Raw genomic sequence first — 57,671 nt, 5'->3', positions numbered from 1 at the left:
AACCTCAAGCTGATTGGCGCGCTGCTGGAGGAGCAGGTGGAAAATATTGTGCTGTGCGACAGCGGCGAAAAAGCGATTGAGGTCGCCCGTCAGCAGGCGCTGGATATTATTCTGATGGATATTCAGATGCCGGAAATCGACGGCATTCGTGCCAGCGAGCTGATTCGTGAGCTGCCCCAGCATGCCAATACGCCGATTATCGCAGTGACTGCCCATGCCATTGATGGCGAGCGCGAACATTTAATCAAAGCGGGAATGAATGATTATCTTGCCAAGCCGATTGATGAGGTGAAACTCAGTCACCTGCTGGCGCGCTACTCTCCAACGCTTCTGCCGGGCGTGCCGGAAGCGCCTGCAATTCCAGCCTCCCTTGACTGGCAGCTGGCGCTGCGTCAGGCGGCCAACAAACCCGATCTGGCACGCGACCTGCTGAAAATGCTGCTTGATTTTCTGCCGGAGGTGCAGGAGAAAATCGAGCAGAGCCTGGCGGAAAACCGTCAGAATGGGCTGCGGGAAATCATCCATAAACTGCACGGCAGCGCCAGCTACAGCGGCGTACCGCGCATGAAACAGCTGTGCCGACAGATTGAACATAGCCTGCGGCTGGATGGCGAAGTGATGGCGCTGGAACCTGAGCTGCTGGAGCTGCTGGATGAGATGGAAAATGTGGCGCAGGAGGCGCGCCACATTTTGAGTCAGTCCTGATTAAAAGCCTGACCGATTTTCAGGGTTGCGGCGATATTGCGTGCCGTCATACGTACGTTTTGCGCCGCGTTATTCAGCGCATCTTCCAGCGTACAGATGGAATAGATCACGCTGTAAACCGCGTCCAGGCCATGCTGGTGAACCACGCCGACATCTGCCGTCAGGCTGCCGGCAATGCCAATTACCGGCTTGTTGTAGCGCTTCGCGACTTTTGCCACGCCAATGGGCACTTTGCCGTGAACGGTTTGACTGTCGATACGGCCTTCGCCGGTGATCACCAGCGTGGCATCTTTGACTAACTCATCCAGCCCCAACGCTTCGGTAACGATTTCGATTCCGCGCCGCAGTTCTGCCTGGCAAAACGCATGCAGGGCCGCGCCCATTCCCCCCGCCGCGCCGCCGCCGGGGATATGCAGCACGTCAATATCGAGATCGCGCTGAATAATGCCCGCGTAGTGCGCCAACGCGCTATCAAGCTGGGTAACTAACGCTGGCGTCGCACCTTTCTGCGGACCAAAAATCGCCGAAGCCCCTTCATCGCCCGTGAGCGGGTTGGTAACATCGCAGGCCACCTCAAAGCGGCACTGACGCAGGCGCGGATCGAGCTGGCTGATATCAATGCGCGCCAGCTGCGGTAACGCTCCGCCGCCGTAACCAATCTGCTCATCCTGCGCGTTAAGCAGCCTGGCCCCCAGCGCCTGCACCATCCCGGCGCCGCCATCGTTTGTCGCACTGCCGCCGATGCCGATAATAAAATGTTGTACGCCGCGATCCAGCGCGTTAGCGATAAGCTCACCGGTGCCCCAGGAGGTGGTGACCAGCGGATCGCGCTGCGCGGGCGGCACCAGCTCTAGGCCACTGGCTGCGGCCATCTCAATAAACGCGCAGCTTTCATCGCCAGACAAACCATAAAAAGCATCAACCGGCTCCCCTAAAGGACCGGTAACCCGTAACCTGACAATTTTACCCTGCGTGGCCGCTACCATCGCCTCTACGGTGCCTTCACCGCCATCCGCCACCGGCAGTTTGACATATTCAGCATCGGGAAAGATTGCCCGAAAGCCGTTTTCAATCTCCGAAGCGACCTGCAGGGCGGATAAACTCTCTTTATACGAATCCGGTGCGATAACGATTTTCATAAGTAGTCCGAGCGCTGTTGAGCTGGCCGCAGCCAGAAAACGAAGCCGGTCAGCCTGACCGGCTCTGTAACCGGTGCGGATGGCTAGCGTGAAATTTCAACCTTCGCTAACTTTTCATAATAGCAGGCCAGCGCACTGTGATCGGAGGTGCCCATGCCATCTGCTTTTAACGCCTGCATCATTTCCATGACGGCGGCCGTTAACGGCAGCTGCGCGCCAACCCCATGCGAGGTATCCAGCGCATTACTGAGATCTTTAATATGCAGGTCGATACGGAAACCCGGTTTGAAGTTACGATCCATCACCATTGGCGCTTTGGCATCCAGCACCGTGCTGCCTGCCAGCCCGCCACGGATAGCCTGATAAACCAGATCCGGGTTAACGCCCGCTTTGGTCGCCAGCGAGAGCGCTTCTGACATCGCGGCAATATTCAGCGCGACAATGACCTGGTTCGCCAGTTTGGTCACGTTGCCTGCGCCGATATCACCGGTATGCACAACCGAACCGGCCATCGCTTTCATTAGATCGTAATAACGGTCGAAAACCGCTTTGTCGCCGCCCACCATCACCGACAGCGTGCCATCGATCGCTTTGGGTTCGCCGCCGCTCACCGGCGCATCCAGCATGCTGATGCCTTTTGCCGTCAGCGCCTGATGAATTTCGCGGCTGGCCAGCGGCGCAATCGAGCTCATATCAATCAGTACCGTGCCGGGTTTCGCCCCCTCGATGATGCCATTTTCGCCCAGCGCCACCTCTTTAACGTGCGGCGAATTTGGCAGCATGGTAATGATGACATCGCACTGTTCGGCAACCTCCTTCGGCGTTTTCGCCGTGGTGGCGCCCAGCTCAACCAGCTCCGCCTCGTTTTGCGTATTGGAATCACGAACCACCAGCGTATAACCCGCTTTCAGCAGGTTTTTGCTCATCGGTTTGCCCATAATGCCCAGACCAATAAATCCCACTTTCATTGCTATTCCCCTTGTTAAGCTATTTTTTAAAACGATCGCAAAGCGCCTGCGTGGCGTTACGGAACACGCCCAGATCGCTTCCCACGGCAACAAAGGTTGCACCCCATTCCAGATAGCGGCGCGCGTCAGCCTCGACCGGGGCCAGAATGCCGCTCGGTTTGCCTGCGGCTTTCGCCCGCGCAAAGATATGCTGAATAACTTTTAACACTTCAGGATGGGCAGGCTGCCCCAGATAGCCGAGCGCAGCGGAAAGATCGCCCGGGCCGACAAAAATGCCGTCCACGCCATCAACATTCGCAATGCTGTCGAGATTTTCCACACCCTGCTGGCTCTCAATTTGCACCAGCACGCTGACATTACTGTTAATATCGAGGTTGTAGTCCGGCAGCGTGCCGTACATGTTGCTGCGATGCGAAACCGAGACGCCGCGAATACCGGCGGGCGGATAGCGCGTTGAGGCCACCGCCAGTGCGGCTTCCTCTTCGCTTTCCACAAACGGGATCAAAAAATTATAAAAGCCAATATCCAGCAGGCGTTTGATAATCACCGGCTCATTGCAGGGCGGACGAACCACCGCCGCGCTGGGACTGCCTTTAAGCGCCATCAACTGCGGTACAAAGGTGGTGATATCGTTCGGCGCATGTTCGCCGTCCAGCACCAGCCAGTCGAAACCCGCCAGGCCAAGAACCTCTGTGGTAATAGGATTTGCCAGCGAACACCAGCTGCCGATCAGCGTTTCGCCGCTTAGCAGACGTTGACGAAAATAGTTGGACCAGGACATGTTGTTTCCTCTCGGTTAAGCGCGCTTAGCGCACCAGACACGGACGTTTGTTATCAAAGCGCCAGTTCGGCACCAGGAACTGCATTGCCTGCGCATCATCGCGCGCGCCCAGCCCATGCTGTTGATAAAGCGCATTGGCTTTCATTACCTGATCCATATCCAGCTCAACGCCCAGCCCTGGCTTCTGCGGCACCTGCACCATGCCGCCCTTGATCTCCAGCGGCTGCTTCGTCAGGCGCTGGTTGCCTTCCTGCCAGATCCAGTGCGTATCGATGGCGGTAATCTTGCCTGGCGCGGCGGCGGCAACGTGGGTAAACATCGCCAGCGAAATATCGAAATGATTATTGGAGTGGGAACCCCAGGTCAGGCCGAACTCATGACACATTTGCGCCACACGCACCGAGCCTTGCATGGTCCAGAAATGCGGGTCGGCCAGCGGGATATCCACCGACTGCAGCGACAGGGTATGCCCCATCTGACGCCAGTCGGTGGCGATCATATTGGTGGCGGTCGGCAGACCAGTGGCGCGACGGAACTCCGCCATCACTTCACGTCCTGAATAACCCTGCTCGGCACCGCACGGATCTTCCGCATAGGCCAGTACGTTGCGCAGCTGTTTACCCAGCTTAATCGCCTCTTCCAGCGACCAGGCGCCGTTGGGATCAAGCGTAATGCGCGCCTCCGGAAAACGCTGCGCCAGCGCGGTTACCGCTTCCGCCTCTTCGCTGCCTGCCAGCACCCCGCCCTTTAGTTTGAAATCGTTGAAGCCATATTTCTCATACGCCGCCTCGGCCAGCCTGACGACCGTTTCCGGCGTCAGCGCCTCCTCATGACGCAGGCGATACCAGTCGCAACTGGCATCCGGCTCACTCTGGTAGGGCAGCGTCGTTTTGCGGCGATCGCCCACGTAAAACAGATAGCCGAGCATCTCAACCCGATCGCGCTGCTGCCCTTCACCCAACAGGCTGGCAACATTAACGCCAAGGAACTGCCCCAGCAGATCAAGCAGCGCGGCTTCAATACCGGTAACCACATGAATGGTGGTGCGCAGGTCAAAAGTTTGCGTACCGCGTCCGCTGGCGTCGCGATCGGCAAAGGTGGTGCGCACCAGGCTGAGCAGGTTTTTATATTCGCCCAGCGTATGGCCGATAAGCAGAGCCGCGGCCTCTTCCAGCGTCTGGCGGATTTTCTCGCCGCCGGGAATTTCACCTACGCCGGTATGGCCAGCGTTATCCTTGATGATGACAATATTGCGGGTAAAAAAAGGCGCGTGCGCCCCGCTCAGGTTGAGCAGCATACTGTCGTGACCGGCAACGGGGATGACCTGCATAGCGGTAATTCTCGGCGTGGCGTTCTGTTGGCTCATGGTCGATTCCTTATGCTTTGCTGCGCCCGAACGCCGGGCGCTTGCGATCGAAAGTCCAGCCGGGAATAAGATATTGCATCGCGGTTGCATCGTTCCGCGCGCCGCCCGGCAAGGTTTTGTACAGCTCGTGCGCCTGTTGCAGGCGTTCCCAGTCCAGCTCAATACCCAGTCCGGGCTTATCGGGCACGGCAATTTTGCCGTGACGGATCTGCAACGGCGCTTTAGTCAAATGCCGATCGCCTTCCTGCCAGATCCAGTGAGTGTCGATGGCGGTCGGCTTACCCGGCGCGGCCGCGCCGACGTGGGTAAACATCGCCAGAGAAATATCGAAATGATTGTTGGAATGGCAGCCCCAGGTCAGGCCCCAGTCGTCGCAGAGCTGCGCAACGCGCACCGCGCCGCTTAAAGTCCAGAAATGCGGATCGGCCAGCGGAATATCCACCGCGTTCAGCATGATGGCGTGCTGCATTTCACGCCAGTTGGTGGCGATCATATTCGTCGCGACCGGCAGGCCGGTGGCGCGGCGAAACTCCGCCATCACCTCACGCCCGGAATATCCCTGTTCCGCTCCGCAAGGGTCTTCGGCATAGCTGAGAACATCCTGTAGCCCTTTGCAAAGGGCGATCGCTTCATCCAGCATCCAGGCACCGTTAGGGTCAACGGTAATCCGCGCGTCCGGGAAGCGTTTTTTCAGCGCACGCGCAGTCTCTATTTCCTCTTCGCCCGGCAGCACGCCCCCTTTTAATTTGAAATCTTTAAAGCCGTAACGATCCTGGGCCGCTTCCGCCAGCCGAACCACCGCCGCGCTATCCAGCGCCTGTTGATGGCGCAGGTGATACCACTCATGTGTTGCCCGTTCGCCGCTCAGGTAAGGCAGATCGGTTTTCTGCCGGTCGCCGATATAAAACAGGTAGCCCAGCACCGTGACCTCATCGCGCTGTTTGCCTGGCCCAAGCAGCTCGGCTACCGGCACATTCAGGCACTGCCCCAGCAGATCGAGCAGAGCAGCCTCCAGCGCGGCCACCGCATTGACCCGCAGTTCAAATGTCCAGGCACCTTTGCCGAAGGTATCGAAATCAGCATGCTGATTACCTTTATGCACCTGCTGTACCAGCCGGTTCATGCGGCCGACTTCATGCCCAACCACCTGCGGGATCGCCTCGGTTAGCGTCTGTAAGATGGTTTCCCCGCCTGGTGCCTCACCCAGGCCGGTATGCCCGGCGCTATCGGTTAACACCACGATATTGCGGGTAAAGTAAGCGCTGTGCGCCCCGCCGATATTGAGCAGCATACTGTCATGACCGGCAACCGGAATCACTTTCATATCGGTAATGACGGGCGTGCTTTGCGTATTCATCGCCTCTCCTTACGCTACTTTTTTCAGCTCAATGCGTTTGATGTCACCCACCAATACCAGGTAGCTCAGCACCGCAATGAAAGCATGGATCCCCACATAGATCAGCGCGCCGTTATAAGAACCGGTGGTGGCGATGATGTAGCCAATAGCGATAGGGGTAACGATACCGGAAATATTGCCAAACATATTGAACAGGCCGCCGCTGAGGCCGCTGATCTCTTTAGGAGCGGTATCTGCCATGACCGCCCAGCCGAGCGCGCCGATGCCTTTACCGAAGAAAGCCAACGCCATAAAGAACACCACGACCCATTCGGTATCAACATAGTTACAGGTCACCATTGATATGGAGAGCAGCATGCCGAGAACGATAGGCGTTTTACGGGCGATATTCAGCGAGCCGGTTTTACGCATCAGCCAGTCAGAGATAACTCCGCCAAGCACGCCGCCAAGGAAGCCGCAGATAGCCGGTACCGAGGCGATAAACCCCGCTTTCAGAATCGACATACCGCGCGCCTGCACCAGATAAACCGGAAACCAGGTAATAAAGAAGTAGGTAAGGGCGTTGATACAGTACTGACCGAGATAGATCCCGAGCATCATCCGCGAGGTGATCAGCTGACGAATCTGGAGCCACTTTTCACGTCCGCTGACTTTTTCCTGGCTCTTTTTCGCATCCATATTGATCAGTGCGCCGCCTTTCTCCATATATTCCAGCTCGGCCCGGTTAACGCCTGGATGATCGTTAGGATCGTGGATCACCTTCAACCAGATAAAGCTCAGGATGATGCCCAGCCCGCCCATGAACCAGAAGACATGCGCCCAGCCTACCTGCGAGGTTAACCAGCCCATAATTGGCGCGAAAATAACGGTGGCGAAATATTGCGCTGAGTTAAAAATCGCTACTGCGGTGCCGCGCTCCTGCGCTGGAAACCAGGCGGCAACGATCCGACTGTTGCCGGGGAAAGATGGCGCTTCCGCCAGTCCCACCAGAAAACGCAACATAAAGAGCGCAACGATAACGGTAAATCCTTCAAAAATATCAACAAACCCTTGCAATAGCGTAAACAGCGACCAGATGAAGATGCTCCAGAAATAGACGCGCTTCGAGCCGAAACGGTCAAGCAGCCAGCCGCCGGGGATTTGGCCAATCACATAAGCCCATGAGAACGCCGAGAAGATATAGCCCATGCCGACCGGATCGAGGCCAATATCTTTCGCCATCTCAGAGCCGGCAATCGAAAGCGTGGCGCGGTCGCCATAGTTAAAAGATGTGACGATAAACAACATCACAACGATCCAGTATCGTGCGTTGGTTCTTTTTTCCACGGCGCTTTCCGCCTGGCTGTATGAATTCATGATGCACTCCTGAAATATAGCGGTACGCTACTTTCCACTCTGACTGCATACACTTCGCGTTGAGTATCAGAATGAGGTTGGGTTAAACATGGCGATAATTATTTGTTAGCAAAAACATCGATTACGCAGCGCTGTTGTCTCACCAGTCGTCAAAGCTGGGAAAAAGTATATGGAGCGCAACGGGGCAATTCACTGGAATAAAGCCCGATATTTGATGGTGAAAAATGCTTATTTTATGGCGTTTGCATAATTCGCTGCGGCACGGCTCACGGAATCGCTTTTTTCAGGCCGACAGGCTGAGGGCCAGCGGGAGTGCGGGTTGGGTTTGTGAGCCTCTTCACTTGCATTTGTTCTAAAGCCTGAAAATGAATTAAACGGCAAACAGAAACCAGGTCATTTGCATAATGCTCGCCCTGTTGCCGCTTCTTATACTTTTCACAGCAAAAACCTAAGACGCGGTTTTCACCAGCGCCATCTCCCTTTCCACCCTTTTCCATTTACTGGATACCGAAGCAATGAAAATATTCGAAGAGACGCCGCGCTACATTCGGGTACACGAAGACGACAATGTCGCTATCGTAGTGAATGACAACGGTTTATCGGCTGGCAGCCTATTTCCCTGCGGCCTGCGCCTGACGGAACATGTTCCTCAGGGGCACAAGGTGGCGCTCAGCGCGATTGCGCGCGGCGAAACCATTCGCCGTTATGGCGAAGTGATTGGCTACGCGCTGCGTGATATTGCTCAGGGCAGCTGGATTGAAGAGTCGCTGGTAGCGCTACCGGAAGCGCCGCCGCTGGAAAGCTTGCCGCTGGCGACGCGCGTGCCGGAGCCGCTGCCGCCGCTGGAGGGTTATACCTTTGAAGGCTACCGCAACGCCGATGGCAGCGTCGGCACGCGTAATCTGTTGGGAATTACCACCAGCGTACACTGCGTGGCTGGCGTAGTGGATTATGTGGTCAACATTATTGAGCGCGAGCTGTTGCCGCGTTACCCCAACGTCGATGGCGTGGTGGCGCTGAATCATCTCTACGGCTGCGGCGTGGCGATCAATGCGCCAGCAGCTATTATCCCTATCCGCACCATTCATAACCTGGCGCTGAACGCCAACTTTGGCGGTGAGGTGATGGTGGTGAGCCTTGGCTGCGAGAAACTCCAGCCGGAGCGGCTGTTAGCCGCTAACGGCGATGATGTACAGGCAATCTCCCTCGGCGAAGAAGATATTGTGCGTTTGCAGGATGAACGTCATGTCGGCTTCGAGGCGATGGTGCAGGAAATCCTGCGCGTGGCGGACCGGCACCTGCAGCGCCTGAACCAGCGACAGCGAGAGACCTGCCCCGCTTCTGAGCTGATTGTGGGTATGCAGTGCGGAGGCAGCGACGCTTTTTCCGGCGTAACGGCAAATCCTGCGGTGGGCTACGCCTCGGATCTGCTGGTGCGCTGCGGCGCAACGGTGATGTTTTCCGAAGTTACCGAGGTTCGTGATGCGATACATTTATTAACGCCGCGCGCGGTAGATGAGGCAACCGGTAAGCGACTGTTGGAAGAGATGGCCTGGTATGATGAATATCTGCGTCAGGGCCAAACCGATCGTAGCGCCAATCCTTCGCCGGGCAATAAAAAAGGTGGGCTGGCAAATGTGGTGGAAAAGGCGCTTGGCTCGATTGCCAAGTCAGGACGCAGTGCCATTGTTGAGGTGCTGTCGCCGGGACAGCGTCCCACGAAACGCGGGCTGATTTATGCCGCCACGCCCGCCAGCGATTTTGTCTGCGGCACGCAGCAGATGGCTTCCGGCATTACGCTACAGGTTTTCACCACCGGACGCGGCACGCCCTATGGCCTGGCCGCCATTCCGGTGATCAAAATGGCGACGCGCACCGCATTAGCTAACCGCTGGCACGATTTAATGGACATTAACGCGGGCACTATTGCGACCGGAGAAGAGAGCATTGAACAGGTGGGCTGGCGTTTATTCACGTTGATTCTGGATATCGCCAGCGGTCGTCAGCAAACCTGGTCCGACCGCTGGGGCATTCGCAATGCACTGGCGGTGTTTAATCCCGCTCCGGTAACCTGACCGGCGAAAAGCAACGCTTACCGAAGCGGGAGGGATTACAGCAGCTTGCCCCAGTTTTCTACCCAGGGCGAGGTCACGCTTTCCGGCTCCGGTGATTCCATCGCATCCACCAGCAGTACATCGCCTGTACGCATTGCGCCCTGCTCCTGCAGCAGGGCGTCAAAGGTTTTCCCTGCGCCGCAGAAGTGATCGTAGCTGCTGTCGCCCAGCGCGATAACGCCATAGCGCAGCTGCGGCTGATGCCCCAGCTTATCTTTTACGTCGTGATACAGCCCGGCAATGCTGTCAGGAAAATTACCCTGCCCGGTCGTGGACGTAACAATCAGCGCAACTTTGTCGCTATACTGCTGCCAGTCGCTAAAGCTGGGATCTTCAAAAATCTGTACCTGATGTCCCTGCTCTTGCAGGATCGGCTCCGCCTCTTCCGCGACCAGCAACGCATTGCCGTAAACCGTTCCGACGAAAATACCTATCTGCGCCATAAACTTCTCCCTTAATGTGATTCTCTATCCTGGCCTGGCGTCTGTGCAAACTCAACCCTGGGAATATCAGGGAGATGGTGTTGCCAGCCAAACTGCTGCATCAGACGCTGCCACTCATGATCGAGCCCGGCCCGTAAAATAAGCGGCTCGCCGGTAACTGGATGGTTCAGCGCCAGGCTGCTGGCGTGCAGCATTAAGCGGTCGCAGCCAAAATGCTGCGCCACACCGCGGTTCTGACGTAAATCACCGTGGGTGGTATCGCCAATAATCGGGTGACGCAAATGAGAGAGATGACGCCGCAGCTGATGTTTGCGTCCCGTTGCAGGTTGAAGCTCCACCAGGCTGTAGCGGGAAGTAGGATATCGGCCAATTGCCACCGGCTGTTCCGTGATTGCCAGTCCGCACCAGTGGGTTACCGCCGGCTGTGGTCCTTTATCCGGCGAGGCATATTTATCCCCTATCTTATCCAGCTCTTCGGTAAGCGGATAATCGAGCCGCTCCGCGCCCTCCAGCCAGCCACGTACCACGGCATGATAGGTTTTTACCATCTGGTGCTGCTCAAACTGCTGCGACAGCAAACGACCAACCTCACTGGAAAGCCCCATCAGCAGAACGCCGGAGGTAGGACGATCGAGGCGATGCGCGGTAAATACGTGCTGCCCAATTTGATCGCGCACCGTTTGCATCACCACGACTTTCTCTTTGCGATCCAGCCAGCTGCGATGCACCAGCCATCCGGCCGGTTTATTTACCGCGACCAGCCACTCATCTTGATAGATAATTTCCAGCATCAACGATCCGTTATAAACAGCGCATCAAGCGCGCTAAGGTGAATCAGCAACTCGCGCCGACCCGGCATTCCGGTTTCCAGCGCCATTTCATAATAGGGCGCGATAGCAAAATTCTGCGGTAGCGCAGCCTCGGCATCGAGCAAGGCGTGCATCCGGGGGATCAAGACCCACTGCAACCACTCCAGCGGCTGCATGGTATCGAGGAAAAACGGCTGTGTGCTGTCGAACGCAGCCGCCTCAGGCGCTTCGCTCTGCCATAGCGCATACGTTTTCAGTAATGCTTCGACCGCCAGCAACCCCTGGCGAACCTGATGTTCACGGTGCATGGGCATCCTCACAACGGGTGAAATTTTAAGGGCGGCAAGCATAGCATCGCCGGGGCGGCGGGAAAACGCGCAGCATAAAAAAAGGGGGCACTGTATTAACAGTGCCCCCGGTTCGTTTGCAGCAGTCCCGCTACTCTGGTGCTCCCTGCTCATCCATGAAAACTTTTCCCTGTTGTCATCCTGACAAACACGCCTTCATGGCGATACTCCATTGGCTTTCCTGGCCCACCAGTCGTCCTGTCTGGCTCTCATTCTCCATCCTGGAGGTGTCCTTTTATTCCATCCTGGAATATTCAGCTTCGTCCTGAAGCCATCCTTTAACGCCTTTCCCTGTGCGGCACATCATCCTGATGAACGCCTTCCCTGACGTTGTCCAATCCACGGATTCCCTTTCCGATAATGTACAGTTTGCCTTAGCCAGCACAGGAAACAAGATACCTTTTCCTTTAACAGTTAAGCCTGGCAAAAATCTGAAAAGGCAGATTTCACTAAGTTGATGATTTACATTATTTTCACAAAAAAACTTTCAATTTTCTTGTGGTTTTTTCTGGCGATCTCTTACAGCTAATGTAAGAGATGTCTCACAGTATGATAAGTCGATCGCTTAACTCACCTCAGTAACCGGTTGTAATGCCTTAAGAAACGTCCGAAGATCCGCTGCCAGTTTTTCACGTCGTGGCGTTCCCAGTGTTTCACAGATCACTTCACCCGTTAAATTGCACACCGATATAATTTCTGAATCAGAAGATGTGGTGGCAATAAACAGGGTTGGAGTTTGTTTTAAACGCCTTTTCATGACCAAATGCCCAATCAGATTTTCCTGTACTCGCTCAAAATCGGTCTCGCTCCATACCTGAAGTAAAGTGATTGGCCGTTGCCCGAGCGTCGCCTGCATATCTCCGGCGAATTGCGTTGTATAATAACTCACCACCGAAGACTGTAGCTGTAGCTCCAGCGCCCGTTCTACCGCCGCAAGGTGCGGTTCCAGGCTAAAAGGCTGCGGCTGCCACAGCACGCGTTCGTCACGATTTTCTGTCACGCAGGGCGAAGGAATTTCGTATAACTCGGCGCTGGCAGGCAGATGGCCATAATCCTGCAGCCAACGTTGGCAATAGTATTGAGTGAAGTCCCGCAACGCGGCGGCAATAAGATCATTCATCTTTTTTTACTCCAGGCTGACTGAGTTACACTTACAGCCTTGTTTACCGTTTCTTTATCACAGGAAAAGACGCAACTCGTCTTCCCCGACGGGTTTGAGGTTACGTTATGTCTTCTTATGAACAACATCAAGCGCTTGCCGGCCTGACGCTGGGCAAGCCAACCGCATATCAGGATCGGTATGAACCTGGCTTGCTGCAGGCGGTGCCCCGCTCGCTGAATCGTGAGCCTTTGGGTCTTTACCCCACTCATCTGCCCTTCCATGGTGCCGATATCTGGACATTGTATGAGCTCTCGTGGCTGAATGCGAAAGGCGTTCCTCAGGTTGCTGTGGGCGAGGTCGTGCTGCGGGCGGATAGCGTTAATCTCATCGAATCAAAAAGTTTTAAACTCTATCTTAACAGTTTTAATCAGACACGCTTTGCCGACTGGGGCGAAGTGCGCCAAACGCTGGAGCGCGATTTACGCGCCTGCGCGCAGGGTGAAGTCAGCGTGGCGCTGTTTCGCCTGCAAGAGATTGAAGGGCAACCCATTGGTCAGTTCGATGGTTTCTGCATTGATGAGCAGGATATCAGCATCGATGACTATCAATTCAACGCTGATTATCTGGCCGATGCCAAAGGCGAAGAGATCGTTGAAGAGACGCTGGTCAGCCATCTGTTGAAATCGAACTGTCTGATTACTCACCAGCCTGACTGGGGCTCGGTACAAATTCGCTATCGCGGGCCGCGCATCAAGCGTGAGGCCTTGCTACGCTATCTGGTCTCGTTCCGTCATCATAATGAGTTCCATGAGCAGTGCGTGGAGCGTATCTTTAACGATCTGTTGCGCTTCTGCCAGCCGGAGACGCTGTCGGTATATGCCCGCTATACGCGACGCGGCGGACTGGATATTAATCCATGGCGCAGCAATACTGATTTTTCGCCCAGCCATTCGCGCCTGGTGCGTCAGTAAATTGCGCAGTTCCTCGCAGGACTGCGCGCTGTTACAGGAATCGGTTGAGGAACTTCAGTACAGCAAGCTACTCTGAGAAGCAGCGGTAGCGATACGCTACCGTCCAGGGATTTTCTCGTCACCGTGCGGTTATCGTAACGGCACGGTGTCATTTGTCACCCCGGCGGGTGTAAAGGAGCGCACTTGATTACACATATCAGCCCACTTGGCTCAATGGATTTGCTGTCGCAATTAGAAGTCGACATGCTGAAACGTACGGCCAGCAGCGATCTCTATCAGCTGTTTCGCAACTGTTCTCTCGCCGTGCTTAACTCCGGTAGCCAGACCGACAGCAGCCATGAACTGCTCTCCCGCTTTGAAAACTTCGATATTAATGTGCTACGCCGCGAGCGCGGCGTAAAACTGGAACTGATCAATCCTCCGGAAGAGGCCTTTGTTGACGGACGTATTATTCGTTCTTTGCAGGCAAACCTGTTTGCCGTACTGCGCGATATTCTGTTTGTTACGGGTCAGTTCGAAACGGCAGGCCGCTTTCAGCAACTCGATCTGGATAATTCCATCCATATTACCAATCTGGTTTTCTCTATCCTGCGTAACGCCCGCGCCCTGCACGTAGGCGAAAACCCTAATATGGTGGTGTGCTGGGGCGGGCACTCAATTAACGCCACCGAATATCAATATTGCCGCAATGTCGGCACCCAACTCGGCCTGCGCGAACTCAATATCTGTACCGGCTGCGGACCTGGCGTAATGGAAGCGCCGATGAAAGGCGCTGCGGTGGGTCATGCGCAGCAGCGCTACCGTGAAGGGCGCTTTATCGGTCTGACAGAGCCATCGATTATTGCTGCCGAGCCGCCGAACCCGCTGGTCAATGAGCTGATTATCATGCCGGATATTGAAAAGCGCCTGGAAGCGTTTGTGCGTATCGCTCACGGCATTATCATTTTCCCGGGCGGCGTCGGTACGGCGGAAGAGCTGCTTTATCTGCTGGGTATTCTGATGAATCCGGAGAATAACGATCAGGTGCTGCCGTTGATTCTGACCGGGCCCAAAGAGAGCGCCGATTATTTCCGCGTGCTGGATGAGTTTATCGTGAATACCGTAGGTGAGCAGGCGCGTCGTTATTACACCATTATTATTGACGATGCCGCCGAAGTGGCGCGCCAGATGAAAAAAGCGATGCCGCAGGTTAAAGAGAACCGTCGTGAAAGCGGTGATGCTTACAGCTTTAACTGGTCGCTGCGTATTGAGCCAGACTTACAGGTTCCGTTCCTGCCTACGCATGAAAACATGGCCAATCTTAATCTCTATCCTAATCAGCCGCCGGAAAAACTGGCAGCGGCCTTACGTCGCGCCTTCTCAGGTATCGTTGCCGGTAACGTGAAAGAGATGGGTATCCGCGAGATTCGGCAGAAAGGCCCCTACAGGCTTCATGGCGACCCGGCCATTATGCATCGCATGGACGATCTGCTGCAGGGCTTCGTGGCTCAGCACCGCATGAAGCTGCCGGGCACGGCCTATATACCGTGCTACGAAATCATTAAATAATCGCAAACGGGCGGCTTCAGGTTGCCCGCCTTTAACTATGACTATTCATTTATTAATTGTTGATGCGCTCAATCTTATTCGTCGTATTCATGCCGTGCAGGGTTCGCCCTGTCAGGATCGTTGCGTAGCGGCATTACAGCAGTTATTAGGCCATACACAGCCGACGCATGCCGTTGCGGTATTTGATGATGAACTACGTCGCGAAGGCTGGCGGCATCAGCTGTTACCCGATTATAAAGCGGGCCGTCCGCCAATGCCGGAGGATTTGCAGCGAGAAATGCCCGAGCTGCAGATGGCGTTTCGTCAGGCGGGCGTTTCCTGCTGGTCCGCTGAAGGTGATGAGGCCGATGACCTGGCGGCTACGCTGGCCGTGAAGGTGGCGCAAAGCGGCCATCAGGCGACCATTGTTTCAACGGATAAAGGGTATTGTCAGCTGTTGGCTCCTGAGATTCGCATTCGCGATTATTTTCAGAAACGGTGGCTGGACTTACCTTTTATTGAACAGGAATTTGGCGTTACGCCAGAGAAGCTGCCCGATTTTTGGGGGCTGGCAGGCATCAGCAGTAGCAAAATACCCGGCGTCGCAGGCATTGGTCCCAAAAGCGCCAGTCAGTTATTACAGCAGTTTGGTTCTCTGGAAACGCTCTATCAACAGCTTGATGCCGTACCAGATAAGTGGCGTAAAAAGTTAATCGAACAGCGTGAGATGGCATTTATTAGCCAGCGTGTCGCTACGCTGCGTACCGATCTTAATCTTAACGGTAATTTAAAGGCGTTGCGCCTGCAGAAGTGAAACCCGGTCCTGGCTGCTGCCGGGGCTGAGGAAACCACTTTTAATAAATGGTTATGACCTGCAAACCAGAGCCCCGTCGCGAATATTAAACCAGACCAGACGCAACTACATTGGGTTCTGCGCTTATATCTATTAAAAGCTTTTTGTAGTTAACTTAATCGCTAATCCCTTAGCGGAAGCAATACTATTCGCCCGGGATTAGCGTGGGTGTAAGATGTTCTACCGTTCGTCGCGACGGCCCGGCGCTGCGCCCCAAATGCGGCGAATATGCACCGTTACCTCTTCGCGATCGTGATAAAGCTGACGTGCCTGAATCTGGGCGTTAATGCCATTCTCCTGCAGCTTCTCCTGAATCATCGCCAGATTCTGCGATACTTCTTCATAGCGCTTCTTCATCGGCAGCTTCAGATTAAAAATCGCCTCGCGACACCAGCCGTTGATCAGCCATTCCGCCATCAAATTAGCCACGCGCACCGGTTTTTCCACCATATCGCACACTACCCAGCTAATATTGCTGCGCGTGGGACGATATTTGAACCCATCTTCACGATGATGTGTCACCTGCCCGGTATCCATTAAAGAAGGCGCCATCGGGCCATTATCTACCGCATGCACCATCATGCTGCGTTTCACTAACTGATATGTCCAGCCGCCCGGACAGGCTCCAAGATCAACCGCATACATCCCGCTAGCCAAACGTTCATCCCATTCATCAGCCGGAATAAACACGTGAAATGCCTCTTCCAGCTTGAGAGTCGAACGACTTGGTGCATCGGAAGGAAATTTAAGCCGAGGTATACCCATAAAAAACGGCGAATTATTGTTGGGATAAGAGTAACCCACATAACAGTGACCAGAAGCGATAAAGAACACATGGATCACCGGTCGGCTGGCGCTCTCGTAATTCAGCAAACTCTTCTGCTGACGCAGCGCGCTACGCAGCGGAACGGTAAACTTACGACAAAACTTCAGCAATTCCTTCGCTTCATTGGTATCCGGCACCTCGACCCGAAGGTCGCCGCCCTTCTCTACCACGCCGTTTATCATCCCGGCCACTGGGGAGATACGATCTTCAGGCGGTAAATCACGCAGCAGTTCACCCACCACCACCATCTGACGAGCAAAAATCAGCTCGCTGAAAGGCAGTTCGCGCGCCAGCTTGTCGGCCTCGGCCGCTTCATAACACTCAAACAGCACATAGCCGGAATTCTCTTTTACCCGAGCGAAACCATAAATTTCACGTTGCGCCGCTTTATCGGTAATCTCTGCCGCACACTCTTTCTCAAAACCGGAACGGCAATACAACAACACTTTATTCATGGCGATCTGCCTTTCTCTTCAGACGCAGCGCGCCGATTAACATTAAAATCCAACCAATCAGAAAACAGGTGCCGCCTACTGGCGTAATAAACACCCACATCTTCAAATGCGACAGCGCCAGACAATAAAGACTGCCGCTAAACAGCACTACGCCCAGGGCCAGAAAGGCGCTGCTCCAGTAAAACCAGATATTTGCGCGACGAAGCATCGCCGCAGCCAGGCCGATAATGGTCAGCGTATGCCAGGCCTGATAATCCAGACCGGTATGAATCCAGGCCATTTCTGTGGGCCCCAGAGACTGACTCAGGACGTGCGCACCGAATGCGCCAAAAGCGACAAAGAAAAATCCGCTGATGGCTGAAAAAATTAACATTGCACGACTGGACATCGAACGATCCTCGTAACATAACGCGCCGGGTCACTCCGTCGCGGTTAAATAAACAGGTTAATTGGCGTAGCGGAAGCGGAATTTTTCTTGCTCGCTTGCGGCTTTTGCCAGAATCCATTGTCGAAAGGCGGCTATTTTACCCAGTTCTGCCTGGCTGTCATGACAAACCAGATAAAAAGCGTTTTTACTTACCAGCACATCATTAAAAGGACAAACCAGGCGACCAGCCTCAATTTCACTTTGCGCCATAACATTGTTCGCCAACGCCACGCCCTGTCCATGAATCGCCGCCTGCAACACCATCGCGCTGTGGCTAAAAATCGGCCCCTGCTGCACATTAATATGCTGCAAGCCTAACTGGCGCGTATAGGATTGCCAGTCGCGGCGCGAAGCATCATGCAAGAGCGTCATATGTTCTAAATCGGCTGGCGTTTTTAACGGCTTATCGCCAGTAAGCAGCTGCGGCGAGCAAACCGGCAACAAATATTCAGCGTATAGCTTTTCTACACGCAGCCCCGGCCAGTTGCCGCGACCATAAAAAATCGCCACGTCCACATCGTCGGCCAGTTTCTCCTCTTCACGGTCTACCGCCTGGATACGCACATCGATTCCCGGATAAGCTGAGTTAAAGCTGGAGAGACGCGGCACCAACCACTGAATCGCAAAACTCGGCAGCAGGCTTACCGTCAGCGCGCCTTTGGCGCTGCGCGCCTGCAGCTTACGCGTCGCATCATTAAGCGCCGAGAAAATCTCTTTAATATCCAGATAGTAGCTTTGACCTTCCTCGGTCAATAATAACGAACGATTACGCCGCCGAAACAGCTTCAGACCGAGAAAATCTTCCAGAGACTTAATCTGATGGCTTACGGCTGCCTGGGTAACAAACAGCTCTTCAGCCGCTTTGGTAAAGCTAAGATGACGCGCTGCTGCATCAAAAACGCGCAGGGCATTCAATGGTGGAAGACGTTTTGACATGGTTTCCAAATCTTGGCTGAAACACTTTGACGCAACCCGAAAGCGCCGCGTTACGTATTAGATTTTTTTATCCGAGACATTATAAATTGTCCGTTGAGGAAGCTCCAGCAAATACCTATAGTTGCCGCACTTCCTGAGCCGGAACGAAAAGTTTTCAGAATAGGTAGGAAACTACTGATTTCAGAGGGCTTTTGGCTTGTGGTCGTGATGTTGTGTTTGCAATTTGATCTGACGCTTTTCAGATCGGGTAGCCTGGCTACCTTTTATTCCTGTAGATTTACCCTGTCTGTCCATAGTGATTTTAATAGCACCGCATAAGCGGTGCTTTTTTTTGCCTGAAATTACTGGCCCATCTCTACCATCTCTTTGACATCTGAGCGGTTGATCTGCTGCTCGTTGCCCTGAGCATCTTTATAGCTGATCATACCGGTATCATCGTCTACCATAGGCTTACCATCGGCAACAATCGTGCGTCCATCATTGGTATGCATAACGTAATTGCTGGAACAGGCAGCTAAAGTAAATGTCATGGCACAGGCGGCCAGTACTGCGGCGAGTTTTTTCATTTTCTATCTCCTTGCAGATTAAATGCGATAAACCAACCGTCCTAATCAGCCAGCGTGAATGGTGCTCAGCAGCAACATTCGCTCTGGTAAATCGGCGGTAAACAGTTTAAACCTTGCCTTTTCAGCATAACGCGGATTTGCTGCTTTGCCAGTGGCTTAGGCGCTATTCGGCCTGTTCCTGGCCGCAGAAGCTAAACCTTTATTGTAATGAGAACCGCATGACCCTATTTAATCCCGCCCAGTTCCGCCAGCAGTTTCCGGCGCTGGCAAACGCGGGCGTTTATCTGGACAGCGCCGCCACCGCATTAAAACCTCAGGCGGTGATTGAGGCCACCGATCACTATTACAGCCTGAGCGCCGGTACCGTGCATCGCAGCCAGTATGCGGCGGCGCGTAAGCTTACTGAGCGTTATGAAAGCGCGCGTGCGCAGGTGGCTGGCCTGATTAATGCGCCAAATCCACAGACGATTATCTGGACACGCGGCACCACCGAAGCGATCAACCTGGTGGCGCAGAGCGCATTCAGACCTACCTTACAGCCTGGCGACGAGATTATCGTTAGCGAAGCAGAGCATCATGCCAATCTGGTGCCCTGGCTAATGGTTGCTGAACAGACCGGTGCACGGGTGGTGAAATGGCCGCTGGGCCCGGATCGCCTGCCGGATATGGCGCTGTTACCCACGCTATTAACCGGTAAAACGCGTCTGCTGGCGCTGAGCCAGATGTCCAACGTGACCGGCGGCTGTCCCGATCTGGCGCAGGCGATAAAGCTGGCGCATGCCGCCGGGGCATTGGTTATGGTAGACGGCGCCCAGGGCGTGGTGCACTGCCCGCCGGATGTGCAGGCGCTGGATATCGATTTTTATGCCTTCTCCGGCCACAAACTTTACGGGCCGATGGGCATTGGCGCGCTGTACGGTAAACCGGCGCTGCTGGAAGCGATGGCTCCCTGGCAGGGCGGCGGCAAAATGCTTAGCCATGTGGATTTTAATGGCTTTACGCCGCAGCCGATCCCCTGGCGTTTTGAGGCCGGAACGCCAAACGTCGCAGGCGTTATCGGCCTGAGCGCCGCGCTGGAATGGCTGGAAAAGGTAGATATCGAGGCGGCAGAACGCTGGAGCTGTAGCCTGGCGACGCTGGCGGAAGAACAGCTACAGGCGATTCCCGGCTTTCGTAGCTTCCGCAGCGGTGAATCCAGCCTGCTCTCTTTTGATATTGCCGATATTCATCACAGCGACGTGGTCACGCTGCTGGCCGAAAGCGGCGTGGCGGTACGCGCCGGTCAGCACTGCGCGCAACCATTAATGGCAGCGCTGGGCGTCAGCGGTACACTGCGCGCCTCATTTGCCCCTTATAATAGCCTGCAGGATGTCGATGCGCTGGTGCGCGCCATCCATAACGCCATCACTTTACTGGCAGAGTAATCACTATGACGCTTATCGCTCCACATCCGTTTGCTGCACTGATCACCGTTTCATCATTAAAAGAAAAGTTTGTTGCCTGCCCCGGCTGGGAAGAACGCTATCGTCAGCTGATTCTGCTGGGCAAACAGCTGCCGCCGCTGCCGGATGCGCTGAAAAGCACGGAAATTGAGCTGAGCGGCTGTGAAAATCGCGTCTGGCTGGGTCATCAGCGCCTGCCTGACGGATCCCTGCATTTTTACGGTGACAGCGAAGGAAGAATCGTTCGCGGCCTGCTGGCGGTGCTGCTTACGGCAGTTGAACGGCAGCAGCCGGAAACCTTGCTGCAGCAGGATCCGCTGCAGCTATTTGATGAGCTGGGCCTGCGCGAACAGCTGAGCGCCTCGCGCAGCAGCGGGCTGGACGCGCTGGCCCAGGCGGTCCGCGCAGCGGCGGCTACCCCTGACGCGCCGCCTTCGCCAACATTTTCTTAAGCACGTGCGATACCGCCACAAAACCAAAGGTAGCCGTTACCATCGTAGCGGCGCCGAAACCAGAGGCGCAATCCATCCGCTTCGGGCCTTCTGCCGTGCTGCGTGAAGCGCAAACGCTGCCGTCCGGCTGAGGATAAACCAGTGCTTCAGTAGAAAACACGCAGTCGATGCCCAGCTTGCCTTTACTGTTTTTCACCACGCCAAAATCCTGCTTTAGCCGCTCCCGCAGCTTCGCCGCCAGCGGATCCTGAATGGTTTTCGCCAGATCGCTCACCTGGATCTGGGTAGGATCGATTTGTCCGCCAGCGCCGCCAGTGGTTACCACCGGGATCTTATTGCGGCGACACCAGGCAAGCAGCGCCGCCTTGGGCCGCACGCTATCGATGGCATCGATCACATAGCTGTAGCCTGCGCCCATCAGCTCAGCAGTATTATCAGGCGTAATAAAATCGTCCACGCAGTGAACCGTGCATTCCGGATTGATCGCCAGGATACGCTCGGCCATCACTTCCGTTTTTGCCTTGCCGACATTGCCCTGCAAAGCATGAATTTGCCGGTTGGTATTAGTGATGCAGACGTCGTCCATATCGATCAGGGTAATAGCACCGATACCGGTACGCGCCAGCGCTTCCGCCGCCCATGAGCCAACGCCGCCGATGCCGATCACGCAGACGTGCGCATCGGCAAACAGCTGTAATGCGTCCTGACCATAGAGACGCGCCGTACCGCCAAAGCGCTGCCGCCAGGCGTCAGAGAGAACTCTCATGAAATAACCTTTGTTGATAGTCAATAGCGGGCCAGAACGGCCCGCTATACAGAAGTTTACTGGCTGGCGCTGACCAGCATTGAACCATTCTGGTTGTTTTGCACGTTACTGAACAGCGTAGTGCCAGTGCCCGGCGCAGCGCGCAGCACCCAAACGCGGCCATAGTGATTAAAGAAGCCGGCCATATGCCCCGCCTCCGGCCCAATGCCTTGATAAATATCAAAGTGCTGCCCTTTGATGGCCCCGCCTACATCCAGCGCCACCATCAAACGCATCTCATACTTACCGGTGAACTTGCCGTCATTATTTAGCAGCGGCACTTCTGCCAGCAGCACCGTGCCCGGCGGGATCAGCGAACGATCCGCCGCAACCGACGCTTTCGCAATCAGCGGCACCGCGCTGGCACCGCGCACCGGCGTAAACTCCTCCGGCTTAAAGAAAACGAAAGAGTTATTGGTTTCCAGCAGCGCACGCACCTCTTCCGGGCTGTGCTCATCGGCCCACTTACGGATCGCCTGCATCGACATATCTTCGCGTTTCACTTCGCCGCGATCGATCAGCTCTTTACCGACGCTGTGATAGGCCCAGCCATTTTTACCGGCATAGCCAAAGAACATCAGCGGACGCCCATCGCCAAAATCCACATAGCCGCTGCCCTGCACATCCATAATAAAGTTATCCATCAGCGAATTGCTGTAGCCAATCACATAGCGCTCATCCAGCGCGCCGCTGTAGATCTGTGCCCGGCTCGGCAATTTGCGGCCTTTACTACGCGGCGGCATACGGTACAGCGGATACTGGAACTCGCCCTGGCGCGTATAGCGCGCGTGGATAACCGGCGTGTAATAACCGGTAAACTGGACGTTGCCGTAATTATCCACCCCTTCCATCTGGTACGCATCCAGGCCAAACAGTCGCAGCTGGCGTGTATCGCCCCCTGCCAGCAACCAGTTCTCAATAGCGCTATAGGTATTATTTTGACGTGTATATAAAGAAGAAGAGGCAAAGCGTATTTCACTGACCTGATCGCCGAAATCTTTACCGTTAACCGGACGCCCTTTGGCATTCGGCTGATTCACCAGCGCCAGAGGCTGCTCGATTTTGCCATCTTTATATTGCTGACCGCGATCGGTCGGCTTAGAGGAACAGCCCGCCAGCAGTGCTAACAGCGCGCCCGTAACCCAATACTTCGTCCAACGTCCTTTCATTGTATTCTCACCTCAGCTGCGTGCAGGGCAAGATAGCAAAGGGGTAATAAGAATGAAATGCGTTACCGGAAAAAGAGTCGCGCCATTTGTTTAATTAATCAGCAAGACGCGGAGATATTCAACAACTGGCGCTATTATCCCAATTAATTTTCAAAAAGGGGTTGCATCATAATCCGGTAAGAGTATAGTGCGCTTCCACGGACGCGGGATGGAGCAGCCTGGTAGCTCGTCGGGCTCATAACCCGAAGGTCGTCGGTTCAAATCCGGCTCCCGCAACCAATTAAGCAGTACGCAATAGAGTGTCGTGACGGAAGCGACAACATCCGGACGCGGGATGGAGCAGCCTGGTAGCTCGTCGGGCTCATAACCCGAAGGTCGTCGGTTCAAATCCGGCTCCCGCAACCAATCATTAAAACACCCTTAAGGGTGTTTTTTTGTATCTGGCGTTTGGTAAAAAACCGGTTCGCCCGCAAGCGCGCTCCCCGGTACTCTCACTTCTTATGGTGCGCCAGCGCCGCCCCTTTTGAAAAATAGGCTTTGATGCCGCCAAGAATCGCTTCAGCCACCTGCTGCTGATAGCGCGCCGTACGCAGCTTGCGCTCTTCCGCTGGGTTACTGATAAAGGCTGTTTCCACCAGAATCGATGGAATGTCGGGCGCTTTTAATACCGCAAATCCTGCCTGATCCACGCTGCGCTTATGCAGGTGGTTAATTTTGCCGATACGCGTCAGCACTTCCTTACCAAATTTCAGGCTATCGGTAATGGTCTGGCTTTGCAGCATGTCGAACATAGTATGGTCAAGATAGCGATCGCCGCTTTTACTTACGCCGCCAATTAAATCTGATTCATTCTGCGTTTGGGCAAGAAAACGCGCCGCCGCTGAGGTTGCGCCTTTAGTGGAGAGCGCGAACACTGAGGAGCCGCGTGCTGCCCGGCTGGTAAAGGCATCGGCATGAATGGAAACAAACAGATCGGCCCGCTGCTTACGCGCTTTAGCCACCCGCACCTTCAGCGGTATAAAGACATCTTCATTACGCGTCATATAAGCACGCATATTCGGCTCTTTATTGATCAGCGCCTTCAGGCGGCGGCCAATTTTCAGCACGATATCTTTTTCACGCGTCTTATGCAGGCCATGCGCGCCGGGATCTTCGCCGCCGTGTCCCGGATCGATCATGATAACGATAGGACGATCGCGCCCGGCTTTACCCGGCAGCGGCGCCTCGGCGGGCTGCGTACGTTCCAGATCGCCCTGATTATAATCCTTGAGCAACGCCAGTAGCGGATCGTCCTGGGTGTCGTACGCCGAATAGAGATCCACCACCAGGCGATGTTGGAAGCCAGCTACCGGCGCCAGCGTAAACAGGCGCGGCGCGACATTTTGCTTTAGCTCCAGCACGATGCGTACGGTGTTTTTATCGAACTGGCCCACACGTGCCGTTTTGATATAGGGATCGTTTTTCTGCACCAGATGCCCTACCCCTTTCAGTACCCGATTCAAGTGCAGGTTTTCAATATCGATCACCACACGTTCGGGATGACTCAGGGCAAACTGCTTATATTTCAGGGCCACGCTTGATTCAATGGTCAGGCGGGAATAGCTGGAAGAAGGCCAGATGCGCACCGCAACAATATGACTGCTGGCCGCTAACCCCACCCGGCTAACGCTCAATAGCCATATTGCTCCAGCGCCCTGTAACAGCCGACGACGGCTGATAACGGGATTAGATTCGGACATGCCGCTCCAGATACTGTGTTGTGTCTAAAAAAAAGCCAGAAAAAAATGTGGCGAAAACTTTAACCCAATCGCTTTTATGCTGTCATCCGGAAAAAAGCCTTAAATGCAGCCTGTTAACCTTATTATCCGATTGTGAAAAATGATAAGCGATAATAAAAGCCGCTTGCACTTCAGGCAACAAAAGAATAAAAATACACAAAAACCGAATAGTCATGCAAAAGAGGGTTTGCCGTGAAGGAACGTAGTACCGCACTGGTTCAGGGTTTTCGCCATTCCGTTCCCTATATTAACGCCCATCGGGATAAGACCTTTGTCATTATGCTCAGCGGCGAGGCGATTGAGCATGATAACTTTTCCAGCATAGTTAACGATATTGGTCTGCTGCACAGCCTCGGCATTCGTCTGGTAGTGGTATATGGCGCACGGCCACAAATCGATGCCAGCCTGGCGGCACATCAGCTGGAACCGGTCTACCACAAGCATACCCGCGTAACCGATGCGCAATCCCTTGAGCTGGTTAAGCAGGCCGCCGGACGTTTGCAGCTGGATATTACCGCCCGCCTGTCGATGAGCCTGAGCAATACGCCGCTACAGGGCGCGCATATCAATGTGGTCAGCGGCAACTTTATTATCTCTCAGCCGCTGGGCGTGGATGACGGCATCGACTATTGCCACAGCGGCCGTATTCGCCGTATTGATGAAGAGGCAATCCACCGTCAGCTCGACAGCGACGCCATTGTTTTGATTGGCCCGGTAGCCGTGTCGGTGACTGGCGAAAGTTTTAATCTGACGTCGGAAGAGGTAGCCACGCAGCTGGCAATTAAACTGAAAGCGGAAAAAATGATCGGCTTCTGCTCTGAGCAGGGCGCAACGGATGATGAAGGCAATATTATTTCTGAACTGTTCCCGAACGAGGCGCAGGCGCGTATTGAAACCCTGGAACAGCGTGGTGACTACCTTTCAGGAACGGTGCGCTTTTTGCGCGGTGCGGTTAAGGCCTGCCGCAGCGGCGTGCGTCGCAGTCATTTGATCAGCTATCAGGAAGATGGCGCGCTGTTACAGGAATTGTTCTCCCGTGACGGCATCGGCACGCAAATCGTGATGGAATCCGCAGAGCAGATCCGACGCGCCACCATCAACGATATCGGCGGCATTCTGGAGCTGATCCGTCCGCTGGAACAGCAGGGAATTCTGGTGCGTCGCTCGCGTGAACAGCTGGAGATGGAGATCGATAAATTCACCATTATCGAGCGCGATAACCTGACCATCGCCTGCGCGGCGCTCTATCCTTTCCCGGATGAGCAGATTGGTGAAATGGCCTGCGTGGCGGTTCACCCTGACTATCGCAGCTCTTCACGCGGCGAAATGCTGCTACAGCGCGTTGCTTTGCAGGCGCGTCAGCTGGGGCTGAAAAAATTGTTTGTATTAACCACCCGCAGCATCCACTGGTTCCAGGAGCGCGGCTTTACGCCGGTAGATATCGAGCTGCTGCCGGAAAGCAAGAAGCAAATGTATAACTACCAGCGTCGTTCTAAAGTCTTGATGGCCGATTTGACCTGACCGGTTTAGAACAGGATCTCCTGATGTGGGGCGCGCAGACGCTCCACCAGTCCGCTGCGCCGCTGGGTACGCACGGCAACCGCGCGCGCAAAAATTTGCCGATCGGTATAAAGCGTTAACCGGCTGCGCGCGCGGGTAATGGCGGTATAAACCAGTTCCCGCGTCAGCACCGGCAGATAGTGGTTAGGTAACACCAGCGCGGTATGTTCGAATTCCGAGCCCTGCGATTTATGCACCGTCATCGCCCAGGCGGTATCGTGTGGCGGTAAACGACTTGGCTGTACCGCCTTAATCGTGCCGTCGGGCAGTGGAAAGAACACCTTCAGCGCGCCGCTGGCATCATTCATCGCAACGCCAATATCACCGTTAAACAGCCCCAGCGCGCTATCGTTGCGTGCAATCATTACCGGCCGACCGATATACCAGCGGCTTTGCGCCTGCGGACGCCGAATTCGTCGCTGCTTCAGCAACTGGCGTTCGATACGCTCATTCAAACCCGCCACGCCAAATGGTCCTTCGCGCAGCGCACATAACAGCCGGTAACGGGCAAAGGCTGCCAACACCTCATCCGCATCCGCATTGCGCTGGAGCAGCGTTAAATACTCTTCATAACCTGCAATGCCCTGCTCTAAAAGCTGCTGGTAATGTTCAGCACTGCTTAGCTCGCTGCGACAAATATCCTCAAAGCCCGCGCCGAAAACCTTTTCCGCCGCTTTGGCATCACCCGCGTTTACCGCCTGCGCCAGTTGGCCGATACCGGAACGGGCATCGAAACGATAACTTTTGCGCAGCAGACAGATACTGTCGCGTACGTTAGGCATATCTTCCCCGTCCGCCCCATCCAGCTGACAGCCGGTAAGCAAAGCCAGCTGCCGGGCACGCGCCGTACTGTAGCCCGCTTCAGCGCAGCGGCAAATATCGCCCAATACCGCGCCCGCTTCGACCGATGCCAGCTGATCGCGATCGCCCAGGAAAATGACCCGCGCATGTTTTGGCAGAGCGGCAATCAGATTTGCCATCATCGGCAAATCCACCATGGAGGCTTCATCCACCACCAGCACATCAAGATGCAGCGGGTTACCGGCGTGGTAGCGCAGCCGCTGGCTGTTGGGCTGCGCGCCCAGCAAACGATGCAGCGTGGTCGCTTCTTCAGGAAAGGCTGTACGCTCAGCGTCGCTTAGCCGCAACGCCTGCAGCGCCTTGCCTAATGACTCCGTTAACCGCGCGGCGGCTTTACCGGTGGGCGCGGCCAGACGAATACGCAGTTTTTGTTGCGAAAGGCGAATCAGCGCCGCCAGCAGTTTAGCCACGGTGGTGGTTTTTCCGGTACCCGGCCCACCGGAAATCACCGAGATGTGACGGGTAATGGCCACGGCAGCGGCGATCTTCTGCCAGTCGTCCGGGCGATCGCCGAACAGCTCATTTAATATCTGCTGCAAATCGGCGTCATTGAAAGCGGGCACCGCCTGCTCGGTGGCGATAAAACGCGCCACATGGCCTTCGCCTCGCCACATGCGGTGCAAATAAAGCCGCTGCTGCGCGACCACCAGCGGCGTCGGCTTTGAGCCATCGCTTACCGCGTGGCTTTGCAGCAGCAAACGCTGCCAGTCTTCCGGCTGACCTACTGTGCGCCAGATTTCCGCCGCCAGCTCCGGCTGACGTCCGGCGAACAGTTGACCGTCACGAAAATGATCGAGCGGCAGGCAAACGTGTCCTTCTCCCGCCTCGGCGCTTACGCAGGCCGCAGCCAGCATCAGCGCGGGTTGCTCATCATCCGCCAGCATATGGGCGAACTGCAGATCCAGCGCGCGTATCAGGCGTTTTTCTACCGCCTCGCGCAGCAACTCGCTGATTTTTCTCATTCCGCTTCCACCTTGTCTCCGGTAAACAGGCGATCCAGCGCCATGACAAAATCTGCAGACGGACGGTGATGAAACACACCGTTTTCACTGGCGCTGCCGTCCATTCCGCGCAAAAAAAGGTAAAACACACCGCCGAAGTGGCGCTGATAATCGTAATCCGCTACACGATGGCGCAAATAGCGATGCAGCGCCAGCGTATAAAGCTGATACTGTAAATCGTAGCGGTGACTAATCATCGCTTCCGCCATCGCCTGCGGCGTATAGGCGGCGCTCTCTTCGCCCAGCCAGTTAGATTTATAATCCAGCAGGTAATATTTTCCCTGCCAGCAAAAGACCAAATCGATAAAGCCTTTCAGCATCCCCTGCACCTGCTGAAAATTCAGCTCCGGCGCGCGTGCCGACAGCGTATCGTGCTGACGCATTACCGCGTCCAGCGCCGGCGCGGTCAGCAGCTGATGCATCGGCAGATAAAACTCCAGTTCCACCAGATAGCGGCCCGGCGTTAATCCCGCCAGATGAATGCCGTCCTGATTAAGCGGCGTTTGCAATACCCGGCTAATCCAGTCGCACAGCATCGGCAACCATTGCTCGCCAAAGCCAGCCAGCTGTAGCTGCTCCGCCAGCCATGCCTCATCCGGCGGCTGGTTAAAATCCAGCGTTTCAAACAGGCCATGCAGAAAGGTGCCCGGCGAAGCGCCGCGCGGAAAGGTATGCGGCGTTAGTGCTGGCGCAACAACGTCTGTGGTTTCTCCTGCCGCATCGACATCAAAACGCGGTGCCAGATCGAGCGCAACCGTCGGGCCATGCTGTTGCAGACCGGAGTAGCTGGTAACGCGCCAGTGATCCTGCAGCGGGCGGGATATCACCGGGCTCTCCAGCTCCGGCATACTATCGCCTTCCGGTTGCCAGCGCCCTTCCGCAGCCTCTTCCGGCATCACTACCTCTACCGCGTCGTTGCTTAGGCCATACAGCGCTTGCTGTAATCCGCTGGCGTTTAGCGCTTCACCACGCTGAACCAGATAGCCCACCGCGCTTTTGTGCAGATCGCTGTCACCTTCTTTTTTACGGTTGCCCTTAATCAGCGGCGCAATGCCGATGCTACAGTGATAAACAGAGCGGGTCAGCGCCACATAGAGCAGACGTAAATCTTCCGCCAGCCTTTCCTGCTCGGCCAGCGCCAGGCTCTCTTCATCATCGCTCAAATCCAGCAACGCCTGAAAAGTCTGTCGATCGTGATATAGTCCCTGCGCCGCCTCGCGGAAGTTAGCGGCAAACGGCAGCCAGACCAGCGGATACTCCAGCCCTTTGGATTTGTGAATAGTCACAATCTGCACCAGATGACGGTCGCTTTCGAGACGCAACTGCTGACTGGCGGACTGATGGTTAGGCTGCGCGACCTGCTGTGCCAGCCAGCGCACCAGCGCATGTTCGCTATCCAGCTGCGCGGCGGCCTCCTGTAACAGCTCTCCAAGATGCAGCAGATCGGTCAGACGCCGTTCACCGCTTTCTGAGGCCAGCAGATTTTCTGCAATGCTGCGCCGGGTCATTAATTCACGCAGCATAGGCAGCACGCCGCGCTGCTGCCAGCGTTGACGATAGGCCGCAAACTCTTCAACCAGCGCGTCCCAACGATCTTCATCCTGACTCATGGCGTCGATGGTGGCGGCGTCCAACCCCAGGATACTGGTGGCCAGCGCGCTGCGCAGGGTACGCTCCAGCTCCGGTGCCAGCACCGCCTGCAGCAGCCACAAAAGTTCACGCGCTTCCGGCGTAGTAAACACGCTGTCGCGGTTAGATAAATAGACCGAAGGGATATTAAGACTTTCCAGCGCATCGCGTATCACCGCAGCCTCGCTGCGGCTGCGCACCAGAACGGTAATGTCGGAGGCTCTGACCGCCCGCTGGTCGCCCTGCTTGCCCACCAGCGCTTCACCCCGCAGGCCAGCCTGCAGCCAGTGGAGGATTTCTGCCGCACACTGACGCGCCATCCACTGCTGGTATTCGCTAACGCCCACGCCTTCGCCGGGCTGCAGCCAAAAGCGCAGCGCTGGCTGCACCGTGCCATCAAGATGGAAACCGCGCGTTTCATTGGGCGGCGCGGCGTTCACCTCAATGAAAGGGATCTGGCTGAATAAAAACGGGTTCTCCAGCCGGGAAAAAAGCTGGTTGACGCTGGCGACCATCGCTGGCGATGAACGCCAGTTAGTGTCCAGCGTATAGTGCGCGCTGATTTCGCTACGGGCGCGCATATAGGTAAAAATGTCCGCGCCGCGAAAGGCGTAAATCGCCTGCTTGGGATCGCCTATCAGCAGCAGCGCATTTTCCGGCTGGGCGATATAAAGCCGCCGGAAAATACGATACTGCTGCGGGTCGGTATCCTGGAACTCATCGATCAACGCAACCGGATAGCGGGCACGAATGGCTTGCGCCAGTAAATCGCCGCCGGGCTGCTGCAGCGCTTCATCCAGACGACTCAGCAAATCATCAAAGCCGAGCAGCGCCCGTAGCTTTTTCTCTCTGCGGGTTGCCAGGCGAATATCTTCCAGCGCCCGGGCAATAATCAGATCGCGTAGCGAAAGCGGCTCGGCGAAGAAGTCATCTACCGCCGTAAACAGCGGATGGCGTGGCGGCTCGCCCTTTTTGGTTTTCTCCAGCAGCACGCTCTGGCGAAAACGCGCCAGATCTTTAGGCACCGTATAGCCCTGGGTCTCTTCTTCTACCCAGGTTGCCACATTATTCAGCCAGGCTGGTAAATGCTTACTACTGTAACTCCGCTTATCAACGCCAGATTTTTCAATCAGCTCGCGCAAATCTGCTGCCGCCGCACGCCATTGCGCCTTCAGGTTATCAATGCGCGCCACGATTTTCTCATGACGCTGCGCCAGCGTTTCTTCGCTATCCGGCGCATATTTTAACGCTGGCGATTCGCCATGCAGCCATGGCATTAAGGTGGCGAGCAGCTGTTCCGGTCCGGTCCACTCCTGCGCAATGACTTTGGCAATCGTCAGCGGCAGCGGATAGCAGTGGCGACGCCAGAAGTCGGCGGCGGCCTGACGGCGCAGCGCAGATTCATCTTCAATCAGCTGCTGCTCAAACAGCATCCCGGATTCAAAGGCGTTGAGGTTCAGCATCCGCTGACAAAACCCGTGGATGGTAAAAATCGCCGCTTCATCCATTTGCCGTTCGGCGGCCAGCAGCAGCGCGGCGGCATCAGCAGGATCGCTAATCTCCTGCATCAGCGCTGCCAGCACCGGATTGGCGCTGCTGCCGCGCACGCAGGCCAGCCGCAGCTCATGGATATTCTGCCGAATACGTCCCCGCAGTTCAGCGGTGGCCGCCTCGGTAAAGGTCACCACCAAAATCTCTTCCACCGACAGCGGACGATGAAAAGCATTATCCTGCCCGAGGCCAAGCAACAGCCTCAGGTAGAGTATGCCGATAGTAAAGGTTTTCCCGGTTCCCGCTGACGCCTCGATAAGCCGCTCTCCACGGAGCGGCAGTGTTAGCGGATCGAGCCGCTGGGGATTGTTGTCACTCATTTCTTCTCGCTTGTCACCGGCAGCGTCTGCTGCAGGCTGCTGACGTTCGGCCAGGTTTTCCAGCCTTGCGGTGATGCATAGTCAGCTTTTCCATGCTGGCTGCCGGAAATCTGCGACAGCATAGCCAGTCCCTGCTTAGCGATCACCGCCTGGTGGAAGAAATCTGCCAGGCTCTGCGGCGTCAGCGTTTTAAGTTGTTCAATAACCTGTTCACGGGTATCAAAAGCGTAATTTTCCCGATAGAAATCTTTGCCATAGCGCGCCGCCTCTTCATCCAGCGTTTGCGGACGCTGCTGCAGTTCATTAATCAGCGCCGCCTGATACTGGGCGAAATCCTGCTGGCTTAACCCCCGCAGCCGCTTTTCAGCATCGGCATAGAAAGCTTCATAGCGTTGCAGCAGCAGAGCGGGCTGTTTGCTGTTGCTTTGCAGCAGAAAACCGATGCCCCACTGGCGTCCCACTGACATCGGGAAGGTAAAGACCGCATAGCCCAGCTGTTGTTGAGTACGTAACTGGTTATAAAACCAGGGTTGAATAATCTGACTCAACAGCGAGCTGATAGCAATACTTTGTTCTTCACCGTAGCCCACAGGAATGTAAACCGCAGCCAGCGCTGAGTCGCTGCTGCTGCCCGCCTTCTGAATATTGGCGCGCAGCGGCTGGTTAATCAGAATATCTTCGCTGTGCCACCAGCTTTTGCCCTGACAGTTAACCTGCTGCTTAACTTCACGCGCCAACGACGTCACCATTTGCGGGGTCATGTTGCCCACGACCAGCATCTCCGGCGTCGCCTGCTCTGCCAGCATGCGGCGATAGTCGTTCAACTCCTGCAGGCTAATGGAATCCAGCAGCTTACGGCGCTCGCTGCGCTCGGTATAAGGAAGCTGCGACAACATCCGTACCGGCTGAATCGCCTGCTCAAACGCTTTGCCTTTTTCTGCCGCATCCAGTTGTTCTTTATACCAGGACTTGGCCTGCGCCAGCTGATCTTCCGTCGGAACATAATTGACGTAGCCCTGCAGCAGGGTAACCAACAGTTTGGGCAAACGTTGAGTAAAGCCGCTGGCGCTAAAAATGACCCCATCACTTCCGCTGGTAGAAAAGCTAATGCCGCCGACCGCCGCCTGTGAGCTCAGTTCATCAAGCGCCAGACCCGCCAGATAATCATTCAGGGCGAACAGCACCTGATGACGGGCGCTATCCATCGCCGCCTTATTACGTAATGCCAGCATAATATCGGCTTTCGGCTCGCTGGCATGATAGCGGCTTGGCATATAAAAGACGCGCAGCCCCGGCTCATTAATCAGCGGTTGCGGATGGGTTATCGGCTTTTCAGATGCCGGAATTAAATTAAAATCATCGGGGATATAGGGATTCAGAGCAGGCAGATCCAGCTTGATATTTTCGGCCTCCTGCTGCCACTTATTGAACAGTTCGGCGCTGATTTTATCCACCTGGTAAGGCGCTTCGACAAAATAAGCGACTTTGTTATGCGGCTCGTTGGGGCTGATATACCAGATGCGCGCATTCTGCGGCGTCATCTCTTTCAGGCGCGCGCTGATTTCCGCCGGATCATAGCGGTCAGCGAGGTAGGAGGCATTAAGCGTATGCTCGACCGGCACCCGCAGCATGGTATCCGCCAGCCATTCGATATAATCCATATCGCGCGTAATCGACGGATAGCGATAATCGATATCCAGCACATGCGCCATCTCATCGAAATAGCGTTTATCAATACCCTTATCGCGCAGCATGGCCAGATAATCAAAAATCGCCGCGACTACCCGATCGCGCTGCGCCAGGCCTTTATCGGTTAGCGAAACGCTAATGCCAAATATACCGCCGTTACGCGTAATGAGCGGATCGGCGCCAGCATCAATGGAATCGGCCAGCCCCTGACTTTGCAGCCAGTCGGAAAGCGTATTTTTGCTGCGGTTGCTAATCAGGTAACCGATCAGCGTATCGGTTTTGCTGCGAAAGCGATCGCTATTGTTATCAATTCGGAATTCCAGGCGCAGTTGTTTACGCGGCTGGGCCGGTACGTAATGAATGATAATGCCTTTTTGCTGGTCGGTGACCACCGGCACGTTGATCGCAGGGACGCTGGCGTGACGATTGCTCACGCGCCCAAACGTCTGCGCGGCGATAGCGGCCAGCTCCGGCAGCGGTTTATTGCTGTAGATAACCGCTTTCATCAGGTTAGCCGAGTAGTGCTGCTGATAAAACTGACGCAGCGCATCCTGTAGTTTGCTGTCTGGTTTGTCGCTCAGCGTCTCCAGGTTACCGCCCGAGAAGCGCGCCGCTGGATGCGCCGGATTTAATGTCTCCGCTCCAACCTGAGCCATCCGATGTCCGTCACGGGAACGCGCCATCGTCAGTTCAGCGTTAACGGCATTCCGCTCGCGATCGGCATTAACCGGATCAAGCAGCGGCTCGGCGATGGCGTCAGCCAGGCGGTCGACGGCCGGGGCCAGCGCACCATTTTCCACTTCCAGATAGTAAGCGGTACGGTAAGAGGCAGTGCTGGCATTATGGCTGCCGCCATGTTTCTTCAGAAACTCCGCCAGGTTATCCGGCTGTGGATAGCGCTTCGAGCCCATCAACACCATATGCTCAAGATAATGCGCCAGGCCCAACTGCCGATCGGGATCGTCCAGCGAACCAATTGGCAACGTCAGCGCCGCCAGCGATTTCGTTGCCTGGGGATCGGAAACCAGCAATACCGTCATCTCATTATCCAGACGAATCGCCTGATAGTGACGCGGATCTTTATTGCTCTTTTGAATGGTCCGATCGAGAGGCTGCCAGCCTTTTTCAGCGCTGGCCAGCTGGCTAAACATGGTGAAAATCAGTAACAGACTGGCTGTCCAGACAGCGTACTTTCTCATTTAATCCCCTTGAGTGTTATCCTTTTTCCAACGCGGTGTCGCTGATCAAAACAACTATCACCACTGAAATCTGGCGGGCTGGCTTCCCGCCAGGCGCATCTACTGTAGGTCAAACTGGCTACTCATCATTTTTCTGCGTATCGCTGCGGTTAAAACGCAGCAGCGGCAACAGCCACTGTTCGGCTGCAGCGCAAATGGCATCAAGCTGCGCCGCTTCCAGCGTACGGAACAGCCGTTGCAGATAGGGATCGCTCCCCTCGCCTTCCATTTGATAGTTGCCCTGCCAGGCGGTTAACAGCTTCGCCCGCGCTTTGGTTTGCGTGGCCTCATCCATTAGCATGATGTCGTTTTTAACGTCATAGCTCGCCTCCAGCCAGGCACCCCCGGTTTTCGCCAGCAGCAGCAACGGTGAACACATGCCGTCACGATAGCCTTCGACATAGCGCGTAAGCCACTCCTGCGCCTGCTGCGCATCGATCGCGTCAAAGCACCAGCTGCTCTCTTTGCGTCCCAGCATGCGGCTCTGCCCTTTTCCACCCAGCGCACACCACGCCAGATGCTCCAGCCACAGCGCCAGCCCATCGGTGAAGTTCAACACGCCAGGCCGCCAACGCAGCAGGCCGCTATCCTGCACCTGCGGCAACCAGCCGTTAAGTTTGACGCCTGCAATGGTCAGGTCGATTTCCATACTGCGACTTTCAGCGCGCAACGCCCTGACCTGTTCAGCCAGCGGCGTCATCTCTTCCTGCTGCGTTTGCCAGAAGAGTTCACCGAAAGCGCCATAGGGCAACACGCCCGCCGCGCGATGATGATTGAACAGTCGTTGGGTATCTTGCTCTTCAATCAGCGCGTTTAGCAATTGGGCGTTGATCTGATAGCGATCGAGCGCATCCAGTACAAAGGGTTCGGCATCTGGCAGTTCGGTCTGCTCCAGCGCAAAACTCACGCCGAGGCGCATAGTAAAGAAAGCGCGAACCGGATGCCGCCAGAAACGCAGCAGCTGTTCAAAGCTCAGCTCACGGAGCTCCAGTGGCGGCAGCGGCTGCATAAATGGTGGATGCGGCTCGCCGCTGCCACGCGCAGCAGGCAGCCACTCATGGGCGAAACTGCGATACTCCGCCTGCGGCGCGAAGTTTTGCGGATCGAACGGCATACGGCTGTGCAGACAGTGCAGATGCGCCAGCACCCGTTGAGCGCTGCTGTCTACATCCAGTGCCTCGTCGCCCGGCAGATGAAAGCTTTGCCCAATATAGTCCACCAGTTCAGTGACCAACACCGAAGGATATCGTTCCGTATTATCCTGAATCGAGCGGCCAATATAGCTGATATAGAGTTTCTGCTGGGCTGAAAGCAAAGCCTCAAGAAACAGGAAGCGGTCATCGTCGCGGCGGCTGCGGTCGCCCTTTTGCGGCTGCTGCGCCATTAAATCAAACCCCAGCGGCGGCAGCGTACGCGGATAGACGCCATCATTCATGCCCAGCAGACATACCACGCGAAACGGCACCGAACGCATCGGCATCAGGGTACAGAAGTTAACCGGCCCGGCCAGGAAACGCTGGCTGATGCGCTGCTGATCGAGGCGCGAGGCCAGCTCATCGCGCAGCAGCGTAGCCGGAACGCTATCAACGTAGCGCGCCTGCAGACCATAGGCCATCACCTGCTGCCACTGCTCTTCAATCAGCATCAGCGCAGCATCGGTATTCACATCGGCAGCAAAAAAGGTTTGCAGCATTTCACGGCACAGTGGTTGCCAGTCGCTCAGCGTACGCGGCTCAGCCAGCACCTGACGCCAGTGGTTAAGCTGCATCAGCAACTCTGCCAGATTACCGGCCAGCTCGGCGATTAACCCGCTGGACTCATCGTAAGGCAGGATGCCGTCCCAGTCGCCATGCATGCTCTCCATGGCATAACCGAGCAACATTCGCGTGATGCCGAAACGCCAGGTATGCTGGCCGGTGGGCGGTAGCTTCAGCTCACGCACGTTATCATCATCCAGCCCCCAGCGAATGCCGGATTCCTCTACCCACATACGCAAACGGCGCAGCCCTTCCTCATCAATAGCAAAGCGCGTTGCCAGTGCCGGTACCTCCAGTAGCGCCAGCACCTCTTCACAGGCAAAGCGGCTTTCCGGCAAAGCGAGCAGGTTAAGAAAGGCCATAATCGCTGGATGGGCGAAGCTGGCGCGGCGATCCGAAATGGCAAAAGGCAGATAGCGATCTGAGGATGCGTTGCCGAATACCGCCTGAATATATGGCGTATAGGCATCAATATCAGCCACCATCACGATAATATCGCGAGCGGTCAGCGAGGGATCCGCCTCCATCATAGCCAATAATTGATCCTGCAAAACTTCCACTTCACGCTGCGGGCTGTGACAGACATGCACCACCACGGATCGATCCCGAGGATCGAGGCAGCGCTTTTTATGGCTGCTTTTCAGCTCTTCCGCATCCAGTCCAATCACCGCGTTATCTTCCAGCTCCAGCAGATCGTGCTGCAGCACCTGCAACAGCGTGTCCTCCGGGACATCGACAAAAGCATCAATTTCCCTCGCCTCCATTTGTGCCAGCAGATAGAGGTTATCGCGCCCCAGTTTGCCCCACGAGGCCAGCAGCGGGTTGGTCAGCTGTTGCTCTCCGGCATCGTTAAATAATGAAGAGGCTGCGTCGGGATCACGAAACAGGGCAATGTCCTGCTGCTGCTGATGATGGCGACGGCGGCGGCTTTGAAGTTTCGCCAGAAACGCGTAATCCTGGATATCGCCCCAGTAGTGCCGACAAGGATTGGTAAACAGCAGATGAATATCGATATGCTTGCCCAGCGCCTGTAGCGCCTGCAGATAGACTGGCGGCAGCGCGGAGATCCCACAGATAAAGACGCGGTCGGGCAGGCCCGCCGGACGTGATTCGCTGCTTTCCAGCTTTTGAATAAAGCGCGCATACAGGTTAGCGCGGTGCCACTCTGGCTGATCGAGATCGCGGGTATATTCCACCAGCGCGGCCCACAGCGGGGCCTGCCACTGCTGCGCCTCGCCCAGCCCATCGATCACTTTCCCCTGCTGCCAGCTGTTCAGCCATTCCGGGCGATAGACCAGATACTGGTCATAAAGATCGGCCACGCGCGAAGCCAGCTGGAACAGCTTACGTTTGTCATCGTCGTCGTTGAGATAGTGCTGCAACGGGCTAAACGCCTCCTGACGCAGCAGATCGGGCAGCAGCGTCATTAGCTTCCAGCTCATGCTGGCTTTATTAAAGGCGCTCTCTTTGGGGATGCCGGGCAAGACGCGCACAAACATATCCCAGATAAAAGAGGCGGGCAGCGGAAAAGCGATATTGGCCGCAATACCGAACTGTTGCGCCAGCTGCATCTGTAGCCACTGCGCCATGCCCGGGCTTTGCACCAGCACCACCTCGGACTGAAAAGGGTCGCGTAACGGTTCGTTTTCAATCAGATACGCCGCCAGCGATTTAAGAATATCGAGCTGGTTGGAGTGATAAACCGTAAACATGTTGGCTCCTGTTCAGTGCTGCTACGGCGCGTTAGCGCGGGGACACTCTACCCCTTAAATTGGCTAATGCAACCGTCGCGCAAAAAAAGCGCAAAAGTACGATGAATAACAATAGGTCCGTAGGCGGCTTCAACGATGCGGAACGCTATTATCGCAGCGCAGCTGGTCCAGCGTAACAGCAGAGAGGCCGGGCCGGAAAGCGGTGGCCCGCCATAACAGGCAGCCCTCTACCGCAGGCAGTTTGTGTAGCGAGGTTTGCCAGCCTTCGCTCTCCTGCCCCTGCAGACGCAGCGCCGCCATGCGCCACGCTTCGCGCTGTTGCCACTGTTGATAAAAGCCAGCTGCAAGCATCTGCTGATAGTGCAGCAGCGCCGTTAAACTCATGGCAAACAGCAGCAACGCCAGCAGCGTTTCCACTATGCTGAAACCTCTTTCACCCGACATCAGGCAGGCAGCCCTCTGACAGAGGAAGCGGGCAAAAATCGAGCCAGCCATGTGCCAGCGGTTGCCAGCGCCCCTCAGCTACTGGCGTCAACCACTGCCATAGCGCCAGCGCCTCCCCTGTTGATGACTCTCCGGCACCGCGCAGCAGTGCTTCACCGTTATGCCTGAGCAGTATGCAGGCGCGCCAGCCATATGTCGGCTGCTGCTGGCAGTGCCAGCCCTGTTGAGTCGGCCAGCTCAGCCTTGCGCCCCAGGCCAGCGCCGAAAGCGCATGGTAATGCTCCCGCAGGAACTGACGTTCATCCGTAACCAGCGACAGCGCACCGTCCAGCTGTTGCCGTGTGGCATGCAGCAGGCCAGAGCCGAGCAGTAGCATTAGCAGCACCATCGCTATGGCCATGCCGCCATCTTCTCTTAAGGCAAGTTGTGGGTGCTGATGATGCTTTGCAGCCTGAGTGCTGACGTGGGAAAGCCTGATGATTCGCCGCCGAGCGTCACCTTCACCTGCTGCCCGACGCGGGTGAAAGCCAGTTCGCCAATGGTTAGCGTGGCCGGATCGGACAGGCTCTCCCAGCCACTGCCGTTGCAGCTGCTCACGCCGCGCTGTATTTCCAGCCGTTGATTGCGGAGCCGGTATCCGTACCATTCGCTCTCCTCATGCTCCGGCCCTTCCCAGCGACCGTTGCTGTTTTCATCCCACCGGATCAACAGACAGCGCTGTTGAATGATAAGCGGTGTTCCCTGGCAGAAACCGTGACAGTAACCCGCTCGCCGAATCGCTTTTTCCAGCACGCTCATTATTTGCTGCAGCTCTTCCTGTAAACGCATCTGGCTTTGCAGCTGTATATTTTGCCGCTGCAGGTGCGGCAACAGACGCAGCGCCCCCAGCATTAAAATGCCGCTCAACGCCATTGCGATCATCATTTCCATCAGACCAAAGCCAGCCTGTTTCACAAACATGGCGCAACCTGGCAAAGCCGAATACGGCCGCGTGAGGAGATAATCATGCGCCAGCGCAGCGAGCCTTCGCCAAAAATAATGTGCCCTGCTTTTGCCACGTTGCGTTTACCGTAAAACCCCGGCGCACCTTCAATGGCAATGATATGGACCTGCGAATGCGGCGCCAGCAGCTGTAAACGTCTGCCGCTAGCACAGCCCGCCGCAGGCACGGCGCCGCTGCCAAGACACCACCTTTCGCCCGTTAACAGCCATAACGGCTGTTCCCGGTTATGCCAGTTGGCCCAGGCGCGCACGCCGTGTAAAAAGCGCTGCAGCTGCCGGGCGGTTTCCTGCATGCGCTGACGCTGCTGCCAGCTTTGCCATCCCTGCAACGAAGCGAGACTCAGCAACGCGGCTATCGTCAGCACCAGCAGCAGCTCCACCAGGGTAAATCCATCGGTACGCGTTTTTTTCATGGCGCTATTGTGCCGGGCTGAAGCGTCGCGACCAGTGCCATATTGATGGATTGCGGGCTTGCTTCCCGCTTTTTTAATCGGTTTACAGCTATTTGCGCTGCGCTGTGACGTCTGCCACGCCACAAGGTGCATGACGTTTCTGCAGCTGGGTTCAGTGCTGCATGTCGATTGTTTAAATAGAGAATTAATGAAGGAAAAGCAGCGGTTATAAAAGTATCAACAGCTGCCGCAGGCTAATCTCTACCAACAGCGCAGGATGGCGCTAGCCGCCTGTTACCTACTAAGAACAGACGCCAGCGGCGCGGGTGTGCGCTGCTGGCGTGCCGGAGTTATATCGCCACCGGCGCTTTAATGGCGGGATGCGGATCGTAGCCTTCGATTTCAAAATCTTCGAAGCGGTAATCGAACAGCGAGGCGGGCTTGCGTTTGATGACCAGCTTCGGCTGCGGACGCGGTTCGCGCGTCAGCTGCAACCGCGCCTGCTCCAGATGGTTGCTGTAAAGGTGCGTATCGCCGCCGGTCCAGACAAAATCTCCCGGCTCCAGATCACACTGCTGCGCCATCATATGCACCAGCAGCGCATAGCTGGCGATATTAAACGGCAGCCCCAGGAACACATCGCAGGAGCGCTGATAAAGCTGGCAGGAGAGCTTGCCATCCGCCACGTAAAACTGGAAGAACGCGTGGCACGGCGCCAGCGCCATCTCATCCAGTTCACCAACGTTCCAGGCTGAAACGATAATTCGACGCGAGTCGGGATCGTTTTTCAGCTGCTCAAGCACCTTCGTCAGCTGGTCGATTTCACGACCATCAGCCGCGCCCCAACTGCGCCACTGTTTGCCATAGACCGGTCCGAGATCGCCATTTTCATCGGCCCACTCATCCCAAATCGAGACGTTATTTTCTTTCAGATAGGCGATATTGGTGTCACCGTTCAGGAACCACAGCAGCTCATGAATAATTGAGCGCAGATGGCAGCGTTTGGTGGTCACCAGCGGAAAGCCTTCCTGCAGATTGAAACGCATCTGGTGGCCAAAAATCGACAGCGTGCCGGTTCCGGTGCGATCGTTTTTCGGCGTGCCCTCGTTCAGCACTTTCTCCATTAATGCCAGATACTGCTTCATTTCTGTTCACCTGTTTGTAGCTGCGGGCGACGACGGTACGCCCAAATCATCATGATAATGCCGGCCAGAATCATCGGTATCGACAAAATTTGTCCCATGCTGATGCCGCTAAACAGGCCCAGCTGGGCATCAGGCTGACGGAAGAACTCCACGATAATGCGGAACGCGCCGTAGCCAATCAGGAACAAGCCGGAAACGCTGCCCATCGGGCGCGGCTTGCGAATAAACAGGTTAAGGATGGCAAACAGCACAATGCCTTCCAGCACCAGTTCATAGAGCTGTGAAGGATGACGTGGCAGCACGCCGTAAGTTGCCAGCAGTGATTGCCATTCAGGGTGCGTGGCGACCAGTGCCACATCTTCGCTGCGCGAACCCGGGAACAACATCGCCCAGGAGAAGTTCGGCGCGACGCGGCCCCAAAGCTCACCGTTAATAAAGTTACCAAGACGACCAGCGCCGAGCCCGAAGGGGATCAGCGGCGCAATAAAGTCAGCGACCTGAAAGAAATGACGTTTTGTACGATGCGCAAACCACATCATCACCACGATAACGCCAATCAGCCCACCGTGGAACGACATGCCGCCATCCCAGACTTTGAACAGATAAAGCGGATTCTCCAGAAACAGCGGCAGGTTGTAGAACAGCACGTAGCCGATGCGACCACCGAGGAAAACCCCCAGGAAGCCCGCGTACAGCAGGTTTTCCACTTCCTCTTTTTTCCAGCCGCTGCCGGGCTTGTTGGCCCGTCGTACCGCCAGCCACATCGCAAAAATAAACCCAACCAGATACATCAGGCCGTACCAGTGCAGGGCGACGGGCCCGATGGAGAAAATCACCGGATCGAATTGAGGGAAAGCCAGATAGCTATTCATCTTTCACCATTAATGTCATCCGTCCACAGGCTGGACGATGGATAGTTCACTCCTTGCGCGCCGCGTAATACACAGCGCCTCTCAGCCAGGAAAAACCGGCCAGGCATGATAGCATAGCCGTTTTATACCGGGTTCATCGAAATGTAAACGTGGATAAATGCCTTAGCGGCCGCCGCGAATGAGCCCGCCCAAACCGCGTCGCTCCATAAAGGCCGCGACCTGATGACGAACTTCAGTTGCCGTTTGCGCCTGCAGGCTGCGTTCAGCCAGCACCTGTGCCTCTTCATGGTCGATGTGGCGCAGAAGATACTTCACACGCGGTACGTTTTTGCCGTTCATGCTCAGATGGTGATAGCCCAGACCAATCAGCAGCGCCACGCACATCGGATCGCCCGCCATTTCACCACACAGGCAGAGATCGATCTGCGCTTCGCGCGCAGATTCTGCAATCGACTTCAGCGCTTTTAGCATTGCCGGATGCAGCGAATCATACAGGTTGGCTACGCGGGTATTGTTGCGATCCACCGCCAGCAGATACTGCGTCAGATCGTTAGTGCCCACTGATACAAAATCAACGCGCCTGGCCAGATGCGGGATCATAAACAGCATTGAGGGCACTTCGATCATAATGCCAATGCGCGGTTCAGGGATCTCATAGCCCAGCATCTCTTCCACTTCTTTGCCGGCGCGATCGATCAGACGACGCGCTTCGTCAATCTCATCGATGCTGGTGATCATCGGCAGCAAAATGCTGAGGTTGCCGCTGGCGGCGTTAGCGCGCAGCATCGCGCGCACCTGCACCAGGAAGATCTCCGGCTGATCAAGCGTCAGGCGTATGCCGCGCCAGCCCAGGCAGGGGTTCTCTTCGCTGATGGGCATGTAGGGCAGCTGTTTGTCCGCGCCGATATCCAGCGTACGCAGGGTTACCGGCTTATTCAGAAACAGCTGCAGCATGCCCTGATACTGTGCCACCTGCTCCTCTTCGGAGGGGAAGCCATTTTGCAGCATAAACGGGATTTCGGTGCGGTACAGGCCGATGCCGTCCACCCAGTTATCCATTGCCTGCTCATGCTCAGCACTCAGGCCCGCATTCAGCATAACCTGAATACGTTCGCCGCTTTTCAGCCTGGCGATCTGCTCAACATCATCTTCCGCCAGTCGGCTCAGCTCATTTTCTTCGCTGACCAGCTGTTGATATTCTTGGATCAGTACCGGTTCTGGATCGATCAGCAATTCGCCACGATAGCCGTCAACGATCAGCAAGCGCTTATTTAACAGCTCAGGCAGAATATCCGCACCCATTACTGTCGGAATGCCCATCGCCCGCACCAGGATCGCCGCATGGGAGTTAGCCGCGCCGTCACGCACCACGACGCCTGCCAGCCGCTCCTGCGGCAGCTCCGCCAGCGTGGTTGCCGTTAGCTCATCCGCCACCAGCACAAACCGCTCCGGCCAGGTGTTGGTGCCCTGTAACGTATCGTCAAGATGAAACAGCAGGCGCTGGCCCAGCACGCGCAGATCGCCCGCGCGCTCGCGCAGGTAGGTGTCCTGCAGGCTGGCGAACTGAGCGGCGAATTTCTCGATGACCTTTTTCACCGCCCATTCCGCTACCGATCCGCTGTCGATCTCGGCAAACAGATCCTGCTTAAGTCGCGCATCGGTTAACAGGTGGGAATAAAGATCGAAGATCGCCGCGCTCTCTTTCTGCACGCTGGCGCTGAAGCGTTTGCTGAAGCGACGAAATTCGTTGCTTGCCTCGCTCATCGCCTGCGACAGACGTTCACGCTCGCGCCCGACATCCAGCGTCGAAGCGGCGAAAACATGCTCCAGCGAGGGCTGCGTGGTATCGACCCAGCCAGGCGCAACCGCCACGCCAGGCGCTGCCGCCAGCGCACGCACGCGTTTTTGGCGGAAATGACCAAACAGCTGGCTAACCTGAGATTGGGTGATCAGTGTGGCAAGTTGAGTCGCGAGCGTGACCAGGAAAGATTCTTCGCTTTCATCAAACTGGCGATGCTCGCGCTGCTGCACCACCAGCACGCCCAGCAGCTGACGTCGGGTAATGATCGGCACACCGAGGAAGGAGCGGAAGCGCTCCTCTTTAACCGAAGGAATATATTTGAAGCTGGGGTGGCTTTGCGCATCCGCCAGGTTGATCGGTTCCGCCAGCCGTCCAACCAGCCCGACGATACCTTGATCAAAAGCCAGCGTGACGATCTTACCGCGCGGCTTTTTCAGTCCGCGCGTCGCCATCAGGTAATAGCAACGACGATCGTGATCGGCGAGATAAATGGAGCAGACTTCAGTTTCCATGGCGAAACAGATTTCGTTTACCAGGATCTCAAGCGCTTCTTCGAGGCGCGGAGCGCCTGCCACTTTCTCTACAATCTCACGCAACTGAGTCAGCATCATCAGCGTGGCTTAACCTCTTTTCCGTCGATAAGCAGGCGTATTGCGCTGCGTTGCACTCTCCTGCAATGGCATGACCACAGCGGCAAACTCTTTCATCACGCGGCGATAAACGTCGCGTTTAAAGGAGACAACCTGACGAACCGGATACCAAAAGCTGACCCAGCGCCAGCCGTCAAATTCTGGCGTGCTGCTGGTTTGCATGTTGATATCTGCGTCATTGCACATCAACTGCAGAAGAAACCACTTCTGTTTCTGGCCGATACATACCGGCTTCGTGTCCCAACGCACCAAACGTTTCGGCAACTTATAACGTAACCAGTTTCGGGTAGAGGCGAGCAGGCGCACATCTTTACGGTGCAAGCCGACTTCTTCAAAGAGTTCGCGGTACATGGCCTGTTCCGCCGTTTCGCCAGGATTAATGCCACCCTGAGGAAACTGCCAGGAGTGCTGTCCGAAACGCCGGGCCCACAATACCTGTCCCTGTCTGTTACAGATTACAATACCAACATTTGGGCGGTAGCCATCATCGTCGATCACGGGACTACCTCAAACTGAAATTCAGATAGTCTGATTGTTTCATACTCCTTACAGGCGGTAAACCACTGCTTGAGGCTGTGAATAACGCATAACAGGGGGATAACTCACAGTTTTCATCATAGTTATAAACAGCTGACGGCTAAAAAGCCCAATTTTATTCACTTTTTCTGTGGATAGCTTTGTGCAGAACATGGTAACCGAGTGGGAAAAGCGTGAAATAACGCAGAAACATCTGGCAGGCATAATATTTGTAATTTATTTATTTTAAACATGTTTTTGTTGTTATTAGCCGCAACTCAGGCCCTGGACGTACTGTTTATACCCGCAAGGATCCTTTACTGGCGAAAGATCGCCCACCGCCGATTTTATCCACAGAATATGCGATAAAGTTATGCACAAAATGGCTTCACCCAGCAAAAAAGCCCTGCGTCAAGGCTGTAAATGGAAACAGTATGCGAGAAAAAGCTGAGTTATCCCATGTTTCTGTGGATAACCAGGTGTAAGATCCTGTTCATTGCCGGTGACAATGTGGGTAAAACAGCAACGCCGTTTGCTCTTCCTGTTGCGCGGCAAAATAAAATCCCAAGATTTATCATGCTATTATTCCCTGGTTTTACCGCCCATCAGGCTACATAAAAGATACCTAAACGAGGTGGTTATTTTTTGAGCAATAAACAGAGGGGATATGGAGCCACGTTTTCTCACTACGCCACCGCCAGATGAAGAGACATTACTGGCGCGCGCGCAGGCGCTGGCAGGCTATACGCTGGGCGAGCTGGCGCAGCAGGCCGGTATCGCCACACCTGCGGATTTACGTCGTGATAAAGGTTGGGTCGGCATGCTGCTGGAGATGCATCTTGGTGCCAGCGCCGGCAGCAAGCCGGAACGTGATTTTGCCCATCTTGGCGTCGAGTTAAAAACAATTCCCATTGATGCGCAGGGTCGCCCGCTGGAGACCACATTTGTTTGCGTTGCGCCGCTGACCGGCAATAGCGGCGTGACCTGGGAAAACAGCCACGTGCGTCATAAGCTGGCACGGGTACTGTGGATCCCGGTGGAAGGCGATCGAGCCATCCCTCTGGCGACGCGACGCGTTGGCGCACCGCTGCTGTGGAGCCCGACGCAGCAGGAAGAGGAATTGCTGCAGCGCGACTGGGAAGAGCTGATGGATATGATTGTATTAGGCCAGGTGGAGCGCATCACCGCCCGCCACGGCGAGGTGTTGCAGATCCGTCCCAAAGCGGCCAACAGCAAGGCGTTAACTGAAGGCATTGGCGAGCATGGTCAGCCGATTATGACGCTGCCGCGCGGTTTTTATCTGAAGAAAAGTTTTACCGCCCCGCTGCTGGCCCGTCATTTTTTGCTTTAATTTTTTCCAGAGTATGAGGCGATGCGTATAATCACCGTTTAACTTTCGTTTAGGATGCAGTGTTACAATGTTTGACTGGATTGCAGATCCCAATGCCTGGCTGGCCCTCGGCACGCTGACCATACTTGAAATCGTGCTGGGCATCGATAATATTATTTTCCTCTCCCTGGTTGTGGCAAAACTACCCAAAAATCAACAGAATAGCGCACGACGCATTGGTCTGATGGGCGCGATGCTGATGCGTTTAGGGCTGCTGGCCTCTATTGCATGGGTTATTAAGCTCACCGACCCGCTGTTTACCCTGTTTGATCACTCCTTTTCCGCGCGTGATTTAATTCTGCTTGGCGGCGGTCTGTTCCTGCTGTGGAAATCGAGCATGGAGATCCATGAAAGCATCGAAGGGGATAATGAGGAGCATAAAACGAACGTGCACTCCTTCTTCGGGGCTATCGTGCAGATCATGGTGCTGGATATTATTTTCAGCCTCGACTCGGTGATTACCGCAGTGGGTCTGTCCGACCATCTGTTTATTATGATGGCTGCGGTAGTGGTTGCGGTTGGCGTAATGATGTTCGCGGCAAAAGGCATCGGGGAGTTTGTCGATCGCCATCCGTCAGTGAAAATGCTGGCGCTCGCGTTCCTTATTCTGGTCGGCTTCACGTTGATTCTGGAAAGCTTCAATATCCATGTGCCGAAGGGCTATATCTATTTCGCGATGTTCTTCTCAATGGCGGTAGAGAGCCTTAATCTGCTGCGTGGCAAGAAATCCGTTCAGTAATTGCTGTTCCTCAATATATCCGGCTGCGACCGGATATTTCCTTCCCCGCGCTTTTTTCAGAATCCTGCGATTAATCCTGGGCAGTAAATATTTTATTACTACACTGTGTAGTTGGAATAACCACCAGGAGAAAAGATAATGAAGCGGATTACCAGCGTGGCTGTGTTGACCATGATGATGCTGTTAAGCGGTTGCAGCAGCAGTTACGTCATGTCCACTAAGGATGGTCATATGATTATGACTGACGGCAAGCCGGAAATTGATAAAGATACGGGGCTGGTCAAATATACCGATCAGGCCGGTAATGAAATGCAGATCAATGGTGATGAGGTCTCTTCCATCATTGAGCGGTAATCAGATATAAGCGCCGACTTTGCAACAGCCTCCGGCGCTTATCGATAAATTGAACCATCACTCTCCTCTTTCCCCTCTCGTCACTGCCCGCTATAGTCGAAATGGTGCTTGTTGAAATCGCACCGCCAAGTTTTTCCCCATAATGACAAAAGGAAGCCGGCAAATGCACTATCACCGTATCCCCCATAGTACGCTGGAAGTCAGCCAGCTGGGATTGGGAACCATGACGTTTGGTGAGCAAAATAGCGAAGCCGATGCCCATGCCCAGTTGGATTTAGCCGTTAGTTGCGGCATTAACCTCATCGACACCGCGGAAATGTATCCTGTTCCGCCACGCCCGGAAACGCAGGGATTGACCGAAAGCTATATCGGCAACTGGCTAAAGGCGCGTGGCAACCGCGACAAAATCGTACTGGCGACTAAAGTTGCCGGGCCATCACGCGGCAGTGACGCCGGTATTCGTCCGGCTCAGGTGCTGGATCGCAAAAATATTCGCGTGGCGCTGGAAGCCAGCCTGAAGCGTCTGAACACTGACTATATCGACCTTTATCAGGTGCACTGGCCGCAGCGGCAAACTAACTGTTTTGGCAAACTGGGCTATCAGTACACGGATACCAGCGTGCCGGTTACCCTGCTGGAAACGCTGGAGGCGCTGGCCGAGCAGGTGCGCGCCGGTAAGATCCGTTATATCGGCGTCTCGAATGAAACGCCGTGGGGCGTAATGCGTTATCTGCAGCTGGCGGAAAAGCATGAGCTGCCGCGTATTGTTTCCATCCAGAATCCCTATAGCCTGCTCAACCGTAGCTTTGAAGTGGGCCTGGCGGAGATTAGCCAGCATGAAGGCGTCGAGCTGCTGGCCTATTCCAGCCTCGCTTTCGGCACGCTTAGCGGTAAATATCTGAACGGCGCGCGTCCGGCCGGGGCGCGAAATACCTTGTTTAGCCGCTTTACGCGTTACAGCGGCGAGCAGTCTCAACAGGCGGTAGCGGAATATGTCGATCTGGCGCGCAGCCACGGGATCGATCCGGCACAGATGGCGCTGGCTTTTGTGCGTCAGCAGCCTTTTGTCGCCAGCACGCTGCTGGGCGCTACGACGCCTGAACAGTTGCAGAGCAATATTGACAGTTACCAGTTGACGCTCAGCGGTGAGCTACTGGAACAACTGGAAGCGATTCATCGGCGCTACACCTATCCCGCGCCGTAAAACAGCGGCGCAGCGTTAAACGCTGCGCCTGCTTACTTTTCTATCCGCGACGCTTTTGCGCCAGCTGCCAGCCCCAGAGCATGGCGATAGCGAGCGCAAACAGCGCGCCAAAGCCCACGCCGGTTGCGACCGGCGGCGCACCCAGGCGGATCGCCAATGAATAGAGGCCCAGCATCAACAGCATGGCGCTGTTCTCACCCAGGTTCTGTACCGCAATAGCGTTGCCTGCGCCGACCGTTTGTTTGCCGCGCTCCTGCAGCAGCGCATTCAGCGGCACCACAAAAAAGCCGCCCAGTACGCCGATGACCATCAGCAGCGCATAGGCGTTCGGCTGGGTATGCTGTAGCGCAAATATCACTACCGCGACGCCAATCAGAACGCCTGCAGGCATACAGCGCCCGACGGTTTTCAGCGTAACCAGTTTTGCCGCCGCCGCCGCGCCAATCACGATGCCGATCGCCACCATCGCATTCAGCAGCGTGGGGGTTTTGTTGTCGGTGATGCCCAGCGCAACCGGCACCCACAGCACCAGCAAAAAGCGCAGCGTTACGCCCGCGCCCCAAAACAGGCTGGTGCCTAACAGCGAAAAGCGTGTTTCACCATTGCGCCACAGCAGCCGTGCCGCCTGAAAAAAGCTACGCGTCATCGCCAGCGGATGCCAGCTTTGACCGGGACGCGCCGCCTGCAGCTTCGGGATCAACAGGTTGGCGGCGACCGCCAGCCCGTAGGCCACCACACAGGCGAACAGCGCCGCCAGCAGGTGCCAGTCCGCCAGTACGCCGCCCGCCATCGATCCCAGCAGGATCGCCGCAATGGTAGAGGCCTCCATCAGGCCGTTGGCTTTCACCAACTGTTCGCCATTGGTGATCTCACCAAGAATGCCGTACTTGGCAGGTGAATAGGCCGCCGCGCCGATGCCCACCAGCGCATAACCGACAAATGGATCGAAGCCAAAGCAGATCACCAGCGCGCCCAGCAGTTTCAGGCCGTTCGCCAACATCATTACCCGTCCCTTGGCAAAACTGTCTGCCATCTGGCCCACAAAAGGCGCCAGCAGAATATAGGTAGCGACAAATACCATCTGCAGCACCGGCTGGCTCCAGTCGGGATAGTGTTGGTTTTTCAGCAGCGCCAGCGTTGCGAACAGCAGCGCGTTATCACCAAAAGCGGAGAAAAACTGGGCAACAATTACCGCCAGCATGCCGCGCGACATTAATGAAGATCCATGCACGGGGAGTGTCATTCTTCCACCATTTTTTTCAGCGTGACGAAATCGGGCTTACCGCTGCCCAGCAGCGGCAGCTGTTGCAGGAAACGAATATCTCGCGGTATCGCCAGCTCTGCCGCGCCCAGTTCTCGGGCCGCCTGCTGCAGGCGATCGCGCTGTAGTTCGCGGTCGGTGGTGAACAGTACCAGCGCTTCGCCACGATTGCCGTCCGGCTTAATGGCGGCGGCGTGCTGTTTCTCCGGTGAGGCTTTCAGCGCGATCTGCTCAACCACCTCCAGAGAAACCATTTCGCCTGCAATTTTCGCAAAGCGTTTCGCCCTGCCCTGAATCTGACAGAAGCCGCCCTCATCAAAGCTGACGATATCGCCGGTGTCATACCAGCCCGGCTCCATCACGCCTTCGCCATTGTCGGCCACTGGCGGCTCCAGCTCGCCGGGACGCTCCACGCGCAGATAACCATTCATGATATTCGGCCCGCGCAGCTGTAGCCGCCCGCCCTGCTCAATGCCCGGCACTGACATCAGTCGTGAATCCATACCCGGCAGCAGACGGCCAACGGTATGCGGTTTTGCCGCCATCGGTACGTTAATCGATACCACCGGCGCGCACTCGGTAACGCCGTAGCCTTCAAGAATGCGGATCCCGAAGCGCTCCTGATAGAGCTGACGCACGCTTTCCTGCAGTTTCTCCGCTCCGGCGACCACATAGCGCAGGCGGGCGAAATCATAGGGGTTGGCGAAGCGAGCATAGTTGCCAAGGAAGGTTGAGGTACCAAACAGCACGGTGCAGTTACGGTCATAGACCAGCTCCGGCACGATGCGATAGTGCAGCGGGCTGGGATATAAAAACACCTGCGCGCCGGTAAACAGCGGCGTAAACAGGCCAACCGTCAGGCCGAATGCATGGAACAACGGCAGCGAGGCCATAAAGCGATCGCGCGGCGTAAAATCCGCAACGGTACGAATCTGTTCCACGTTCGCCAGCAGGCTTTTATGGGAGTGCACCACGCCTTTCGGGTTGCCTTCCGAGCCGGAGGTGAACAGCACCATCGCCGCATCTTCCGCCCGCTGCGGCAGCATCGCGCGCCGGGGAAGCAGCAGATGCGCCAGGATCCACAGCTTATCTTTACCTGTCAGCGTATCTTTCAGATCCTCAAGGAAGATCCACTGAACCTGCGGGATCCCCTGCGGCAGATGCCACAGGTTGCCTTTATCCAGAAACTGCCGTGAGGTGAAAACGGTTTTTATTTGGGCGGCGGTCACCGCGCTGGTCAGGCCGTTTACCCCGGCGGTATAGTTCAGCATTGCCGGTACGCGTGCGCGCAGCGTGGCTCCGAAAATAGCGGCGGCGGTCACGGTGGTATTCGGCAGCAGCAGGCCGACATATTCGCCCGACTGCGTGTAGCGCTCCAGAATGCGCCCCACGCCCAGCGATTTTTTTAGCAGCCCGGTATAACTGTCCGGCGCAAAATTAATATCTTCGATACAGCGCTTAAACCAGCCGTAGCGGGTACGGGCACTAAGAAGAGCCTCGAACAAGGTTTCGCGCGGACGCACCGCCATGCGTGCTTCCATCATAATATGATGCAAGTGCTCACCGGCCAACGCGCGACGATCGCGGGCGCGCGGCGCATTGGGCATGGGTATCAGGGTGGGCGGCAGTACCGTCAGGGTAATACGCGGGAACAGGCGACGCTTGAAGATGCCGCCGAGTCGGCCAAAAGGCGTATATTCCGCGCCTTCGATGCGCATCGGCACCACCGTCGCCTGCGATTTAGCCGCGACAAAGCCAGCGCCGCTGTAAATTTTCATTAAAGAGCCGGTGATGGTAATGCGCCCTTCCGGGAAGATAACTACCGGACGCCCTTCATTAAGCGTGCGCACCAGATATTTAAGCGACATAGGCCGCGTAGGATCGAGCGGTACAAAATCCACCATCGGCTTAAGCAGACGCATATACCACTTATCGCTGATGCTGGAATAGACGGCGAAAACCGGTTTTACCGGCAGGAACAGCGCCAGCAAGGCTCCGTCCAGAAACGACGCGTGATTAGGCGCAATCAGCACCTTTTCTTTGCGCAACCCGGAGAGATCGCCGCGCAGCTGTACGCGCCACAGCAGACGAAACAGAAAACGGAAGAAATTAAAAAGCATGCCAGCTCCTTAGCAGCCGAAAAAACTGGTTATAACCATGCAGCAAAGGCACGCTGAACTCAACGCTAAGAGATTAAAAAACCGCGCAGTCTCACTGGCTGCACGGTTTTTATCATATCGAAGAGCAAGGATGTATTAATGGGAGGCGGCGTTTACCAGCGCATCAGGAGCAATGTTCATATGTTTCAGTACCGGCCCCATGATGTTGCCAAAAATCGGCGCGGCGACCGAGCCGCCAAAGTGATCGCCGGCGGTTGGATGGTTAATCATCACCACCAGAGCCACCTGCGGATCGCTGGCGGGCGCAATGCCAGCGGTGTAGTTAACGTAACCGCCATCATATTTACCGCTACTGCCCATTTTCTCTGCCGTACCGGTTTTGGTGGCTAACCGATAGCCTGACACCGCCGCACGGATCCCGGTGCCGCCCGGCAGCACATCGCTTTCCAGCATATGCACCACCGTTTTTACCGTTTCCGGATTAGCGACCTGCTTACCCAGTACCGGCGGCGTAACTTTAGTAATGGAAAGCGGTCGGTAAATACCGTAGCTGCCCAGCGTGGCATATTCACGGGCGATCTGTAACGGCGTTACGCGTAATCCATAGCCAAACGAGAAGGTTGCGCGTTCAATATCAGCCCAGCGCTGACGATGCAGCGGAAAATAGCCGACGCTTTCGCCGGTGAGCCCAAGGCCGGTGGGCTTGCCAAGACCGAAAGCGTGATAGGTATTTACCAGCGCTTCTGCCGGCATCGCCAGCGCAATGTGCGATACGCCGATGTCACTCGATTTTTGCAGGATGCCGGTCATGGTCAGGCGCGGCCAGTGGCCAACGTCGCGGATCAGGTGACCGTTAACGCGGTACGGCGTGGTATCCAGCACGGAATCAGGCCGCACCAGGCCACGCTCCAGCCCCTCCATTACCACCAATGGTTTTACCGTGGAGCCGGGTTCAAAGCTGTCATTGATCGCCACGTTGCGCATCTGGGCAGGCGAGACGTCCGCATAGTTGTTCGGGTTAAATGACGGATAAGAGGCCATCCCAAGGATTTCCCCGGTATCAATCTTTACCAGTACCGCCGCACCGGAATCGGCTTTATTCAGCAGCACCCCATCTCGCAGTTTGCTGTAAAGCGTGTACTGATCGAACTTATCGATACTGAGCTGTACGGTGGGCGGCTGTTTCGGCGGCTGATAATCGATCATTGCGATGATGTTGCCTTCGCGATCCTGGCGATATTTCTCGAAACCCGGCTGCCCCTGCAGCACTTTGTCGTAGCCTTTTTCCAGCCCGTTCAGGCCGGTGTTATCAGCGCCGACAATGCCAATAAGCGGTGCCGCCGCTTCGCTCATCGGATAAAACCGACTGTCATTATAAACGGTGCTGATGCCTTTCAGATGCAGCTTGCTGATATCTTTGGCGATGCCCAGTTCAATTTTACGCCCCAGATAAAGGAAGCGGCGATGCGGGTTGGCGGTAATTTGCTGCTGTATCTGTTCCGGGCGTTGATTAAGCGCATTAGCCAGATATTGCCATTTAGGGCTGGTGAAATCGGGTTGCGCTTCCAGTACGCGCTGCGGATCGGCAATGATATCGCGTGAAGGAACGCTAAGCGCCAGCGTCTCACCATTGCGATCCAGCAGGGTGCCTCGGTTCGTAGGCAGAGTAACGGTACGCAACGAACGCTGATCCGCTTCGTGTTCCAGCCTTGGATGATTGATTAACTGGAGATCGGCGACGCGGGCCAGCAAAACAGCCAGACATCCCACCACCCCCAGACAAATAAGGCGAAACCGAAACGGATTGAACGGCGCTTTAATCTGATCTTTTCCAGGAAATTTTTGTATGCGGGGCATGGTCCATGACCTTAATGCGGGCAAAAAAAACCTGCGCATCTGCGCAGGTTGGTGTAATCAAAAACTTGTTGATGTTCACCCATCAATACCTCTGGGACTTAAAATGTACCAAGCGGCAGAGACGGGCGGCTATCAATGATTCGCAACAGTTGCCCGCAAAATGTAACCAGCTATGTGATTTATCAGCTCTTTTGCAATGTTTTCCGCTGACAGATCTCTACCAGGCAGGACATTGCGTTCGGCCCCTGCGTTAATAGCGAGGTGCCAATATCCAGCGTCAGAACATTAGGATTCCCGGCGCGATCCCAGGGTTGCCAGGCTCCGCCAAAGCCCGGGTCGAACCAGGCGCCGGTAGAGATGACCACCACGCCGGGTGCCAGGCCGGGGTTCAGTTGCACACCGGCCAGCATCATGCCGCGCGCGTTAAACACCTCGATTTCATCGCCATCGCTGATGCCGCGTGCCGTTGCATCCTGCGGATGCATCCACAGCGTTTCATGACCGGCGGTTTTATTCGCCTGGACGTTTGGTGTCGCATCCAGCTGGCTGTGCAAGCGATCTGCGGGCTGAACAGAGATCAGATGCAGTGGAAAACGATCCGCCTGTTCACTGCCCAGCCACTCCTGCGGTGCACGCCACTCCGGATGCCCCGCCATGTCGTCCAGTTGGAAATCCGCAATAGCGTGACAAAATAGCTCAATTTTTCCGCTGGGTGTTTTCAGCGGGCTGGCCTGAGCATCGGCGCGAAAGTCAGACATAAAAACATAGTCGCGCTCGCTGGCTGGCACCTCGGCATAGCCGCGCTGCCAGAACTGCTCAAATGACGGCCACTGCACCCCTTTGCGCTGCTGCGCTTCACCGCACTGCTGGTAAAGATGGGCGATCCATTGCATCTCATTACGGTTTTCAGTGAAGCGCTCGCGATAGCCGAGGCGCTCAGCCAGATCGGCGAAAATATCGAAATCGTTACGCGCCTGATGCTGTGGGGCAACCGCCTGATGCATGGCGAAAACATAGCGATCGCGCGAAGAGCCGCCAATGTCGTTACGCTCAAGGGTAGTGGTCACTGGCAGGACGATATCGGCCATTTTTGCCGCCGCCGTCCAGACAATGTCCTGCACAATAACCGTATCTGGCCGCTGCCAGCCCTCTACCAGCCGGTTGAGCTGCTGATGATGATGGAAAGGATTTCCACCCGCCCAGTGCATCAGATGAATATCTGGATAGCGATGCGTTGCTCCCTGAAAGGCATAGCTTTCGCCAGGTTGCAGCAGCATATCGCAGATGCGCGCAACCGGGATCGCCAGCCCGGCCGGGTTGGGTCCGGTGGGCAACTGCGGTGCAGGCGTATCGATTCTGGGGTTGCCTACGCTGTTCATGGATCCATGCCCGAACGAGAAGCCCGCACCCGGCAGGCCCGGCTGTCCCAGCATGGCGGAGAGCGCGATCATCATCCAGTAGGGTTGTTCACCGCGATGTGCGCGCTGTACGGCGTAGGAACAGGTGATAAAGCTGCGTTTACCCGCCAGCTGACGCGCCAGCCCGGCGATGCGTTCCGCCGGCACGCCGGTAATGGCGCTGGCCCATTGCGGCGTTTTCGCTATGCCGTCGCTTTGTCCCAGCAGATACTCTCGCAGCTGCGGATAACCAACGCAGTGACTATTCAGGAAGTCACGATCCGCCGCGCCAAGGCGTTCAATTTCATACCCCAGCGCCAGCATCAGAGCGACATCCGTGTTAGGGCGAATCGCGATCCAGTCGGCATTCAGGAAGGCGGGACAATCATCGCGTAGCGGACTGACGTTAATAACGCGTGTGCCTTTTCGCGCCAGCTGCTCCAGGGCTGGTTTCAGGGTATGTTCGCCCGCTCCGCCCGATGCAACCTGCGCATTTTTCAGCGCCAGGCCGCCAAAGGCCAACACCACTTCCGCATGTTCGATAACGCTCGGCCAGTCGGTTACGCGTCCGGTCAGCGGCATATAAGTGCCGATTACATAAGGCAGGAAGAATTGTGCAGAGCCCCAACTGTAGTTACCTATTTGATCAACCCCGCCGCCGCCGTTGAAGTAAAAGCGTCGGACCAGCGTTCGCGCATGGTTTACCCGTCCAGCTGAAGACCAGCCATAGGATCCGGTGAAGATGCCGCTGGCGCCGTAACGCTCGCGCACGCGCTGGTTTTCCTCTGCCACCAGATCAAGCGCAGTTTCCCAGCCCACCGCGATGAAGTCCTCACGTCCACGCAGCGTGCGATCGCTGTTTTCCCGCGCCTTTAACCAGGAGCGACGCACCATCGGCTGCTGAATACGTTTGTCCGAATAGATCAGTTGCGGGATGGTTTGCAGCATCGGTGAGGGATTGCTGTCGGCAAAAAAGGGTTCGCAGCCGGTAAGGCGGCCGTTTTCGGTTACGGCGGTAAAGGCGCCCCAGTGGGCGAGATGTGGAACTTTTTTGATCGTCATGGTGCGGGTGCAGGCGTCAGCGAAAGGAAAAGAGAGGCATGGTAGCTTTTCCCGCATGAAAAATAAAAGCGCAATAATCGGCGCGCTTTGCGACGGGGCTGACATTCTGTGCGGTTGAACTTGCGGGTCTTTTCCGCAACACTCTTGGTATGTGTAAACGTTTACCCCGGAAGGTTCTCTATTCATGGCTACGATAAAGGATGTCGCCAAACTGGCGGGTGTTTCTGTCGCCACTGTCTCTCGCGTTATCAATAATTCGCCCAAGGCCAGTGAAAATTCTCGTCTGGCGGTATTTAGCGCGATGGAGGCGTTGCAATATCACCCGAACGCTAATGCGCGTGCGCTGGCGCAACAGTCGACGGAGACCATTGGTTTAGTTGTTGGTGATGTTTCCGACCCGTTTTTCGGTGCGATGGTGAAGGCCGTTGATGAGATTGCCTGGCAGACCGGCAATTTTTTGCTGATTGGTAATGGTTATCACAATGAAGTTAAAGAGCGGCAGGCGATTGAGCAGCTAATGCGTCATCGATGCGCGGCGTTGGTGGTACATGCCAAGAAGATCCCTGACGAGGAGCTGGAGAAGCTGATGCAGCAGATGCCAGGTATGGTGCTGCTTAACCGCTCTTTGCCTGCTTTTCAGCAGCGCTGTATTGCGCTGGACGATCGTTATGGTGCCTGGCTGGCAACGCGGCATTTGATTCAGCAGGGCCACGATCAGATCGCCTTTATCTGTTCGACGCATACGATTTCCGATGCCGAGGAGCGTTTGCAGGGTTATTACGATGCGCTGAAGGAGCACAGTTTGCCCTGTAATGACCGGCTGGTGGCGTTTGGCGAGCCGGACGAGGTAGGCGGCGAGCAGGCGATGACAGAGCTGTTAGGGCGTGGACGGAATTTTACCGCTGTCGCCTGTTATAACGATTCGATGGCGGCGGGTGCGTTAGCCGTGCTGAGTGATAATGGTATTCGCGTGCCGGAGGAGATGTCGTTAATTGGCTTTGATGATGTGCTGGTGTCGCGCTATGTACGTCCGCGTTTAACCACTATCCGTTACCCGATTGTGACGATGGCGCAGCAGGCTGCCGAGCTGGCATTAGCGTTAGCAAATAATCAGCCGCTGCCGGAGGTGACGAATACGTTTAACCCAACGCTGGTACGCAGGCATTCTGTTAGCCCGCCAGGCTGAGGTTGGGCTTTGTCAGATGCCGGTTATATAAAACATTACGGGTGCCGGTCACGAGAGGGGCGGGCAGTTCCGGCGGGACGGCATAAACCCATCCCTGGGACCTCCGCCCGCACCTTCCCTGGCGCGGGAGGCCCGCCTATTCTGCCCGTCCCTCTCCTTCCCCTTATATCCCGCTATCGTTACTTAACCTTTTAAAAATTAAAACCAGTAAGGCGGCAGCAAACAATTACAGGAGTCAGTGAGGCGGCAGCAAAAGGCACAAGAGCA

General features: G+C 55.7%; 48 protein-coding genes and 2 tRNA genes (1 of these 50 running past the window's edge). 16 read left to right on the top strand and 34 right to left on the bottom strand.

Annotated elements, in window-relative coordinates; all coding sequences use genetic code 11:
• A protein-coding gene (barA, locus tag ACQE32_RS17650) for a two-component sensor histidine kinase BarA (protein WP_250650749.1) crosses the window boundary here: on the top strand, positions 1-705 show its 3' end. Its footprint begins 2,025 nt before the window's first position; 705 of the gene's 2,730 nt are visible here — the last part of the coding sequence; its start codon lies beyond the left edge, outside the window; the stop codon is at positions 703-705.
• On the opposite strand, the gene ACQE32_RS17645 is transcribed toward barA, so the two are convergent.
• From ACQE32_RS17645 to ACQE32_RS17615, 7 genes are all read right to left on the bottom strand, one after another.
• Positions 696-1,844 carry a glycerate kinase gene (locus ACQE32_RS17645; protein WP_426973687.1) on the bottom strand — a complete coding sequence of 383 codons (1,149 nt, stop codon included), beginning with the start codon at positions 1,842-1,844 and terminating at the stop codon, positions 696-698. The genes barA and ACQE32_RS17645 overlap by 10 nt on opposite strands.
• A gap of 83 nt (positions 1,845-1,927) precedes the next feature.
• A complete protein-coding gene (garR, locus tag ACQE32_RS17640; RefSeq protein ID WP_085072294.1) occupies positions 1,928-2,818 on the bottom strand; it encodes a 2-hydroxy-3-oxopropionate reductase in 891 nt (296 codons plus the stop codon).
• 13 nt (positions 2,819-2,831) lie between these two features.
• The gene (garL, locus tag ACQE32_RS17635; RefSeq protein ID WP_426973685.1) at positions 2,832-3,593 is read right to left on the bottom strand and encodes a 2-dehydro-3-deoxyglucarate aldolase; all 762 of its coding nucleotides are present in this window, start codon (positions 3,591-3,593) and stop codon (positions 2,832-2,834) included.
• Positions 3,594-3,618: 25 nt separating this feature from the next.
• Positions 3,619-4,959, bottom strand: coding sequence for a glucarate dehydratase (gene gudD / locus ACQE32_RS17630; protein ID WP_426973684.1), 1,341 nt, complete (start codon positions 4,957-4,959; stop codon positions 3,619-3,621).
• Between the two features lie 10 nt (positions 4,960-4,969).
• Positions 4,970-6,316 carry an enolase C-terminal domain-like protein gene (locus tag ACQE32_RS17625; RefSeq protein WP_085070390.1) on the bottom strand — a complete coding sequence of 449 codons (1,347 nt, stop codon included), beginning with the start codon at positions 6,314-6,316 and terminating at the stop codon, positions 4,970-4,972.
• A gap of 9 nt (positions 6,317-6,325) precedes the next feature.
• Entirely contained in the window at positions 6,326-7,672 is a 1,347-nt protein-coding gene (locus ACQE32_RS17620) for an MFS transporter (RefSeq protein WP_427022189.1), read from the bottom strand.
• A gap of 266 nt (positions 7,673-7,938) precedes the next feature.
• Positions 7,939-8,169, bottom strand: coding sequence for a hypothetical protein (locus ACQE32_RS17615; RefSeq protein ID WP_427022188.1), 231 nt, complete (start codon positions 8,167-8,169; stop codon positions 7,939-7,941).
• 18 nt (positions 8,170-8,187) lie between these two features.
• On the opposite strand from ACQE32_RS17615, the gene garD reads away from it, so the two are divergent.
• The gene (garD, locus tag ACQE32_RS17610; protein ID WP_250650756.1) at positions 8,188-9,747 is read left to right on the top strand and encodes a galactarate dehydratase; all 1,560 of its coding nucleotides are present in this window, start codon (positions 8,188-8,190) and stop codon (positions 9,745-9,747) included.
• Between the two features lie 35 nt (positions 9,748-9,782).
• Here garD and ACQE32_RS17605 read toward each other — a convergent pair whose 3' ends face one another.
• From ACQE32_RS17605 to syd, 4 genes are all read right to left on the bottom strand, one after another.
• Positions 9,783-10,229 carry a flavodoxin gene (locus ACQE32_RS17605; protein WP_427022187.1) on the bottom strand — a complete coding sequence of 149 codons (447 nt, stop codon included), beginning with the start codon at positions 10,227-10,229 and terminating at the stop codon, positions 9,783-9,785.
• Positions 10,230-10,240: 11 nt separating this feature from the next.
• The gene (gene truC, locus ACQE32_RS17600) at positions 10,241-11,020 is read right to left on the bottom strand and encodes a tRNA pseudouridine(65) synthase TruC (protein ID WP_427022186.1); all 780 of its coding nucleotides are present in this window, start codon (positions 11,018-11,020) and stop codon (positions 10,241-10,243) included.
• The gene (locus ACQE32_RS17595) at positions 11,020-11,346 is read right to left on the bottom strand and encodes a YqcC family protein (protein ID WP_427022185.1); all 327 of its coding nucleotides are present in this window, start codon (positions 11,344-11,346) and stop codon (positions 11,020-11,022) included. Before ACQE32_RS17595 ends, truC begins: the two co-directional genes overlap by 1 nt.
• Before the next feature lie 604 nt (positions 11,347-11,950).
• Complete coding sequence (gene syd / locus ACQE32_RS17590; protein WP_427022184.1) at positions 11,951-12,505, bottom strand: SecY-interacting protein; 555 nt, start codon at positions 12,503-12,505, stop codon at positions 11,951-11,953.
• Between the two features lie 107 nt (positions 12,506-12,612).
• Between syd and queF the strand changes: the two genes are divergently transcribed.
• The 3 genes from queF (at position 12,613) to xni (ending at position 15,799) form a co-directional block, all read left to right on the top strand.
• Positions 12,613-13,458 carry an NADPH-dependent 7-cyano-7-deazaguanine reductase QueF gene (gene queF / locus ACQE32_RS17585; RefSeq protein WP_085070376.1) on the top strand — a complete coding sequence of 282 codons (846 nt, stop codon included), beginning with the start codon at positions 12,613-12,615 and terminating at the stop codon, positions 13,456-13,458.
• A gap of 183 nt (positions 13,459-13,641) precedes the next feature.
• Complete coding sequence (gene ppnN / locus ACQE32_RS17580) at positions 13,642-15,006, top strand: nucleotide 5'-monophosphate nucleosidase PpnN (RefSeq protein WP_250650762.1); 1,365 nt, start codon at positions 13,642-13,644, stop codon at positions 15,004-15,006.
• 37 nt (positions 15,007-15,043) lie between these two features.
• Positions 15,044-15,799 carry a flap endonuclease Xni gene (xni, locus tag ACQE32_RS17575; protein WP_426973672.1) on the top strand — a complete coding sequence of 252 codons (756 nt, stop codon included), beginning with the start codon at positions 15,044-15,046 and terminating at the stop codon, positions 15,797-15,799.
• Between the two features lie 219 nt (positions 15,800-16,018).
• Here the strand turns inward: xni and rlmM are convergent, their stop codons facing one another.
• The 4 genes from rlmM to ACQE32_RS17555 all read right to left on the bottom strand — a co-directional run bounded on the left by rlmM (position 16,019) and on the right by ACQE32_RS17555 (position 19,048).
• Positions 16,019-17,119 (bottom strand): 23S rRNA (cytidine(2498)-2'-O)-methyltransferase RlmM, encoded by a 1,101-nt coding sequence (gene rlmM, locus ACQE32_RS17570; RefSeq protein WP_426982022.1) that lies wholly within the window; start codon positions 17,117-17,119, stop codon positions 16,019-16,021.
• Positions 17,112-17,507, bottom strand: coding sequence for a DUF423 domain-containing protein (locus ACQE32_RS17565; protein WP_250650766.1), 396 nt, complete (start codon positions 17,505-17,507; stop codon positions 17,112-17,114). Before ACQE32_RS17565 ends, rlmM begins: the two co-directional genes overlap by 8 nt.
• A 57-nt stretch (positions 17,508-17,564) precedes the next feature.
• On the bottom strand, positions 17,565-18,482 hold the full coding sequence (gene gcvA, locus ACQE32_RS17560; RefSeq protein ID WP_085070366.1) for a glycine cleavage system transcriptional regulator GcvA: 918 nt from the start codon (positions 18,480-18,482) through the stop codon (positions 17,565-17,567).
• A 341-nt stretch (positions 18,483-18,823) separates the two neighbouring features.
• A complete protein-coding gene (locus tag ACQE32_RS17555) occupies positions 18,824-19,048 on the bottom strand; it encodes a YgdI/YgdR family lipoprotein (RefSeq protein ID WP_426973668.1) in 225 nt (74 codons plus the stop codon).
• 218 nt (positions 19,049-19,266) lie between these two features.
• Between ACQE32_RS17555 and csdA the strand changes: the two genes are divergently transcribed.
• The gene (gene csdA, locus ACQE32_RS17550; RefSeq protein ID WP_426973667.1) at positions 19,267-20,472 is read left to right on the top strand and encodes a cysteine desulfurase CsdA; all 1,206 of its coding nucleotides are present in this window, start codon (positions 19,267-19,269) and stop codon (positions 20,470-20,472) included.
• A 5-nt stretch (positions 20,473-20,477) separates the two neighbouring features.
• On the top strand, positions 20,478-20,942 hold the full coding sequence (csdE, locus tag ACQE32_RS17545; RefSeq protein WP_427022183.1) for a cysteine desulfurase sulfur acceptor subunit CsdE: 465 nt from the start codon (positions 20,478-20,480) through the stop codon (positions 20,940-20,942).
• On the opposite strand, the gene tcdA is transcribed toward csdE, so the two are convergent.
• Both tcdA and mltA read right to left on the bottom strand, forming a co-directional pair.
• Entirely contained in the window at positions 20,905-21,708 is an 804-nt protein-coding gene (gene tcdA / locus ACQE32_RS17540; RefSeq protein WP_426982019.1) for a tRNA cyclic N6-threonylcarbamoyladenosine(37) synthase TcdA, read from the bottom strand. The genes csdE and tcdA overlap by 38 nt on opposite strands.
• Positions 21,709-21,764: 56 nt before the next feature.
• A complete protein-coding gene (gene mltA / locus ACQE32_RS17535; protein ID WP_426973662.1) occupies positions 21,765-22,916 on the bottom strand; it encodes a murein transglycosylase A in 1,152 nt (383 codons plus the stop codon).
• A 202-nt stretch (positions 22,917-23,118) separates the two neighbouring features.
• On the opposite strand from mltA, the gene ACQE32_RS17530 reads away from it, so the two are divergent.
• Positions 23,119-23,195: transfer RNA gene (locus ACQE32_RS17530), tRNA-Met, on the top strand.
• 49 nt (positions 23,196-23,244) lie between these two features.
• Positions 23,245-23,321: transfer RNA gene (locus ACQE32_RS17525), tRNA-Met, on the top strand.
• 86 nt (positions 23,322-23,407) lie between these two features.
• Here the strand turns inward: ACQE32_RS17525 and amiC are convergent.
• The gene (amiC, locus tag ACQE32_RS17520; protein WP_427022182.1) at positions 23,408-24,655 is read right to left on the bottom strand and encodes an N-acetylmuramoyl-L-alanine amidase AmiC; all 1,248 of its coding nucleotides are present in this window, start codon (positions 24,653-24,655) and stop codon (positions 23,408-23,410) included.
• 231 nt (positions 24,656-24,886) lie between these two features.
• On the opposite strand from amiC, the gene argA reads away from it, so the two are divergent.
• Entirely contained in the window at positions 24,887-26,215 is a 1,329-nt protein-coding gene (gene argA / locus ACQE32_RS17515; protein WP_085070352.1) for an amino-acid N-acetyltransferase, read from the top strand.
• Positions 26,216-26,220: 5 nt separating this feature from the next.
• On the opposite strand, the gene recD is transcribed toward argA, so the two are convergent.
• From recD to rppH, 12 genes are all read right to left on the bottom strand, one after another.
• On the bottom strand, positions 26,221-28,077 hold the full coding sequence (gene recD, locus ACQE32_RS17510) for an exodeoxyribonuclease V subunit alpha (RefSeq protein ID WP_250650773.1): 1,857 nt from the start codon (positions 28,075-28,077) through the stop codon (positions 26,221-26,223).
• The gene (gene recB, locus ACQE32_RS17505; protein WP_426982018.1) at positions 28,074-31,616 is read right to left on the bottom strand and encodes an exodeoxyribonuclease V subunit beta; all 3,543 of its coding nucleotides are present in this window, start codon (positions 31,614-31,616) and stop codon (positions 28,074-28,076) included. Before recB ends, recD begins: the two co-directional genes overlap by 4 nt.
• The gene (gene ptrA / locus ACQE32_RS17500; RefSeq protein ID WP_427022181.1) at positions 31,613-34,504 is read right to left on the bottom strand and encodes a pitrilysin; all 2,892 of its coding nucleotides are present in this window, start codon (positions 34,502-34,504) and stop codon (positions 31,613-31,615) included. The genes recB and ptrA overlap by 4 nt, the downstream gene beginning before the upstream one ends.
• A gap of 118 nt (positions 34,505-34,622) precedes the next feature.
• Positions 34,623-38,012, bottom strand: a complete 3,390-nt coding sequence (gene recC / locus ACQE32_RS17495) for an exodeoxyribonuclease V subunit gamma (protein WP_427022180.1) — start codon at positions 38,010-38,012, stop codon at positions 34,623-34,625.
• A gap of 129 nt (positions 38,013-38,141) precedes the next feature.
• Entirely contained in the window at positions 38,142-38,456 is a 315-nt protein-coding gene (locus tag ACQE32_RS17490; RefSeq protein ID WP_426973654.1) for a prepilin-type N-terminal cleavage/methylation domain-containing protein, read from the bottom strand.
• Entirely contained in the window at positions 38,446-38,856 is a 411-nt protein-coding gene (locus ACQE32_RS17485) for a DUF2509 family protein (protein WP_426973653.1), read from the bottom strand. The genes ACQE32_RS17490 and ACQE32_RS17485 overlap by 11 nt, the downstream gene beginning before the upstream one ends.
• Before the next feature lie 14 nt (positions 38,857-38,870).
• Entirely contained in the window at positions 38,871-39,416 is a 546-nt protein-coding gene (locus ACQE32_RS17480) for a prepilin peptidase-dependent protein (RefSeq protein WP_427022179.1), read from the bottom strand.
• Complete coding sequence (locus tag ACQE32_RS17475; RefSeq protein ID WP_427022178.1) at positions 39,407-40,003, bottom strand: prepilin-type N-terminal cleavage/methylation domain-containing protein; 597 nt, start codon at positions 40,001-40,003, stop codon at positions 39,407-39,409. Before ACQE32_RS17475 ends, ACQE32_RS17480 begins: the two co-directional genes overlap by 10 nt.
• Before the next feature lie 197 nt (positions 40,004-40,200).
• Positions 40,201-40,995, bottom strand: coding sequence for a thymidylate synthase (gene thyA, locus ACQE32_RS17470; RefSeq protein ID WP_250650779.1), 795 nt, complete (start codon positions 40,993-40,995; stop codon positions 40,201-40,203).
• Positions 40,992-41,867 (bottom strand): prolipoprotein diacylglyceryl transferase, encoded by an 876-nt coding sequence (gene lgt, locus ACQE32_RS17465; RefSeq protein ID WP_250650780.1) that lies wholly within the window; start codon positions 41,865-41,867, stop codon positions 40,992-40,994. Before lgt ends, thyA begins: the two co-directional genes overlap by 4 nt.
• 162 nt (positions 41,868-42,029) lie before the next feature.
• Positions 42,030-44,276: a phosphoenolpyruvate--protein phosphotransferase gene (gene ptsP / locus ACQE32_RS17460; RefSeq protein WP_085072293.1), complete on the bottom strand. Its 2,247-nt coding sequence runs from the start codon at positions 44,274-44,276 to the stop codon at positions 42,030-42,032.
• Positions 44,277-44,288: 12 nt separating this feature from the next.
• Positions 44,289-44,816, bottom strand: coding sequence for an RNA pyrophosphohydrolase (gene rppH / locus ACQE32_RS17455; RefSeq protein WP_085070316.1), 528 nt, complete (start codon positions 44,814-44,816; stop codon positions 44,289-44,291).
• Between the two features lie 441 nt (positions 44,817-45,257).
• Here rppH and ACQE32_RS17450 point away from each other — a divergent pair, with 441 nt between their 5' ends.
• The 5 genes from ACQE32_RS17450 to ACQE32_RS17430 all read left to right on the top strand — a co-directional run bounded on the left by ACQE32_RS17450 (position 45,258) and on the right by ACQE32_RS17430 (position 48,521).
• A complete protein-coding gene (locus ACQE32_RS17450) occupies positions 45,258-45,452 on the top strand; it encodes a hypothetical protein (protein WP_426982014.1) in 195 nt (64 codons plus the stop codon).
• A gap of 49 nt (positions 45,453-45,501) precedes the next feature.
• Positions 45,502-46,185: a DNA mismatch repair endonuclease MutH gene (mutH, locus tag ACQE32_RS17445; protein ID WP_426982013.1), complete on the top strand. Its 684-nt coding sequence runs from the start codon at positions 45,502-45,504 to the stop codon at positions 46,183-46,185.
• A 67-nt stretch (positions 46,186-46,252) separates the two neighbouring features.
• Positions 46,253-46,963, top strand: a complete 711-nt coding sequence (locus ACQE32_RS17440) for a TerC family protein (RefSeq protein WP_426982012.1) — start codon at positions 46,253-46,255, stop codon at positions 46,961-46,963.
• A gap of 138 nt (positions 46,964-47,101) precedes the next feature.
• Positions 47,102-47,317 carry a YgdI/YgdR family lipoprotein gene (locus ACQE32_RS17435; RefSeq protein ID WP_085070310.1) on the top strand — a complete coding sequence of 72 codons (216 nt, stop codon included), beginning with the start codon at positions 47,102-47,104 and terminating at the stop codon, positions 47,315-47,317.
• A 163-nt stretch (positions 47,318-47,480) separates the two neighbouring features.
• Entirely contained in the window at positions 47,481-48,521 is a 1,041-nt protein-coding gene (locus tag ACQE32_RS17430) for an NADP(H)-dependent aldo-keto reductase (RefSeq protein ID WP_426973646.1), read from the top strand.
• A 40-nt stretch (positions 48,522-48,561) separates the two neighbouring features.
• Here the strand turns inward: ACQE32_RS17430 and lplT are convergent, their stop codons facing one another.
• From lplT to ACQE32_RS17410, 4 genes are all read right to left on the bottom strand, one after another.
• Entirely contained in the window at positions 48,562-49,764 is a 1,203-nt protein-coding gene (lplT, locus tag ACQE32_RS17425) for a lysophospholipid transporter LplT (RefSeq protein ID WP_426973645.1), read from the bottom strand.
• Positions 49,761-51,902 (bottom strand): bifunctional acyl-ACP--phospholipid O-acyltransferase/long-chain-fatty-acid--ACP ligase, encoded by a 2,142-nt coding sequence (gene aas, locus ACQE32_RS17420; protein ID WP_426973643.1) that lies wholly within the window; start codon positions 51,900-51,902, stop codon positions 49,761-49,763. The genes lplT and aas overlap by 4 nt, the downstream gene beginning before the upstream one ends.
• A 135-nt stretch (positions 51,903-52,037) precedes the next feature.
• Positions 52,038-53,759, bottom strand: a complete 1,722-nt coding sequence (locus tag ACQE32_RS17415) for a penicillin-binding transpeptidase domain-containing protein (RefSeq protein ID WP_426973642.1) — start codon at positions 53,757-53,759, stop codon at positions 52,038-52,040.
• A gap of 182 nt (positions 53,760-53,941) precedes the next feature.
• On the bottom strand, positions 53,942-56,218 hold the full coding sequence (locus ACQE32_RS17410) for a molybdopterin guanine dinucleotide-containing S/N-oxide reductase (protein WP_427022177.1): 2,277 nt from the start codon (positions 56,216-56,218) through the stop codon (positions 53,942-53,944).
• Between the two features lie 184 nt (positions 56,219-56,402).
• Here ACQE32_RS17410 and galR point away from each other — a divergent pair, with 184 nt between their 5' ends.
• Positions 56,403-57,404 (top strand): HTH-type transcriptional regulator GalR, encoded by a 1,002-nt coding sequence (gene galR / locus ACQE32_RS17405; protein ID WP_426973640.1) that lies wholly within the window; start codon positions 56,403-56,405, stop codon positions 57,402-57,404.
• Positions 57,405-57,671 lie beyond the last annotated feature (267 nt).

This window comes from Pantoea sp. FN0302, assembly GCF_050113775.1.
Lineage (GTDB): Bacteria > Pseudomonadota > Gammaproteobacteria > Enterobacterales > Enterobacteriaceae > Mixta > Mixta alhagi.
This window is presented reverse-complemented; position numbering and strand designations above follow the sequence as displayed.

Coding starts and splice junctions, on each gene's coding strand:
- ACQE32_RS17645 (WP_426973687.1), bottom strand. CDS start 1,844: ATGAAAATCGTTATCGCACCGGATTCGTATAAAGAGAGTTTATCCGCC.
- garL (WP_426973685.1), bottom strand. CDS start 3,593: ATGTCCTGGTCCAACTATTTTCGTCAACGTCTGCTAAGCGGCGAAACG.
- gudD (WP_426973684.1), bottom strand. CDS start 4,959: ATGAGCCAACAGAACGCCACGCCGAGAATTACCGCTATGCAGGTCATC.
- ACQE32_RS17625 (WP_085070390.1), bottom strand. CDS start 6,316: ATGAATACGCAAAGCACGCCCGTCATTACCGATATGAAAGTGATTCCG.
- ACQE32_RS17620 (WP_427022189.1), bottom strand. CDS start 7,672: ATGAATTCATACAGCCAGGCGGAAAGCGCCGTGGAAAAAAGAACCAAC.
- ACQE32_RS17615 (WP_427022188.1), bottom strand. CDS start 8,169: ATGGAAAAGGGTGGAAAGGGAGATGGCGCTGGTGAAAACCGCGTCTTA.
- garD (WP_250650756.1), top strand. CDS start 8,188: ATGAAAATATTCGAAGAGACGCCGCGCTACATTCGGGTACACGAAGAC.
- ACQE32_RS17605 (WP_427022187.1), bottom strand. CDS start 10,229: ATGGCGCAGATAGGTATTTTCGTCGGAACGGTTTACGGCAATGCGTTG.
- truC (WP_427022186.1), bottom strand. CDS start 11,020: ATGCTGGAAATTATCTATCAAGATGAGTGGCTGGTCGCGGTAAATAAA.
- ACQE32_RS17595 (WP_427022185.1), bottom strand. CDS start 11,346: ATGCACCGTGAACATCAGGTTCGCCAGGGGTTGCTGGCGGTCGAAGCA.
- syd (WP_427022184.1), bottom strand. CDS start 12,505: ATGAATGATCTTATTGCCGCCGCGTTGCGGGACTTCACTCAATACTAT.
- queF (WP_085070376.1), top strand. CDS start 12,613: ATGTCTTCTTATGAACAACATCAAGCGCTTGCCGGCCTGACGCTGGGC.
- xni (WP_426973672.1), top strand. CDS start 15,044: ATGACTATTCATTTATTAATTGTTGATGCGCTCAATCTTATTCGTCGT.
- rlmM (WP_426982022.1), bottom strand. CDS start 17,119: ATGAATAAAGTGTTGTTGTATTGCCGTTCCGGTTTTGAGAAAGAGTGT.
- ACQE32_RS17565 (WP_250650766.1), bottom strand. CDS start 17,507: ATGTCCAGTCGTGCAATGTTAATTTTTTCAGCCATCAGCGGATTTTTC.
- gcvA (WP_085070366.1), bottom strand. CDS start 18,482: ATGTCAAAACGTCTTCCACCATTGAATGCCCTGCGCGTTTTTGATGCA.
- ACQE32_RS17555 (WP_426973668.1), bottom strand. CDS start 19,048: ATGAAAAAACTCGCCGCAGTACTGGCCGCCTGTGCCATGACATTTACT.
- csdA (WP_426973667.1), top strand. CDS start 19,267: ATGACCCTATTTAATCCCGCCCAGTTCCGCCAGCAGTTTCCGGCGCTG.
- csdE (WP_427022183.1), top strand. CDS start 20,478: ATGACGCTTATCGCTCCACATCCGTTTGCTGCACTGATCACCGTTTCA.
- tcdA (WP_426982019.1), bottom strand. CDS start 21,708: ATGAGAGTTCTCTCTGACGCCTGGCGGCAGCGCTTTGGCGGTACGGCG.
- mltA (WP_426973662.1), bottom strand. CDS start 22,916: ATGAAAGGACGTTGGACGAAGTATTGGGTTACGGGCGCGCTGTTAGCA.
- amiC (WP_427022182.1), bottom strand. CDS start 24,655: ATGTCCGAATCTAATCCCGTTATCAGCCGTCGTCGGCTGTTACAGGGC.
- recD (WP_250650773.1), bottom strand. CDS start 28,077: ATGAGAAAAATCAGCGAGTTGCTGCGCGAGGCGGTAGAAAAACGCCTG.
- recB (WP_426982018.1), bottom strand. CDS start 31,616: ATGAGTGACAACAATCCCCAGCGGCTCGATCCGCTAACACTGCCGCTC.
- ptrA (WP_427022181.1), bottom strand. CDS start 34,504: ATGAGAAAGTACGCTGTCTGGACAGCCAGTCTGTTACTGATTTTCACC.
- recC (WP_427022180.1), bottom strand. CDS start 38,012: ATGTTTACGGTTTATCACTCCAACCAGCTCGATATTCTTAAATCGCTG.
- ACQE32_RS17490 (WP_426973654.1), bottom strand. CDS start 38,456: ATGTCGGGTGAAAGAGGTTTCAGCATAGTGGAAACGCTGCTGGCGTTG.
- ACQE32_RS17485 (WP_426973653.1), bottom strand. CDS start 38,856: ATGGCCATAGCGATGGTGCTGCTAATGCTACTGCTCGGCTCTGGCCTG.
- ACQE32_RS17480 (WP_427022179.1), bottom strand. CDS start 39,416: ATGTTTGTGAAACAGGCTGGCTTTGGTCTGATGGAAATGATGATCGCA.
- ACQE32_RS17475 (WP_427022178.1), bottom strand. CDS start 40,003: ATGCACCTTGTGGCGTGGCAGACGTCACAGCGCAGCGCAAATAGCTGT.
- thyA (WP_250650779.1), bottom strand. CDS start 40,995: ATGAAGCAGTATCTGGCATTAATGGAGAAAGTGCTGAACGAGGGCACG.
- lgt (WP_250650780.1), bottom strand. CDS start 41,867: ATGAATAGCTATCTGGCTTTCCCTCAATTCGATCCGGTGATTTTCTCC.
- ptsP (WP_085072293.1), bottom strand. CDS start 44,276: ATGCTGACTCAGTTGCGTGAGATTGTAGAGAAAGTGGCAGGCGCTCCG.
- ACQE32_RS17450 (WP_426982014.1), top strand. CDS start 45,258: ATGGAAACAGTATGCGAGAAAAAGCTGAGTTATCCCATGTTTCTGTGG.
- mutH (WP_426982013.1), top strand. CDS start 45,502: ATGGAGCCACGTTTTCTCACTACGCCACCGCCAGATGAAGAGACATTA.
- ACQE32_RS17440 (WP_426982012.1), top strand. CDS start 46,253: ATGTTTGACTGGATTGCAGATCCCAATGCCTGGCTGGCCCTCGGCACG.
- ACQE32_RS17435 (WP_085070310.1), top strand. CDS start 47,102: ATGAAGCGGATTACCAGCGTGGCTGTGTTGACCATGATGATGCTGTTA.
- ACQE32_RS17430 (WP_426973646.1), top strand. CDS start 47,481: ATGCACTATCACCGTATCCCCCATAGTACGCTGGAAGTCAGCCAGCTG.
- lplT (WP_426973645.1), bottom strand. CDS start 49,764: ATGACACTCCCCGTGCATGGATCTTCATTAATGTCGCGCGGCATGCTG.
- aas (WP_426973643.1), bottom strand. CDS start 51,902: ATGCTTTTTAATTTCTTCCGTTTTCTGTTTCGTCTGCTGTGGCGCGTA.
- ACQE32_RS17415 (WP_426973642.1), bottom strand. CDS start 53,759: ATGCCCCGCATACAAAAATTTCCTGGAAAAGATCAGATTAAAGCGCCG.
- ACQE32_RS17410 (WP_427022177.1), bottom strand. CDS start 56,218: ATGACGATCAAAAAAGTTCCACATCTCGCCCACTGGGGCGCCTTTACC.
- galR (WP_426973640.1), top strand. CDS start 56,403: ATGGCTACGATAAAGGATGTCGCCAAACTGGCGGGTGTTTCTGTCGCC.